Genomic DNA, 55,047 nt, shown 5'->3' on the forward strand with positions numbered 1-55,047 from the left:
TTTGCATGTGAAAAATGTGGGGGTGAAATGTATCCTGAGTATTATAAAGGGGTACATGGCATAGAGTACAAATTATCGGATATTCTCTAACCATGAAAAGGACCGGGCTATGCCCGGTTTTTCTTATATGGTACCTGTCATTACAGTCGTAGTGTCTATGCTTGTGCTGCACGAACAGCTGACAAAGCTGTCAGCATTGGGAATACTACTTACATTAGCAGGGCTGGTTGTTTCAGAGGTGAAAATTACGATTAAGAAAAAAAGAGCATTGGGAAGCAGTGCAGTGAAATAAGTTGCTTGTTTAAGGAAGTCTTGCTGATAAATAGCCAGACTTCCTTTTTATATATAAAGAAGGGTGAGATATTGATTACCGCTGGATTTCGAGATTTCGGTAAAAGATTTATGGGAAGGAAAGGGGAAGTGCTTGTTTTAGAGATAATAAGAATGAACCTTATTGGCCGAAAACACAATTTTTCCTATCTTTTACTATTGGCAATGACATAGCCAAGCCTTGAGGTGAATAATATTAAGGATAGTAAACTATTTGATAAACATGAGAAACAGGGGTTAGCGAATGGTTAGTATAGAAATTAGGGATGCTCATACTAAATCCACTTTTCAAGCATTTGTACAGGCAGTTATTCCTCCTCAAGCATATTACCTTCCCAACAGCACTTCGTTTATCAAGCCAGGTGCCTTTGAACTGCAGGTTTACGAATATCTAATGCAGATACTAAATCAGTCCATGCCCCTAAAGGTCAAAAAACAGTTGATGATTGCATCAATGGCTAAGTCTACAGCAGAACTGCTAGATAGTGGAGCAGTTTATCTGGTCCAATCTCAGAAAAATATATATCCGCTCTGCTGTAATACATTCCCTGAAGGTGGTCCTTACACGTTATTAGCACCATTAGACAGGCTTAATGCAATCTCATATATAGAAAGGCTAGAAATAAATCCGGTGAATTTAAAACCGCCTTATGACAATAATCCAGGACTTATTCAAAATATCGTTGATGTGTTGCATCAGCTGACTTTTTTCGGGTTTTATTCCGAATGGACGGGATATGGCAGTACTGCTTTTTTGCCTCCGGAAAACCGGCAAATGGAATATTTCCCTATTGGCTGGCATCGGGCAGGCTATCCAGGACCAGCTTATGCTTATCGGGATTTTCGCGGTTTTTTAGCTCTTATGCCACATAAAAAGGAGGGATAGTATGAAGTTGCAGGATGTCATCGTAATTGGGTCTGGCGGTGGAGGGGCTGTCATAGCGAAAGAGCTTGGAGAAAAAGGATTAAAAGTGCTTGTTTTGGAGGCTGGACCTTGGTATGGCAATAAACAATGGCCGGACCCCAATACGGAGTCGAACAGCGAAAGCAGTTCCTCTTTATCTGATCTCGACATTGATCTATACAAGCAGTTAGTGGATAAGCAGGAAATGAACATGAATGATTTAGTGACAGGAAGGTATCGCTTTGGACCGGCAGACCGAAGCAAGGCGCAATGGTTCCGGAATATTAAACAAAAGGCAATGATATGGCAGTGTGCCGGCGTTGGCGGCACAACGCAAGTTTATACAGCCAACTGTCCGCGAGCTTATCCGCAATCAGTGGATGGTAAATGGCCGTTTTCGTATAAGGAGCTTATCCCGTATTATGAAAAGGTAGAGGAAACCTTACCAGTGAACTTTGCGCCAGTTACGGCAAAGGAAGAATTATTTTATTTTGGGGCAAAAAAGCTCGGACTGCACTTGAATCCAGCTCTTGATATTTATACACCTGGATATAGACCGCAGCCTAATGCCATTCTTCCACCAAACGAAGCAATCATTAACCCCAATATTACTGATGTCGAGCTATCCTGGATGGAGGGCTGTACATTGTCAGGACATTGTATTAACGGTTGTGCTCATGGACCTTCCATTGAAAAAATGGCTAAACGCTCTACGAATGTAAGTTATATTCCACTCGCTTTAAGGACAGGTAATGTAAGCATAAGGCCAAATGCGTTCGCTGTGAAAATCCTAACCGAAAAGGAGGGTACTGAATTCCGTGCAATCGGTGTAAGAATAAGAGATACATGGACAGGACAAGAAGAAGAATTAACCGCATCCGTAGTTGTGTTAGCTTGCGGCAGTATAGAAACTCCGCGACTTTGGCTGAATTCATCCCTGCCAGAAAATGAGTTTGTTGGCAAAGGATTAGTCACACATTATATGGACTGGATTACAGGAATCTTTGAAAAGAAAGATTTATTGTCTGTTATAGGAGCAACGCAAATAAGACCATATGTAGGAAACACTTGTGGAGCAAGGCTAGACTATCCAGGACTTGGTGCACTACAGACAGCTGGAATGAGTCCAGGATTGACCGCTTCCTTTTATGGCTTGAGTACAGATGGGTATGCTGTTAGAAAAGCGCGAAGCAATCACAGACCATGGGATATGGAGGGACGGCCAGTTGGACAAACTTTACATTACTTGATGGATAATTATGCTCGATCTTTAAGTATATTGGTAACAACAGACGATGAAGTGGATGACAGAAACGGTGTCGCACTAGATCCGCGTATTTCCGATGAGAATGGTTTTGTGCCAGTTATCCGGTATAGAGCTACAAAAAAATCAGCCGAGCGGCGCAGAAAACTTGCTGTACTGGCTGCAGACCTATTACGCAAGGCGGGAGCGAAACAAATTTTGCGCTCCAATTGGCCGGAGGGTATGATGATTCATATGGAAAGCACGATGAGAATCGGCTCTGTTGTGGATGAAAACTGTGAGGCCTATCAAGTAAAACGGCTTTATATTGCTGACAACAGCGTGCATGCTAATGGTCTCGGTGGTGCTAATCCAACCCTTACAACTCAAGCCTTAGCTGCTAGGACAGCAGAAAAGGTGATAGAGACTTATTTTTCTTAGTATGTTTTTAAAATTTTTAGACAAACTAACTCAAAAACATACTTAAGAACGGAGGGATTTACTTATGAAATTGTTTGAAGTCATGTACGATGCGTTTGAGCCATTTTTGGACGGTGAAAAAAGACCATTAAATGTCTTAGAAGTCAGCAATCTGTGGTTTTATTTGTTGGCAACGGAAACAACCCTTCGTAATGAAGAGCTTGCTGTTAACATCGTTCAAGATCCAAAATTAAAAGCAATCATTAAGGATACTACCGATTCTGTGCATATTCCGATGCGTGATGAGTTAAAAGAATTTTTGACAAAAGAAGGAGTTCCGCTCCCACAGACTACCCCAGAAAAACCAGTCGGAGATTTTCGCGACATCCCGGAAGGAGCAAAACTGAATGATGAAGAGACTGCCAACCTCCTTTCTTATAATCTTGCAGCAGGAGTAAATTATGCAGCAAGAGGTCTTACAGAATCTATCCGTGCAGATGTCGGTTTGCTTTTTTCTAAATATATTATGAAGAAGACCATTGCCGGTCTAACTGTTAAGCAATACTTAGATGAGCATGGGTGGCTGCGGGTGCCGCCGTTTTACAACAAATAGTTATTCACTTTAAGTGAAAATATATATAAGTAGAAGGGAGAAGTTGAATGTAAGGAATTCAGCTTCTTTTTTTGGTATAATAATTTGTGCTAAAGATAGTCTGAGTCAAAAGTTGATACAAAAAAATAAAAAATATTAAAAAATGTATTGACGCTCATTTAAATACTAGATATAATAATCCTTGTCGCTGATACATGACAGCGAAGAAAATGAAACGGCCCATTGGTCAAGCGGTTAAGACACCGCCCTTTCACGGCGGTAACACGGGTTCGAATCCCGTATGGGTCACCAATATAATGGAGGATTAGCTCAGCTGGGAGAGCATCTGCCTTACAAGCAGAGGGTCGGCGGTTCGATCCCGTCATCCTCCACCATAATGCGCCGATGTAGCTCAATTGGTAGAGCAACTGACTTGTAATCAGTAGGTTGGGGGTTCAAGTCCTCTCGTCGGCACCATTAGATTTTGCGGGTGTGGCGGAATTGGCAGACGCACTAGACTTAGGATCTAGCGCCGCAAGGCGTGGGGGTTCGACTCCCTTCACCCGCACCATTTAATTTAAATACTCTAAGCGGAAGTAGTTCAGTGGTAGAACACCACCTTGCCAAGGTGGGGGTCGCGAGTTCGAACCTCGTCTTCCGCTCCAAAAATATGCGCCCGTAGCTCAATTGGATAGAGCGTCTGACTACGGATCAGAAGGTTATGGGTTCGACTCCTTTCGGGCGCGCCATATACATTTGCATTTTACGGGGCCTTAGCTCAGCTGGGAGAGCGCCTGCCTTGCACGCAGGAGGTCAGCGGTTCGATCCCGCTAGGCTCCACCAATACGGAGGAATACCCAAGTCCGGCTGAAGGGATCGGTCTTGAAAACCGACAGGCGGGTCAAACCGCGCAGGGGTTCGAATCCCCTTTCCTCCTCCATTAATTTAATAGTTTGGTCCGGTAGTTCAGTTGGTTAGAATGCCTGCCTGTCACGCAGGAGGTCGCGGGTTCGAGTCCCGTCCGGACCGCCATTATATTTCGCGGGTGTAGTTTAATGGTAAAACCTCAGCCTTCCAAGCTGATGTCGTGGGTTCGATTCCCATCACCCGCTCCAATTATGCCGGTGTGGCGGAATTGGCAGACGCGCACGACTCAAAATCGTGTTCCTTTGGAGTGCCGGTTCGACCCCGGCCACCGGTATTATGATGCTGCTTATGCAGTGAAATCAACGTTTCTTACACTCTGTAAGGGGCGTTTTTTATTTTAAAAAGAAAACCACCATTTGATCATAAAAAATTAATCCATAATGAGAGGATTTGATTGTAATGATGAAAGATAATTTCTGGCGTGAACTGCCACGACCGTTTTTTGTACTTGCACCAATGGAAGAGGTAACGGATGTAGTATTTCGCCATGTAGTGAGCAAAGCAGCAAGACCTGATGTGTTTTTTACAGAGTTTACGAACACAGAGAGCTACTGTCACCCAGATGGGAAGCAAAGTGTACGCGGGCGTTTGACTTTTACAGAAGATGAGCAGCCAATGGTTGCACATATATGGGGAGATAGACCTGAAAATTTCCGCCAAATGAGTATTGGAATGGCAGAACTCGGGTTTCGTGGCGTCGATATTAATATGGGCTGTCCTGTGCCTAATGTGGCATCTAAGGGGAAGGGGAGCGGCCTTATCCTCCGTCCAGATGTCGCTGCAGAGATAATCCAAGCAGCAAAAGCAGGCGGATTGCCTGTAAGTGTGAAAACAAGACTTGGCTACACGGAAGTAGAAGAGTGGAAGGAATGGCTAGCACATATATTGAAACAAGATATTGCTAACCTTTCAATTCATTTGCGTACACGTAAGGAAATGAGCCAAGTGGATGCTCACTGGGAGCTGATTCCAGAGATTAAGAAGCTCCGTGATGAAATAGCGCCAGATACATTGTTGACGATTAACGGAGATATTCCTGACTATCAAACTGGCTTGGAGCTTGCTGAAAAATATGGTATTGATGGGGTAATGATTGGGCGCGGTATTTTTAAAAACCCATTTGCATTTGAAAAAGAGCCAAAAGAACATAGCAGTAAAGAATTGCTTGATCTCTTGCGATTGCATCTTGATCTACATGACAAATATTCACAAGAATTAGAGACACGCTCATTCCGAGCTCTGCATCGCTTTTTCAAGATATATGTTAAAGGATTTAGAGGAGCAAGTGAACTAAGAAATCAATTGATGAGCACAAATTCATCGGATGAAGTGCGTGAAATGCTTGATCTCTTTGAGAAAAATGCTGACATAGTTGAGTAAGAATATGTGATTAATTGGCTGATGTGAGTACATTTACCTTGACTCCCATCAGCCAATTTTTGCTTTTATCAATTGTATATGGCTAGACTGTTGCGAAGTATTATTAGTTATACTAAAATTAAGTGCCTGTTGCTTTATAAAAAGGTACTATTATTTAATATAAGGAGTTACATAAATGGAAATTAAAGATATGCTTATTCGCTTGAGATATGCGCTAGAAATAAAAAATAAAGAAATGGTGGAGATTTTTAATCTTGGCGGTGTCGAGGTAACGGTACCTGAAGTGGTGCAAATCCTGAAAAAGACAGATGACGAAGAAGAGGAAAATGACGATCAAATTAAATGTACAACTAGTATGTTCGATTCCTTTTTAAATGGTCTCATTATTTATAAAAGGGGAGTACAAGAACCTAAACCAGGGATGCCTAATGCTCCAGCTCAACCCTCTCAAAAAGGGGAACATATTAATAACCTCCTTCTAAAAAGAGTGAAGATAGCACTGTCTTTAACTACGGAGGATATGCTGGATATTTTTGCAAACGCAGGGTTAACAGTGACAAAAGGTGAGTTGGGTGCTTTATTGCGAAAAGAGGGACATAAAAATTATAAAGAGTGTGGAGATAAATTCGCCAGAAACTTCTTAAAAGGACTCGCAGTCCGATACAGAGGATAAGGTGATGTAAATGATTCATACGTACGCAGGTTCGACAATTAGCTATGAAGTAAAGTACAAAAATAGAACCTCCATCGGAATATCAATAAATAGCTATGGAGAAATTGAAGTACAAGCTCCGAAAAAGATAGCAGATGAAAAGGTGCTTCAGGCTTTAGAAGACAGATGGGAACTCATACAGGAAAAATTAGCAGAAATGAAGGATAGGTGGAATGGTCCACAAGAAAAGGTCTATGATAATGATGAAAGCTTTCTGTATTTAGGGAAAGCATATCCTATTAAAATATTCCAAGACCGTAAAATTAAGCAGGACTATGTTGTATTTGAAGAAGAAACACTGCATATATATGTGAAGCAGCTTGACGATGAAAAGAGTAAACAAGCATTAAGACGTTTTTATTATCAGCAGTGTAAGGACTTAGTACAAAAAAGTATCTCTGTTTATCAAGGCAACTTTAAAACAAAACCCCGTTCTGTACGGATATCAGATAGTAAAACGAACTGGGGTACATGTGATTCCAATTTGCAATTAACCTTCAATTGGAGACTGGCAATGGCACCACGTGAGGTCATTGACTATGTAGTTGTACATGAGATGTGTCACATGGTCCATTTAAACCACGACCGCTCGTTTTGGCGTCTTGTTGGGAAAATAATGCCTGATTATAAGGAAAAAGAAAATTGGCTAAGCTTTTCAAACTGGAAAATGACTGTTTAGAATACAGGGCTGGAAACAATTCATTGAGCTCTCACGATTGTGAGAGCTCTTTTTTACGTATTTTAGAATTGTTGTAAAGCAATTGCACCAAAAATGTATATAACTTGGTTAGCATTCAAACAATAATAGTTGCCATATTTAAGTTATAGGTGGGATTGATATGTATATCTTATGGAGTACAGTAGGTTTGCTTGTTATCATGCTCTTTTTTATGCCGAAGCAATTAACATGGCGAGAAAATGTCATTGTTGTGCCGATTGTAAGCTATTGTGCTTGGCTTGCTCATTTCTTCATTGCTGTGAAGCTTGATTATGTAGATTTTGGCCCATCCAAGGAGGTAGAATTTACGGATTTCGCTCTCGTTTCATTAGTTCCTCCGTTGCTAACAGTATTATATTTAAACTTTCAAAAAAATAATCATTATCTTCTCTATGTAATCATTTGGACAGCCATCTCTTTTTTGATTGAGTATCTTTTGCATAAAGCAGGATTCATGAAGCATTTCGAGTGGAAGCTTTGGTACTCTATCCCTGTATATTTTATATCTTATCTAGGTTTGTATTGGTTTTATCGGAAGGTGATCAAATGCCCTCCAGAAAACGGCTAAACTAAAGCAATCCCAAAACTCTCCCACCATCAGGAGAGTTTTGTTAATGCCTCAAGAAAAACTATATTTATTAAGCAGCACCCACACCAATTCTCCTCTCGTTGTACTGTTCGTTTTTGTGAAAATCGATTTTAAATGGTCCTGTACTGTATGTGGCGAAATATATAATGCTGCTGCAATCTCTTTAGTGGTATTTCCGAGAAATATATAGTTTACTAGCTGTTTTTCCCGGTCTGACAGTCTGTATAGGGAAGCTGTATTATGTAAAATTTCTTGTGGTGCTGTTTTTTGGCAGGTGACGGCAAAGTGCTGGTCCTGTGATTGCATTAAAGTCGCATGGATTGTGAAAAATTCTCCTGCAGAGGGGTGAATACAAATTTTTGCTTCTGTCTGCACTAGATCATTCGCCTTTGCTTTTGTACATACTGCCCTAACCGGCCGCGGTAAAATGGTGCTGTCTATCTGTTCTAGCTTACGCAGAAAGTCAAGCAAGCTCTGCCCGCCTTTATTGGCTGCGGTTATTTGCATATCTTCATTAAGCAGTATCACACTTTTATCCCAATCTGCTGTATTGCCTGGTGGCAATGGAGCAGCAAAAAAGTCATACAGCTTTATGGAGATCGGCTGCAACAACGAAATTATCTCGTCCATATCTTTTTGGGTAAACATCTGCTGTTTATTAGAACGAAACAATGTCAAAAATCCGCAGCATTTTCCTTTATACATAACAGCTGCACGCAGCTCATCTGAAAAACCAGCAGGCTGAAGAATTTCTTTACTGCGGGTACTCAACGCAAGATTTCCATTTGTAGAGTGACTTAAAACACCAACTGGAACAGGAAGCTTTATGAGATTTTCAAACCGGTTAAAGTCCTTCTGTAAATATTCATTTTCAAATAAAAGAGGATGTATTTTTTCAATCCGAGCATCCGTGAAGGCACCTGTTGATAGAAGTGTTAATGAGTCGACTGTCGTAAAACACCCTGCCTCATAACAAATAGACTTTTTTATATGTATTAAACAGTTATTCAAAAAATCAGTTATAAACGCTGTGTCTTTCTTCAATTTTTGTTCGCCTCTTTCCAGGGTGATAACTATCCCATAAATATGGGATTTTGCTTGTTATAATTTTTAAATAGAATGATAATGATTATTAATATCATTAATTTAATGATAACAAATGGGAATTACAATTGCATTCATTAAAAAAGGAGGCATTCATATGCCGGAAAGCAAACGAGCGAAGAGCTGGGAGGATCCTAGTGTTAATTCCTATGCTACAACAATAAGGAAAAAGATTGCAGGTTACCCACTATTATATGAGCTGACAGGGAACTAGATGGAAGGTTTTTTAATTGGTGACAGTAATCATACAGTATTAATTGTCGGAGCTGGCGGCGGGCAAGAACTCGTCACATTCAGCAATAATTCGCTCTGGTCATATGTGGCTGTCGATTCCTCAGAGGAGATGCTTAAACTTGCGAAAAGCAGAACAAAGAATATAGCAGATCGAATCTGTTTTCACCACTCAGAATGGGATATGTTTTCTACCGAAAAACAATTTGATGGAGCTACATGCCTGCTTGTTCTTCATTTTATAAAAGGGTTAGAAAATAAACGGAAATTTCTGTTGAATATTGCTAAACACCTTAAACCAGGTGCACCGCTTTTACTTGCTGCCATTCAAGGAGAACAGGTCAGTGAATTTTTCGAAATGCAAATGGCGGGTTGGAGAAATTATATGATCTCAAACGGCATATCACCTGAAGAGTTCGCAGAATTTGCTGCAACAATTGGGCAGGGAACAGAGGTTAATAGTGACGAAGAATGGAAAGAATTATTGTATGACTGCGGCTTTACTAATGTCAGCTGTTATTTTGGATCATTTCTTATTAGAGGCTTCATCTGCACAAGAGATAAGGCTCAAGCTACTTAAGAACCAATAAGGGGGTATATTATTCGGCTTCCCCCCTCATTAATTTCCTAAAGATAGCAATATTGATTAGTTGAAAAATCAACAGCAGCGGATAAGCAGCGGCAGAATACCAATAGTTCCAGCCATTATGATAAAAGTAACCTGATTTAACGGAGGCAAACTCATAAATTATACAGAAAATAATCCAATAAATTACATATAAGGATTTATGAAGCACTGATTTTTTATATGGGAAAAAATTTACAAATAATATTCCGGATGCAGGAAAGAGAATGATGATTGGCAAGTACCCGGCAAATTGAATGCCTGGGGAAAAATAGCCATATAGATGGAGCTTAAGATCAAGCAGTACGTCAACAAAAAATCCAATAAACATGGAATATAGGATAACGGCATATTGCTCTGCTTGTGAAATTCTCTTCGGAATTATCCAAGCGATAACAATAAATAGGAGGCAGGAGATAATTAAAAAGGTCATAATACGCATCAGTTCCTTTAGTGTAATAATCCATAAAAAATATCGTTATCCTTTTCTTTCCTTTTCTACAACAAAACGATGAAAGAAATAGTTGCATCCTGCGACAGACAGACTTAAGCAGAAGAGCTGCAGCCTCTTAAGGTTGACCAGCTTATAGATTTTGAACTTTTCAGCGAGTGTACTTAATGGGTAGGCAAACAGAAAATCGGCAAAAATATTCGAGATAATATAAAGCCAAACTTTTTCATATGTAAGTTTAAAAATCCATAAATTTAAGGTGAAAAAAAGGCCGAATACAAAGGTGATGTCTGTAGAGAGTCCTGGAATAATCGGTTTTTTTACTTTCCACCATGTGTAGCTTTTAGAAAGCTCACTGATTAAAGTAATTAGAAGTGAACTAAAAATGCCTGTAGGTAAAAAGCGTCTAAAGGATTTCGCGCCAAATAGTAAAAAAGTGAACCATGGTCCAATCAGCAGCACATACATTTTCCAGTTTCTCATCTTTTTTCCTCCTAAAAATTATCAACATCAAATATAGTATTTCCGTCCTAACCGCATTTAATTAGTTCAAAATAATGCCATAAAATGGTACGATAATAGGGAGAAAAATGTCCGCAAACAAGAAAAGGTAGTGATAGCTTGAAAAATCTGCTGAACAATGAAAATTTTGAATGGCTGAAATCTGCCTTTATAGCGATTATTGCAGTGCTTGTCATTCGCCTATTTATTTTTGTCCCAATCATTGTGGACGGTGAATCAATGGAATCTTCGTTAGATAATGGCGACAGAATGATTGTTACAAAGGTAGGGAAGATTCAAAGATTTGATATTGTCGTGTTCCACGCTAATGAAAAGGAGGATTATATCAAGAGGGTAATCGGCTTGCCGGGCGACAAGATAGAATATAAGGATGATACACTCTACATAAATGGCGAGGCTTATGAAGAGCCTTACTTGGATAAAAACAAGCAGGAATTACGGCAATTATTCGGAAGCGGGGCATTGTTAACAGAAAACTTTACATTAAAGAGCCTGCTAGGGTTGGACCGAGTTCCGAAGGACTCCCTGTTTGTGCTCGGTGATAACAGAAGAAACAGCAAGGACAGCCGTTATATCGGAGTAATCCCGACAAGCAAAGTAGTTGGGACGACAAATATTATTTATTGGCCAATCAAGAATATTCATCTCGTAGACTAACAAAAAAGTGAAAAGGGGAATAAATGTTGGGAAACGATTTTTACTGTGAGGAAGTTCTGAGTAATAAGACAAAGGTGAAAAAAATAATCGAAACAGATAATGTTTTAGCTTATTATCACACTAAACCATTTTATCCGGTACATATCGTGGCCATACCAAAAAAGCATATTTCGTCGCTATTGACACTTGAGGAAAGTGATCAAAAACTGCTGCTTGAGCTTTTAGGTGTCATTCAAAAGCTTGCAGCGAGTGTGACGGAGGAATATGGTGCATGTCGTGTAATTACAAATTTAGGAAATTATCAGGATTCCAAACATCTTCATTGGCATATAGTATTTGGCAATCCTCTAACGAATCAGTAAAAGGAGCGCATAATGTTACGAGCAATCATTTTTGACATGGATGGTACGTTATTTCAAACAAATTCTATTTTAGAATTGGCCTTAGAAGATGCTTTTAAACGTTTAAGGGATCAACAGCTATGGAATAGTGCCACACCAATTGAAAAATACAGAGAAATTATGGGGGTGCCGCTTCCGCAAGTATGGGAAACTTTACTGCCCTTACACAGCCAAGAGGTACGTGCGGCAATAGATGCTTATTTTTTAGAAAGATTAATAGAAAATATCAACAATGGCAAAGGAGCATTATATCCTCACACACAAGCAGTGCTTGCAGAATTAAAAAACAGGAACTTTGCAATTTTTATTGCCAGCAATGGCCTGCCTGCCTATTTAAAAGCAATTGTCGAGTATTACGAGTTAGATAAATGGGTAACCGAAACCTTTAGCATTGCTCAAATACATTCACTAAATAAAGCCGATTTAGTAAGAGCTGTCATCCAGAAATATGAGATAGCGTCTGGCGCTGTTGTCGGTGACCGCTTGTCAGATATTCAAGCAGCGAGTCGAAATGGCTTCCTTTCGGTCGGATGTCATTTTGATTTTGCTAAACTAGAGGAGTTATCCGAGGCAGATATAGTAATAGATGACTTGCGTGATTTGCCTGCAATTTTTACTAAGTCGATAAAGTGACTCTTTCAAACTATTTGAAAGGGTCTTTTTTTGTTTATACATATATGGAGAGGCTTATGGGAATTATAGGTACATCGGTAATGGGAAAGAGGCTGCTGCTGTTATGTTAACGGAAAAAGTTTCGCTCACACAATTATTTACATTAATATTAGGCTTTAATCTAGGAAGCTCCCTTGTTTTTGGTATAGGCCTTGAGGCGAGGGAAGACAGCTGGCTTGTTATTTTATTTTCTACATTTATCGGCGTTATTATTGCCTATTTATATTATCATATGATTATGTTACAGCCGAACAAGAACTTATATCAAATCCTGGAGTTCTGCTTTAACAGACCAGTTGCAATCATAATAGGTTTTATTTATGCTGTCTATTTTTTTTATATTGCAGCAAGGATTGTCAGAGACTTTAGTGTGTTGACTTCTGCTGCTATCTTGCCGTTAACACCAATAGAATTCATCGCGTTAACCTTTACGCTTCTGCTCGGTTATATTTTATATCTTGGAATAGAAGTGCTCGGTCGAACAACGGAGGTGCTGACACCATACTCTATCGTTTTTTTACTATTGCTGACGATTTTTTTGTATGGTAGCAGAAGTCTCACCCTTGAAAACATTCAGCCTGTATTAGGGAGAGGGATTGGACCATTTGTAAAAAGCATGTTTCCATACGAAGTAGCAAGGCCATATGGAGAAATGATTATTTTTATGTGCATTCTGCCTTTAGTAGGGAATATACACAAAAGCAGAATCATCTACTTATTTTCCATTATTTTTTCAGGGCTGTTTTTAACATTAACTAGTTTGCTGATAACAGCATCCCTTGGAAGCAGGATTGCCTTAAGAGCAAACTTCCCCCTCTTATCTGCAACCCGTCTTGTATCAAATGGGGAATTTATTGAAAGAATGGATGTTATTACAGTGTTTATGATCATGCTTTTGATTGTTGGTAAAAAGCTCGGTGTTTATATACGGAGGACTAAAAGGGCTGGAATATATATTTCGGCTTCCCTATCGCTTTTTTGTTATGCCCGTTATTTTTATCGTTTCTATGTTTTCCATATTCATCAGCAGATATTTCGCTGACCATGTATACGAAGGTCTTCATGTTATTCATTATCTTTTAAGTATGCCGCTGCAATTTATGCTTTCACTTTTTTTATATTTAATTATTTTGGTAAAAACGGCAGTCAAACAACGAGGGATTGCGAAGTAAAAATATGGATAAGTTTTGCATGGCGGAAAAACAATTACGCAAAGTGAATTTTTTAATTTTTGTGCAAGAAGATTGCTCTAGACCCACCCGAAATATGCTTGTTATCATATGATTATTATTAAGTAGGGAGAGATTTCATGGAGGAGCAAAAATTTAAGGACTTAAAATTAGGAGAACGAGGAGCATTAATCAGTATTGCTGCCTATATTTTCCTTTCGATTATAAAGCTGTCGGTAGGTTTTATGACGGATTCACAAGCATTGCGGGCAGATGGTCTGAATAACGCAACAGATATTATTGCTTCGGTTGCAGTCCTAATAGGATTAAGACTATCACAAAAGCCTGCAGATAAGAATCATCGCTATGGTCATTGGAAAAGCGAAGGCATCTCTTCTATGGTAGCTTCATTCATTATGATGGTTGTCGGCATTGAGGTGTTAATTGATTCTGTTTCTTCCTTCATGCACAAGGATAGTCAGTCACCTGATATGATGGCAGGGTTTGTCGGTTTATTTGCTGCAGCAGTAATGTATGGTGTATATCGCTACAATAGCACTTTGGCTAAGAAAATTAACAGCAGTGCTGTTATGTCTGCGGCAAAGGATAATATTTCAGATGCGTGGGTAAGTATCGGTACGGCTGTCGGCATATTCGGGTCACAGTTGAACATGCCGTGGCTTGATTCTGTTACTGCACTGGTTGTCGGAATGCTGATCTGTAAAACAGCTATTGAGATATTCAGGCAAGCATCCCATGAGCTGTCAGACGGCTTTGATGTGGACAGGCTGCAAAAGTTAAAGAATGCTATTTTGATTATGGAAGGGGTAAAGGGCATTAAAGAAATAAAAGGGAGAAACTACGGCAATAACGAAGTGGTCGATGTTTCTATTCTCGTTGATTCTACATTGGATATTAAAAAAGCCCATGGGATAGCTGATGATGTGGAGGCAGAGCTGCAGCGTGAATACGGAGTTTACCAAGTGCATGTCCATGTAGAGCCCCAATAAAAAAGCAAGCTTTTTAAGGCTTTGCTTTTTTATTTTGTTTGTTTAAGGCTCTTTGGGCTTGAATAAATTTTTTCATTTCCTTTTTTTCCTTTTTTGACAAGCCATTCAATCGTTTTTGCAAAAGCTCTTTAGCAAACTGATACAGTTCCATATCAAGCTTATTAAAGTCTTCTATCAGCTTGATCGTTTCCTTCGGGACATCTGCCCGTCTAAGCTTTTTCTTTGTAATATTGACCTTGTTATAATGAATGTCGTTCCAATTATACACAGCTTTAAGTAAATATAAGGATTCATCGAATCTTTCCGTTATCCCCACAGCATCAAATGACTCTAATCTTTCTTTGGCTAAGTTAAGATCATATTGGACAGGATATCCGCATAAAAGCAGTGTCTGACAGTTATTAGCTTCTGGTTCTGTCCTCACAAACTCCTCTAACGTCATATCTTTTAATCTTTCATAGCCTGGATAGTTTCTCAAATAAGAATACAGGGATAAAACCCGATCGACAGGATGGCGAAGCATAGTGAAGTAGTGGTGCTGCTTTTGAAAATGCTCATGAACTCCATACAAATGATGGCCGGCAAATGCATTAATATCGTTTTTTTGCCGTTCTGTCAGCTGATCCAATGGAATAACTTCATTTTGAAAAAGCTCATGATCATAAATTTCCTCCACCGAAAATTGCCGTTTGAAAATAGTATTAAGAGTGGACCCGCCTGTTTTAGGTATGTGGAGAAAAATAATCAAGTCTTGTTCTGTCATTACAAACATCTCCTTTTTATTAGTAAATGAAATTTATAAAAAAAAGGGAATGGCGCAAGCATCATCAGCTAAAAAAGGGCGAAGCTTTTAACATGTATCTATTAGCAAACATTCATAATTCCTTGGAGTTCAGGTGACAATATGGAAAAAGCAGTTGGAGGTTATGATGGCATTTGCAATTTATTTTTTTATAGGGTGGCTGACCATTATTTGTTTTTTTGTTCAAAAGAAGAAGTACAGCATTGTAGAAAATACGGTTTTAATTTTAAGTGTTTTAATTATAAATCTTAATTGGACTTGGCTTGTTTATGAGGAGTTTGAGTTGATTACCTATTCTCGTGAACCGTGGGATTTTGTTGCTTATTTGATTAAGAGAAGCATTGTTATTCCGGTGATTGTGTTAATTTGTTTGAATTTTGGTCGCAAACAATCTTCCCTAGTGAAAAAGCTAATGCATATCCTCGTGTCATCATTAGTGATATTAGGTATAACAATTATCAGTCATTTATTAAAGGTCACTACAGTCAAACACTGGTCGATATTTTATGATTTGGTTTACTATCTTCTTCTCCATCTTGTAGTGTTAGGGATTCATAAATGGTATCAAACATATATGGTGGATAAAGAGAAAGAGGTGCTGACAAAATGATTTGGATTGGAAAATTTGATATTAATGAGATATCCTTATTGCTCTTGACGGTTGCCGCCTATTTGTTCGTTATGTTCACACCGAAAAAGCTGAGCAGGGAAATAACCTGTATGAGTATATTATGGGGTATAACTACGGGAATATTATATGACTTTACAATAGGGGGAGGATTACTCGATTTATATCGGGAAAATGATACGAACCACTACGAGCTTTTTGACCTGTTTTATTATGCTTTATATGGACCTTTTGGCTATGCCTTTATATATTTTTACGAAGTATTAAAAATACGTAAAAAAACGTTTGCGTTTTATGTAGGAGGATGGGCTCTATTTGGGGTTATTGCACAATGGCTTTTCACCTTGTTGCATATCATCACCTATCAGAATAATTACAGCTTGCCTTATTCCTTCCCGATATTTTTGTTAACCCAGACGATTACTGGGTTGTTTTATCACTATGTTACAACAGTCTACCCTAGCGGAGATTCCGTCCAATAAGAGCGAATGTAGGAGGATTAATAGGACTAAACTATTATTCCAAGTAAATCAATCAGAATACCCTAAAAAATGATTGACAACGACTTTTAGATGCTGTTAACATAGGTTTAACAGATATTTGTAAATATTTTAAAGGAATCGACTAGATCACTAGAGATTCAGCGAAATACATGTCAAGCAGACTTGTATTTTGTTGGTCTCTTTTTTTATCAACTTAAATTACATAATACTTATACAGGAGGATGGCCATGAGATTTAGCTACATACACCATCTGGAATGCCCAAAATGCAGTAAATATTATTCTGCCGAAGAAATACAGCAATTATGTAGCTGTGGTTCCCCACTACTCGCTCGATATGAATTGGATAAATTAAAACATGACTTATCGAAAGAGGATTTGCAAGGCAGGGAAAACACTTTATGGAGATATCATGAGGTGCTTCCAGTATTGAACCAAGAGAATGTAAAAACTTTAGGCGAAGGGATGACACCGCTGCTTCCATTAGAAAGGGCAGGAGCAGAGTTAGGCTTTCAGCATCTTTATTTAAAGGATGAAGGACTTGTTCCAACAGGTTCATTCAAAGCAAGAGGCGCTGCAGTCGGTGTTTCAAAAGCTTCAGAGCTTGGGGTGAGGGAGCTTGCGATGCCTACAAATGGGAATGCAGGTGCTGCATGGTCCCTTTATTCTGCAAAAGCGGGAATTCGCGCACATATCGTCATGCCTCTTGATGCTCCAGAAATTACGCGCAAAGAAGTGAGCGTTTCTGGAGGAGAGCTATATTTAGTTGATGGTGTTATAAGTGATGCAGGCAAAATCACGGCACAGCTGGTAAAGGATAATGGCTATTTTGATGCATCAACCTTGAAGGAACCATATCGGATTGAAGGGAAAAAGACGATGGGCTATGAAATTGCTGAGCAATTTGGCTGGGAACTACCAGATGTCATTCTCTATCCAACTGGAGGCGGTGTCGGTTTAATTGGTATTTACAAGGCATTTCTGGAAATGCAAGAGCTTGGCTGGATCAGCGGTCGACTTCCCCGTTTAGTCGCTGTACAAGCAGAAGGCTGTGCGCCTATTGTCAAAGCGTATTTAGAGGGGGAAGAAGAGTCTGATTTTTGGGAGAATTCAGAAACGAAAGCATTTGGAATTAATGTACCGAAAGCTTTAGGAGATTTTTTGGTTTTAAAGGCGATATATGAGACAAATGGCTGTGCAGTGGCAGTATCCGAAGAAGAATTAACGAAAGCTCAGCAGCTTGTCGCAAAGTCAGAAGGTCAGTTTATATGTCCAGAGGGTGCCGCAACAATTGCAGCAGCTGATAAACTTCGGGAAGCAGGCTGGCTTGGCAAGGAAGAAAAAGTCGTTTGTTTAAATACAGGAGTTGGTATTAAGTATCCAGATACAGTGGAATATACCGCAAAATATATAGAAAAAATTCGTCCATAATTTTTTTGTGATTTAATACCCAGTAAAGAGATTAAAATAATTAGTATTTAAAGAGATTACTAAGGAGCGATGAAAAATGTCTGGAAAATTAAGAGAGTTGGTAGACAGAAGAAAAAGTTATTTAATCCATTCCTTGATAGCTGCAGGCATTTATAAAAAAGAGGGACAGCATCTGTTTGAATGGACACTAACAGATCTGGAAAAGGAATATTCACGCATAAAGAATACAAAAGAATAAGCAAGGTGCTGATCAGACAACTGAAGGCCGCTTCCCAATATTGGAGTAAGCGGCTTTTTTAAATTTATATAGGGGGTTATTTAAATGGCCGAAGTAACTTACGAAAATGAAAAATATATCATCTCCATATTAAAGGAAATTGAGTATGGTTCTGTCACCATTACCCTTCATGCCGGGAGAATAGCACAAATTGAGAGAGAAGAAAAAATCCGTATACAAACAGACACAAAAAAATAAAAGATGCTCTTGCTACCGGACCACCGGAGAAGACACGGTTGCTGATTTTTTTGCTTCGTGTCTTTTTTTTATCCATATTCCAATCGTAAATAGGAAGATTGAAAGGAGAGGAGAAGTTTATGACATTATTAGCAATCAATCAATTAAATAAAAAATTCAGCTCGAAAAATGGTGATACACATGCATTAAAGGATATTGACTTAGCAGTAGAAAAAGGTGAACTGATTACCATTATCGGCCCGAGCGGCTGCGGGAAAAGCACCTTGCTGAAAATCATAGCAGGCCTTGATACGGAAGTGTCCGGCTCTGTATCGATTGAGGGGGTGGAAGTAACCGGGCCCAGCGCCGATAAGGGCTTTATCTTCCAAGAACCACGCCTCTTTCCTTGGCACACGGTAGAAAAAAATATCGCCGCAAACTTCTCCCTAAAAAACAAAAAAGTTCAAGAAAAGGTCGCAGAGCTGATTAAGCTCGTTAAGCTTGACGGCTTTGCAAAATCATACCCAAGGGAGCTATCAGGAGGAATGGCACAAAGAGCAGCAATTGCAAGAGCTCTGCTCCGCAATCCGAAAGTCTTGCTATTAGATGAACCATTCGGTGCGTTAGACGCATTCACAAGGACACATATGCAGGATGCTTTGTTGAATATCTGGCAAGTAAACAAAACGACCATGCTGCTAGTAACACATGATTTAGATGAAGCCATCTATTTAGGAGGCAAAGTTGTCATTATGAATGCAAGACCAGGATCGATACAAAAGGTTGTAGATATTCAACTTCCGTACCCGCGGAAGAAAGCGGATAATGCATTTCAAGCATACCGTCAAGCGATTTTGCAGGAGTTTGAGAAATCAGAGCATGCAGTGATGGGAGGGAGGTCACATTGAGTAATAATAGTGAACTGTTATACGGAGACTCAGTTGTAAAAGCTAAGCGTAAAAAAAAGATAAAAGGAAAACAGCTGCCTTCTAAAACGGTTATTTTTTTGCGGGGAATGATTTTCCCTGTTCTATTAATAGCAGTATGGGAAGCAGCGGGAATATATGGGTTTGTATCAGAGACACTGCTTCCAAGACCGAGTGAGATTTTCATGGCTTTCATTGATTTATGGACAACAGGGAATTTGCTCTACCATTTCCAAGTCAGTTTTCTTAGGGCAATCGGAGGGTTTATAATTGGAGGTTCTCTTGGTCTATTAGCTGGATTAGCTGTTGGATTTTCTAGCAAAATAGAGCATACCCTTGACCCGACTATGCAGATGCTACGCACAATTCCGACATTAGCTGTCATACCGCTATTTATCCTATGGTTTGGTTTTGGAGAGGTTTCAAAGGTTCTTTTGATTGCCAAAGGTGCTTTCTTTCCGCTATATGTGAATGCTTTTTTAGGCATACGCAGTGTTGATGGGAAAATGTATGAGGTTGCGAAAGTTTTACAGTACAGCAAATGGAAACAAATAACTAACTTAATTATCCCATCAGCACTTCCTAATATTCTGCTCGGCCTGCGTCTTGCCTTAGGAGCAGCCTGGCTTGCGTTAGTGGCAGCAGAGCTGATGGGATCATCTGAAGGTATCGGCTATTTAATTACAGATGCGCGGCAATTTTCACAAACAACAGTCGTTTTTGTAGGAATTATTATCTTTGCAGTGTTTGGGAAGGCTTCAGATTCGTTTATAAGGATATTTGAAAGAAGATTGTTGAAATGGCAGGACAGCTTTAAAGGCTAATGAACAAAGGGAGTGAAATCAAATGACATACCGTACAAAAGGGGAAAAAATGCGCTTAAACTTGTTTTTAACAAGCATGGGTCATCATGAAGGAGCTTGGAGGCATCCAGCCTCTGCAGTAGAAAGTGTGCAGGATTTCAGGCTTTATCAAGAAATTGCTGCTAAAGCAGAAAGGGCAAAATTTGATTCTATCTTTATGGCAAACAGGTACTCTGTTTCGACTAAAGCAGTTACATACGGAGAACTCGGTGGAGGGGGGATGGAACCGCTCATCCTCTTGTCCGCGCTGGCAGCTGTTACGAAGGAAATCGGCTTAATTGGAACAGTATCAACCTCCTTTACAGAGCCTTTCAATGTTGCCAGAAGTTTTTCCTCCCTTGATCATTTGAGTAAAGGAAGAGCAGGCTGGAATGTTATCACGTCTGGAACAGATGAAGAAGCGAAAAACTTTAATTTAGAAGAAATACCAGATCATGAACAGAGGTATGTGCGGGCACAGGAATTTTTAGAAGTGACCAATAAGCTTTGGGACAGCTGGGAAGCAGATGCACTTGTCAAGGATAAGGCAACAGGGGTTTATGCGTTAAGCGAAAAAGTCCATGAAATTAACCATAAAGGTAGCTATTTTTCTGTTAAAGGCCCATTAAACAGCCCAAGATCACCGCAAGGCAAGCCAGTAATTGTTCAAGCTGGCTCCTCTAAAGACGGCATTGACTTTGCGGCACAATATGCAGAAATCGTTTTTACAGCACAGCAAACACTGGAAGACGCACAAATCTTCTATAAAAAACTAAAGTCCAGAGTTCAAGATTTTGGACGTGATCCAAGCAAGGTCATTGTTCTTCCGGGAATTTGCCCTGTTATCGCAAATACGGATGAAGAAGCAAAAGCAAAAGAGACAGAGCTGCATAAGCTTACAAATCCAGCGTACAGTTTGCTTCAGCTGTCCAACAGAGTCGGGTTTGATTTGACTTCTTACCCGTTAGACGGTCCTTTCCCAGAACTGCCTGATATAAAAGAAATAAAGGGGCATCAGAGCAGAACAAAACTAATCAGCGACCTAGCTAAAAAAGAAAATCTCACATTAAGACAGCTGCTGCTCCGCTTAGCCGGCGGTCGCGGGCATTTCACTATTGCCGGAACACCAGAAAGAATTGCAGACGAACTGCAGGTCTGGTTTGAAAATGGTGCTGCTGACGGTTTTAACATCATGCCCCAGCAGATGAGTGAAGGCTTGACGGAGTTTATCGAGTCCGTTATCCCGGAACTACAAAACAGAGGCTTGTTTAAAACAGAATACACTGACGGCACGCTTCGAGATAAACTGGGCATATAAGAAGACACCTCTCATAAAAAGAGAGGTGTCTTTCATTAGCTTGATAGAATGTAAGAGACAAGCATTCAGAAGGAAATCTATTAGCTTATTCGTATTCTTTTAAAACTTTTTCAATGTAACGGTTATTAACAACCTCTGCCACATCCAATTTTTTTGTCAATCCACCTTGCTCCAAAAGCAAATCAGCAGTTATTTGTTGTTCCTTGATAATGTCAGCGCTAATAGGTGTGTTTTCAGGAACAGAATTTTCAAGGACTCTGCTGATTATTTCTTCGTCCGTATTCTTTAAGTCTGCATAAATTTTAATTGCTTCTTCTTTATGTTCATTTTGCCATCTAGTTGCTTTTTCCGTAACTTTTAAGTACAGCTCAACAAGCTCAGGGTGTTCTTTTGCAAATTCAGATCGAACAATTTGGAAGCCTGGGCTGTAGCTGCCGATATCTTTTCCTGTTGCGATTACTTTCGCCTTCTTGTTAATCACCTGAATGGACTGATAAGGTTCCCAGATGGCCCATGCATCAACAGAACCAGTTTCAAATGCAGGCTGAGCTTCATCTGGCTGAAGCTGGATAATTTCCAGTTCAGATGGTTTAATGCCTTCTTTTTCAAGCAGTCTGTATAAAAGACCATATGCACTGCTGCCTTTAGCAACAGCAATTTTTTTGCCTTTCAAATCATCTGCTGTTTTAATCGGGCTGTCTTTGGGAACGATAATGGCATCACCAAGCTCCCCGGTGCTTGCTGTTGCGATTTCCTCGAATTTTATTCCCCCGCCTTGGCCAGCTAAAACGGGGATATTGCCGACACGGCCAAAGTCAAGGCGGTTAGAAGCAATTGCTTCAAAGTAAGAAGGCCCGCTCTGAAATTCTACCCAGTTAACTTTAGCACCAGCCTTTTCAAACTCACTTTCAAACCAGCCTTTCTCTTTCGCAAGCAGAATTGGCCAAATGCTTTGCTGTACCCCGATATTTACAGTTAGTTCGCCAGCCTTTTCGTCAGACGAACTGTTTGATGCAGAGGGCGCACCGCAGGCGGCACTCACAAAGATTAACAGTAAAACAGATAGTAAGAAACTTGCTTTCTTAAAATAAACCATTATGTATCCTCCCATACGATTTTTATAAACAAACAAATCAGAGCCTATACAGTTCTCACCACCTTTCAAGCTGAAAATAAAAAGGCCCTAAGTATAGCAAACACTATACATTAGGGCCTTCAGGCTGACTGATCGGCATATTCATTTAGATTAGCAGATTATATTTATATCCAATTATTCTTACTTGTTAGGTTGGTTTTCGAGTAAAAAATTATCTTTGCTTTTTCCACTTAATAGAGCCTGTTCCATCATGAGGATGCACTGCTGCCATACACTCATGGTATCTTTTATTCAGTTCAGGAAGAGAAAAGCTATTTAAGGCATCAAACGAGTAATTGCCATACACTGCTAATTTTTGAATCATTAATCTTCTTTTTGCATCATTAAGATTTACCATGGTATTCCCTCCTATGGATATTCTATATCAATATGTGTCTATTACTGTATAACTCTGATTTTGTTTGTTCGTATTATCATATATTCATTATACAACAAAAAAATACACTAATCCAAGTGGTTTAGATGGATTTTAATAAAAATAATAAAAAAATCTAAGTTCCTATATTAAAAACAAGCAGGGGAAGCGGGGGATTAAGCGAACTTAATAAGTTAATAGCAGTATTTAGGAGGGAAACATGAGAAACGAACTTGCAGCAGCATTAAAGTGGAGAGAGGACGGGGAGTATTATAAATCAAGCGGTGTGCTGATGGAATTAGTCCAAAGCTATCCGGAGGATTCGTTTATCCTTTATCAATACGCCTGGAGTCTAGATTTATTAGGAGAAGAAAGGAAGGCAGTGTTATTTTATGAAAAAGCTATTCAGTTAGGACTTCCCGAAGCGGAATTGGAAGGAGCCTTATTGGGGCTTGGCAGCACATACCGAACATTAGGAGATTATGAGAAGGCAAGCGACATTTTTTCACAGGCAATTCAGAAGTATCCGGCCAACAGAGCACTCCAAGTGTTTTACGCGATGACTTTATACAATCTGGAGAATCACGCAAAGGCGATGGAGCTCCTGCTTACTGCCTTAGTGGAGACAACAATGGATGAAAGTATATTACAGTACAAGAAAGCAATTACCTTTTATTCAGATAAATTGAACGAATCGTGGAAGTAGGGATTTATTAGCTAACTTTTAAGAGGTGTTACTAATATATGAAACTATATGGAGACTTTACGGAAGAAGATTGGCTTCATGCTGTTGGCATCCAAAAACACCATGTTCCTGATGCTTTAATTGTTCATGGGGAATGGAATCATGCAGATAATATCAATAAGTGGAAGGGAATCTTGAGCCAGGAAATGCTTTTGCCAAAGTGGAATACAGTCATTGGGAGAAATAAGGCTGTCTTAACAGGATTTGCTAATGTATACGGAGGAGCAATGGCTGCAGCAGTTTCCCACCAGTTCGCAGCAATGGGCACTGACATATTTATCCAAACAGGCTATTTTGGCGGTTTGTCAGCTAAAGTCAACTATGGTGATATTTTGATAGTGACTGAGGCAAAAATGGACGATGGAGTTTCAGCTGCTTATTTGCCAGGCTGTGAAACGGTAACATCCGATGAGGAACTGGCAATGAGGGCCATTGAATTTTGCCAGAAAAAAAACTACAAGTATGTTACAGGCAGTGTTTTGTCTGTGAGCACTCCGTATTTAGAGACAGAAAAGATGGTTCAAGCCTGGTCAACAGCTGGGCATTTAGGTGTTGATATGGAGTCAGCCGTTACACTTGCTGTTGCGAACAAATTTAACAAAAAAGCAGTCAGTTTATTAAATTTATCGGACCATTTGCTTAAAGGTGATACTTTTTATTCCTATAGTAAGGAAAGGGAAGCAATAGAAGCGGAAATAGATGAAAGGATACGAGACATTGCCTTATATTTAGGGAGATCTTTTTAAGAAAAACGAAGAAGCTCATTAGTTAGCAGGCTTCTTCGCTGTTTCTGTCTTTTCTGACCCGTTCAGAAGAAAAACACCGCCAATAATAAGCACAATTCCGCACAGCATGACTGTGTTCATTAGCTCATCCCATAAAATGACGCCTATTATCGCAGTCGCAGCGGTCCCAACACCTGACCATATTGCATAGGCTAAGCTTAGCGGCAGTGTTTGGAGCGCTTTTGAAATGAAATAAAAGGCAAGTACATAGCCGATAATTACACCGACAGACGGGAGCATAACGGTAAAGCCTTCTGACAATTTAAGCATTGTAGTGGCAAATACTTCAGCTATAATCGAGATTTTTAAATAAATATATCCTTTCACAATGGAAGTCTCCTTTCAATTAATGAGCTCCGCCAAAATTCAATAAGATTACCCCGCCGATGACAAGTAAGAGGCCGATTACTTTTTTGCTGTTGAAGCTTTCTTTATAAAGTACGGCTCCAGCCACCGCCGTCAGTGCTGTGCCAACACCTGCCCAAATTGCATAGGCTGTTCCAATCGGCATGGTCTTTAATGTCAACGATAAAGCATAAAAGGCAATTCCATATCCTAAAGCGACACCAACAGACGGTAGCAGCCTTTTGAAGCCCTCTGTTGCTTTCAGCATCGAGCTTGCAAACACTTCACTTATAATGGAAACTACAAGTAGTAAATATGGATTCATTACACATCCTCCTTCCTTGTCATGAGTGTGAGCTGATCAAGCACTGCTGTTTGCATTTTTTTATCCAATGGAGCAACATGGAGCATTTGCGAGTAGTACAGTCCATCAAGGGCGAGACGGATAACTGAAGCTGTCACAGGAGAAATGCCGTCGTTTTCCAATTTTGTTAAAGCTCTTTGATAGCTGTTTGAAATACCTTCAGCTACATCCTTATCCAATAACGAGGAAGCCATCACTGCAACATTTAGCTCGGCACGGTTGTATAAATCATCCTTTGTCACTTCAATCATTGCCCTTGTCCACTTGCCTGTCTCAACGGGGTCTTTTTTTGCGTATTCCGTTAAAGCTGTATCCAAGTCTTCAAATATAGACAAAGCAATCCCCTTTATTAAAGCCTCTTTGCTCGAATAATGATACAAAAGACCGCCTTTGCTGATATTAGCTTGTTTGGCAACAGCATCCAGGGTTAAGGAGGTAATGCCGCTCTCATGAATAATTTGTTTCGCTGTATCAATAATAAGCCGGCGTTTAACATCAGCTTTTGAATCCATTGTAATGTCTCCTTCCTGTTTTTTTATTATTGTACCGTCTGGACGGTTTTTTGGTCAATAAAAGAATTTGTTGACACTGCTAAGAAAACCTTTTATGTTTTTCCATATATATCTATTCTTATAGGAGGGAAGGATATGAAAATACGGACATATAATGGCTGGATATTGGAAATAGATGTGGAAAAAACAAATAAATTTTACAAAACAGATATAGAGGTGTGTGATTGTCTCTATTGCTGTAATTATGCAGAGGCGGTCAAAAGTGCCGATGCTTCTGTCACCTCATTTTTTGCTGAGCTTGGCATCATACCAGAAAAACCGGCAGAAGTTTCAGAGTTTGCAATGGAAAACGCAGAGCTGCATCATTATATAGGCTTTTATCATATTGTCGGCAAGGTTTTGAAGGGCAACACATGTACAATGTCTGATTGGCAGGATCATCATACATACCAGCTCGGCCCTTTTGAGTTTTGTCTAGCACAGGAAGCAGAACAGGTACAAGCAAATTTTCCTGAGCCGATTCTTCAGCTGAATTTTGAAGTTTTTCTTCCATGGGTGTTAGAGGAATATCCAGATTGACTGGAAAAATACAAAAAAGTTTACAAATAATGTATAGTTTGAGATAGTGGATTAGCAGTTTAATGAATGTTTTTGGTGGTGTACGATGGTAAAAAATTATGTTTGGTTTAACTGGCTCATGCTTGCAGTGTTCGGATTATCTACCGTTTTAGCTATTTTTATTGTTTATTTTCATAATGGTCTTGCCTTTGCAGAAAATTTTATTTATGGATATATAGTATTTATTTTGCTGTATGCTTTGTACCTCGGTGGTAGTGCTTTAAAATATTGGAGAAAGGCAAATCGGACAGAAATTAAAAAGAGAATGCTAAAATTCCTCTCTTGGTTTGTTGTGCTTGCCATTATTTCTTTTTTTATTAATAATGTTCTCAAGCAAGATAATAACGGTGCATACTCTTATTTATTTATCCCGTTGGGCTGCTCATTCGGTATAGTATTTTTGGATGTTCTATTTATGAAGAATAAAGCAAAATAGGTAATTAGAAGTAGCATATCCTTGCAGACATTAGAAAACGGCATTATTATATAATTATAATTTAATGGAAATGGATGATTATAATGTCTAATGAAGAGTTGGAAGAAACAGCAGCCATTTTAAAGTTATTAGGTGATAAGACTAGGTTGTCCATAATCGGGATGCTGAATATCCATGATTGCTGTGTATGTGAATTTGTTGACATTTTTCAAATGTCTCAACCGGCAGTCAGTCAGCATTTAAGAAAGTTAAAGGATGCAGGACTTGTGAAGGAACAAAGACGAGGGCAATGGATGATATACTCTCTTGAACGCAATACGAAGTATTTTCCGATGATTGAAGATGTGCTCCGGTATATCCCTGACCAAACGGAAAGATTTACTTGGCTAGAGGAAAATGGTCTGAGAATTTCATGTGATGCATAACTTCATTAAAAAATATAGGTAGCGGGGCTCACAGCATATAGCAGAATTTGCAATTGTTATATGCGGTGAGTCTTTTTTATGAAAGAAGGGATGATATGAATAGCTTAGAGAGAATTCATGAAATAGATATAGTAAGAGGTTTTGCTGTTTTAGGGCTTGCTTTTGCGAATATTGTGCCGTTAAGCAGTCCCGTATTATATGACAGCTTTCCAAGCAGTCTTTGGACAGGACAAGTTGATTTATTAATACAACAATTATTATTTATTTTCGTACAAGGAAATTTTTATCCTTTATTTGCTCTTCTGTTCGGATTCAGTTTTATGCTGTTTATGGACAAGGCAGCGGCAAGGGGAAAAAATCCGTACATACTATTTTCCAGAAGGCAATTCGTTCTACTTTGCATTGGGGCAGTGCATGCTATTTTCATTTGGTACGGAGACATCCTAACCACCTATGCTCTGTTTGGCTTTTTGTTGCTGCCACTCTATAAGGCGTCTAGTAAGACAATTAGCATTCTGCTAATACTGTTATATTTGCCAAATATGTTGCTGCTTTTTTTATTTATTCATTTTCCGTATAATCCGGCTGAGTACTTTGATTACGATTACTTACTAACCGTTATTGAAAATTATCAGACAAGTGGAATCACAGCTTTTTTACAAAATTTTTATGATTGGCTGTCAACCTTTGAGTTTTTTTCTATTGTATATTTATTTCTAAGCATTTTTCCGATGTTTTTAATCGGGGTTTTACTAGCGAAAAATAAATCAACTATTATACATATAACGAAGAAGCATGTGTTTGTATGGATTTTGTTTGGAGGACTAGGGTTAGGCTTGAAAATATTGGCTGTGCTGCACCCTGATTACTTGCTGTTTATTCAAGCATCTGATGCATTTGGTAATCCGCTTATGTCATTGTTTTATGGGTTAAGTATTTTACTGTTTTTGCAGCTAAGCAAAATGAGTCTAATCTATTTCCGTTATGTTGGCAGATTGGCGATTACTAATTATTTAATGCAAAACATTATTGGGTTACTCATTTTTAGAATTTTTTCTTTGTATGCAACAATACCGCCGTCAAAGTTAATACTCATCTCTTTTGTACTTGCTGTCTGCCAAATTGGCTTAAGCTATCTTTGGTTACAACGTTTTAAACAAGGCCCAGTTGAATTTTTGTGGAGAAAGTTAACCTACTTTAAAATTTATTAAAATCTATAGGAAATTCGAATTTGTAGCATTGAATTACACAATAGTCGAAAAGTTTGATTTTTTGGATTTTTATTTAATATTTTACTAGTTTAGTTGCAAAACCATAGGAAATAAGTACAATGAAGTAGTTGATAAAAATTAGATTATAAAAGGAGTTGAATTTTTATGAGTAGTCATTATTGCAGTGAACCAGAGCCCGAGTCGACCAAGGGGGAAGTCAATAAGGAGTCATTCCTTCAAATATTGAATGCAAGTAAAATTCAACTTGTTTATGGCTAAGTTTTGGCTTCCTCATAATTTTTAGAGGAGGTTTTATCATGTTAAACATTTATCTTTCTAACGAAGAAGGAGTACTTAAAGAAACGAATACGATTACGAGCGGGTGCTGGATCAACATGGTTGCCCCAACGGAACAAGAGATACAGTTTATTGCCCAGAAGCTTGAACTACCGAATGGATTTTTGAAAGACTCTTTGGATGAGGGGGAGCGTTCAAGAATTGAAAAAGACGGTGAAGATATTTTGATCATTGTCAACGTTCCAAATGTTACGATGAATGAAAAAAAGAAACCGGAGTATGATACGATTCCATTAGGAATTATCATTGCGAAAAACTGTTTCGTCACCATTTGTTTACAGGATAATCCGATTTTTCAAGCTTTTTCTCAAGGGAAAGTCAAGGATTTCTTTACATATAAAAGAACGAGATTCGCTTTTCAAATCCTGTATTCTATGTCTAATGCGTATTTAAAGTATTTAAAACAAATCAGCAAAAAGATAGATACGATTGAAGGTCAACTTCTGCAGTCGATGCGAAACAAGGAGTTATTTTCTCTGCTGCATCTTCAGAAGAGCCTTGTTTATTTTACAACATCACTCAAAACAAATGATATTGTTATGCATAAAATGATGAAAAGCAGATTTTTAAAAATGTATGAAGACGATCAGGATCTCCTTGAGGATGTTATTATAGAGAACCAGCAAGCGATTGAGATGGCTGAAACACATGCATCTATTTTAAGCAGCATGATGGATGCATTTGCTTCCATTATTTCTAACAATGTAAGCATGGTAATGAAGTTCTTAACTTCCTTTACGATTGTTCTTTCCTTTCCGACAATGGTTGCGAGCTTTTATGGAATGAATGTAGACATTCCTTATCAAGAATATAAATATGCCTTTTTTGTCGCTATTTTAATTTCAACAATCTTATCTAGTATTACAGCGGTTGTTTTTTGGCGAAAGAGGTTCTTTTAAAGTAGACAGAGTGCATAATAAGATGCACTCTTTTTTATTTTATCCAATAAATTCAAGTAGAGTTACGGATATTTTTAAGGAGAGATTTTCTTACAAAACACATTGACTGAAAAATCTGAATATAATATACTCCAATTATCGGAAAATTTTTTTGCTTAAATATTTAAGTGTCACTTCAATTTTTTAAACGGATATGAAGTGGTAACAAAATATTTGATATTAGGTTAAAAGGGGAGTGGGGAGGAGAAAACATATGATTACCTCATCTAGGGCAGGCAGAGCAGATAAAAAAATGTGAAGATGGAGTGATATGGATAATGGAGACACAGCCAATACAAGTTCAGCCGGCAGTGACAAAAAAGATTGCCAGTAAAGCATTAATTGCTAGTTTAATAGGCAGTTCCATTGAATGGTTTGATTATTTTCTATATGGCACAGTTGCTTCCTTAGTATTTACAACCTTGTTTTTTCCAAATCATGATCCTGTTGTCGGATTGCTGTTATCTTATGTGTCCTTTGCATTGCCTTTTTTCATTCGACCTCTTGGAGGAATTATCTTTAGCCATATTGGTGATAGAGTCGGGCGAAAAACAACGCTAGTAATGACATTGTCGCTGATGGGCGGCGCAACAGTCTTAATCGGCTGTTTGCCAGATTATGATGCAATTGGTGTGTGGGCACCAATCCTGCTTATTACATTAAGATGTATTCAAGGCCTTGGCATTGGCGGGGAATGGGGCGGTGCTTTGCTGCTAGCAGTCGAGTATTCAAACAAAAACAGCCGCGGTTTTTTTGGAAGTATCCCGCAAATCGGCGTAACAATTGGGATGCTGTTAGGAACATTATCCATTACTATTTTGACTACTGTGTTAAGTGATGCTCAATTTATGTCATGGGGCTGGAGAATACCGTTTATTTTAAGCGCTTTATTAGTATTTCTAGGCCTTTGGATTAGAAAGGGGCTTGATGAAACACCTGCATTTAAAGAAGCTAAAGAAAGTGGAAACGTTGCAAAGGTGCCGATTATTGAGACAGTGCGCTATCACTGGAGAGCAGTGTTAATAGCTGTCGGCGCAAAAGTGGTGGAAACAGGACCATTTTATATTTTTGGAACCTTCATCATTGCCTATGCCACTGAATACCAAGGTTATGAGCGGACTGTTGCTTTGAATGCAGTTACAATCTCGGTCTTAGTTGCAACTGTCATGATTCCCTTGATGGGAAAATTATCAGACAAGGTAGGGAGAAAACCGCTCTACATTGGCGGAACGGTTGCGATTCTTCTTTATGCCTTTCCGTACTTCTATCTTGTATCCTTACAATCAGATTTCTTGCTGATTATAGCAACTGTTATTGGCCTTGGCATTCTGTGGGCACCAGTTACAGCTGTACTTGGCACGATGTTTACTGAAATATTCACTACAAATGTCCGTTATACAGGTGTCACACTAGGCTATCAGCTTGGAGCTGCACTTGCCGGCGGGACAGCACCGCTCATTGCAACAGCATTGTTAAGCGCATACAGTAATTCGTGGATTCCTGTTGCATTATATATTGTTGCTACAAGTGTCATATCTTTAATTGCCATTTACTTTGCGAAAGATAAAAGCAACGAAGAACTGGATTGATGGGGATGGGGGCTATAGATCTGCTCCCAGAAAAATTTTTTAAGGGGAGGTAAAAAGATGCTGATATTATCACAGAAGCAGATTCGCACCATTTATCCTATGGAAGATTGTTTAGAAGATGTGCGCAAAGCCTTTTTATATGATGCACAAGGAGAGACAATTACTCCTGTCAGGACAGCAGTGGAGCATGAAAAGGCAGGTGGAACTTCCCTTATAATGCCTTCATATTTAAAGCCGCTCGACTATGCAGCGGTTAAGGTTATCACAATTTTTCCGAATAACGAACAAGGCAATCCTGCCTTAAAAAGCGTCATTTTGTTAACTGAAACACAAACCGGCAAGCAAACAGCCCTTATGGATGCCAGTTTCTTAACTGTATTACGAACAGGTGCGGCAAGTGGTGTCGCAACAGACCATCTCGCAAGGAAGAATGCTAGGAGTGCTGCCATACTGGGTTGCGGAGCTCAAGCTCTCGGACAAGTACAAGCTGTGATGGCAGTTCGTAATCTAGAACAGCTGGTTTTGTATAACCGGACGACGGAAAAAGCAGTCGAGTTTGCTGAAGTAATCTCCTCCCTCTATCCAGACTGGAATGGTGAGATAAAGATTGCAAAAACAGGCAATGATGCGGTGAAAGAAGCAGACATTATTGTCTGTAGCACTAAATCGACTGAGCCGCTTTTTGATGGCAGCCATATACGGCCTGGCACACATATTAATGCAATCGGCGCCTTTAAGCCGCAGATGAGGGAAGTTGATTTAGTGACATTAAAACGCTGCAGCAAGATTGTTGTCGATACAATCGAAGGTGCTCGTGATGAAGCAGGAGACTTACTCATACCAGAAAAAGCAGGGCAGTGGAGCTTTGACATGCTTTACGGGGAATTAGGAGAGCTTGTAGCTGGCAGAAAGGCCGGCCGTACTTCGGAGGATGAAATCACTCTATATAAATCTGTCGGTGTTGCTTATTTAGATACTGCCGTTGCAGCTGCAGTCTTTATGAAGGCAGTTGAAAATGGGGTGGGTTACGAAGTTGCATTATAAAAAAATCCCCATCTTATGATGGAGATACTTTAAGTTACGCTTGAGCGCACATATAGTATTTTAACTAATTTATCCGTTCTGTTATACCAGTTATGAGGATTGGTAGATTCTACATGAAAGCTGTCTCCAGGATGAAGCTCGTATTCATCCTCCTCATAGAGGACGGTAAGTATTCCTTCTAGTACATACAGAAACTCCTGTCCTGAATGAGTGAATGTTGTTACTTTTTGATTGCGCGGCAACAATGTGACAATCATCGGTTCAAACACAGGGTTGTTTACATCACCTGTGATGCTTTCATAAATGAATTGGGACGCTTGAATGGTTACCGCATCTTTAACACTGCGATGAACAAATTTTTTCTCTTTGTTTTTATCTGTGAAAAAATAGCTTGGGCTGACATTAAGAGCTTCAGCAATTTTTGTGAGCGACTCAATCGTAATGGAAGACTTAGATCGTTCCACCTGAGATATAAAACTGATAGATAAGCCAGTTTTTTCTGCAATCTGTTTCAATGTTTGTTTTTTGCCGCGCCGAAGCTCATAAATTAATCTGCCGATGTTTTGCTCCATAACTGCTCCTTTATAGACAAAAAGAATAATAATTTTTAAAGCTGTATGTACTGGTCATTTTATTATATACAAGTATTAGAATATTGCAAAAGGTTTGCGTTTTTAAGGAACATACATGAAATCCTCCGGTAATGGGCAAACTCATAAAAAAATACGTGGAGGACTTACTGTGTCAAAAAAAGACTCACATCTATTATCTTCAGCAGAAGTGTCCCAGCTATGGGGATCTTATATGGGAGAAAGCTCTCAAGTATGCATGTTCAGTTATTTTTTGAAAATTGCCGAAGATAAGCAAACAAAGGATATTGTGGAGTTTGCTTATCACACATCGGTTCGCCAGCTGGATGAAATAAAAAAGATCTTTAAGTCTGAGGGTAGGGCAATACCTCATGGTTTTCATGTAGAAGAGGATATATCTCCAACAGCAAAAAAGGTGTATACAGACGATTTTATACTGGAGTATATTCACCAGTTTGCCAGAATGGGTTTACGGGCGCATGGGATAAATTTATCTGTTGTTCAAAGACAAGATTGTATGGACTATTATAAGAAGTGTCTAACAGATGCTATGAAGCTTTATGAAATGCTGGTGGAACTTCTTACACTTAAAGGAAAATACCAGAGCTTACCGGAGGTTCCGCCAGCAAAGGAAGTCGATTATATCCAGCGCCAGAGCTTTCTGTCTGGATTCCTAGGAGATAAGAGACCGCTCACTGCTCCAGAGATTACAAATTTATATGCCAATTTCCACCGAAATGCTTTAGGTGCTGGATTAATGATTGGCTTCCTTCCATCAACACGTTCAGAGGAAGTAAAAAAATATTTAATTCGCGGAAAAGAAATTGCTGAGAAGCATTGCGAGATTTTCCAAGCATATTTGAAAGATAATGATTTGTACGCTAGCCTTCATTGGGATAAAGAGGTCATACCACAGGATTTGAAAGTATTCTCTGAAAAGCTGATGATGTTCATTGCAAGCGCACTTACATCAGCAGGCATAGGCTTTTACGGATTAGGGTTAGGCACAAGCTATCGTCGGGATTTAGGCGTCTCTTATAACCGTCTGTTAGGAGAAATTGAACTGTATGCAGAGGACGGAACTAAAATTATGATTGATAAAGGCTGGCTGGAGTCACCACCGAAAATGAGAGTTTAGCTGTACAAGAAGGTGGATACTGATAGAACAGTATCCACCTTCTTTGTTAAAGATAAGCTAATTATGTAAACTATCGCATTGCTCCGTTTAGGTACCGTATCCTCCTATGATAGAATAGAATAATATAAAAAAGGGGGCATTATAGTTGGTAACAGAAGTAACTGTTAAACTGCAAATAAACAAGCCTGTTGAAAATGTATTCGCAGCGATTGTAGAGCGAGAAAAAATCGGCAATTTTTGGTTTTCATCCAGTTCAGAAAATTGGGCGCAAGGTCATACTGTCATCCTTAAATATAACGAGTATAAGGCAGAAGCAGCAATTCGTCTGCTGGAAATTCTGAATAACGAAAAAATTGTGTTTGCTTGGGGCGCTGAACGGGAGGAAACAATCGTTACCATTAAATTAAGGGAGCACGAACAAACAAATACAATAATGGAAGTGCGGGAATCGGGCTTCAAGCCCGAAGATCCCCTGCTTGTTGAAAAACTGCTCGGCCAAAAGGAAGGCTGGGTTTACACCCTTACCTGCTTAAAAGGTTACTTAGAACATAACATCTGTGATTTGAGGGCGGCGCTAGTGTTTGATTAAGAAGGTGCAATATTGTTTTTATTCAGGAAGACTGCTGCTTAACTAGCAGTTTTTTTCTTTTTTAGGACAATGTGGGTATTCATTGAATTTGAATATGGTAAAATGAGGTAGTTTACAAGCAGAAAGGGATGTTGGAATGAAAACATATAAAGTCATACTATTTGATTTGGATGGAACACTTTCAGATCTTAAGGAAGGAATCACGAAATCTGTTCAACATGCTTTCGCAAAGCTTAATAAACAAGTACCAACATTGGATGAATTAGAATGCTATATCGGACCGCCATTGCATGTTTCTTTTGCAGAATATGCTGGATTTGATGAGGAAACAATTCCAAAGGCAATTGGATTTTATCGGGAGAGATTTAAAAAATACGGAATGTATGAAAATGAACTCTTTGAAGAGATACCAAAATTGTTAAGCCGGTTAAAAGCGAACGGCTGTATTTTGGCAATCGCAACCTCAAAACTGACGGTTTTTGCTGAAAAAATTGCCGAGCATTTTGCAATTGATTCTTATTTTGATATGATTGTCGGCAGCAATCTCGATGGAACTAGATCAGCGAAAACAGACATCATTCAATATTTGCTTGATTATTACAAAGAATATGAACCTAGTGATTTTATCATGATTGGGGATAGAAAATATGACTTAATTGGAGCAAATAATACTGGCATAGACTCTGTCGGTGTTACATATGGATATGGGTCCCGGGAAGAGCTGGCTTTATCCAAGCCTACCTATCTAGCAGACACTATTCAAGAGGTTGAGAATATTTTCTTTGGCGGACAAAGCTCGATTATTCCAAGCATGTATGCAGAAGATAACATCATCATTAGACCGTTGATAGAGGCTGATCTTTATCCGCTTTGGGAACAGGCATATAAAGAAGAGGCACCTGAATGGAAAAACTGGGATGCGCCTTATTATGAACATAAGGCTGTTCCGTGGGCCGAATTTATGAAGCGCAAGAATGAAATAATCGGTCAAGGCGATTATTGGGGGATTGAGGTAGACGGAAAGCTTATTGGTACGGTTAGCTACTACTGGGAGCATAAACCTTCCAATTGGTTGGAAATGGGTATCGTTATTTTCAATCCTCAGTATTGGAGCGGAGGATACGGAACAAAAGTACTAAAGCTGTGGACAAGTCATTTGTTTCAAACACTCCCGCTAGTAAGAGTTGGCTTTACAACATGGTCTGGCAATCATCGCATGATGAAGGTAGGAGAAAAGCTTGGGATGCAGCTAGAAGCACGGCTCAGGAAATGCCGTTATTATAATGGTGTTTATTATGATTCCATCCGCATGGGAATATTGCGGGAGGAATGGGAAACGAGCGCGATTTAGCATATAAGCCGATTCCTTTTTTTGTCATTTGTAGTTTGTAAACCATTGCATTGAAAAAAGAGTTTTGTTACACTGTTAGTAACAAAGCAGAAAGGGATGATGGGTGGACGATGATTATCTAATCTTATTTTATTTAGCCTGAAATGCATATTTGCAAATCAAACTAAAATAGGATTAGTCTGCCCATTTTCTATCTATACGTATCAATAAGTCTTACAAGGCTTATTTGGTCATGCTTAAAATGTTCGGCTAATCCTTCCAAAATTACTTTTGGGAGGATTTTTTTGTCCTCCCTATTTAAGAGAGGGATTAATTAATGAAAGAATTATTGAAATTGCATCATATTAGTTATGAAATCAAGGACCATCTTGTATTCGAAGAAGTGACAGCATCGGTGCAGCAAGGGGATATAATCGGCATTATCGGTAATAATGGTGCTGGCAAATCGACACTTTTGCATCTGTTGAATGAAGACATAACTCCTTCTAACGGTGAGCTCCAATGGCTTGTTCCCTTAACTTCTTGGCTTGTTGTTCAGGAATCAGCGACGCATCTGTCTGCAGATAAATCAGTCGCTGAAGTAAAGCTATTAGAAAAATGGCAAGTGCCTGACTCTTCATATGAATACTTAAGCGGTGGCGAAAAACTAAAGGCCAGACTTGCTGAAGGATTCGCACAAGATGCTGATATGTTATTGCTGGATGAGCCGACAAATCATCTTGATGACAAGGGTCTGCAGATGCTTCAAAAGCAGGTAAAGGAATATAAAGGCACCATTGTGTTAGTGTCACATGACCGCTATTTTCTTGATGAAGTGGCCACAAAAATTTGGGCTATTGAAGGCAAGAAGCTTGTGGAGCATAAGGGGAACTATACTGCTTATATGGAGGCTCGCAAACAAAAAAGACTTGTGCAGCAGAGGGAATATGAAAAACAGCAAAAGCTGACAGAACGAATAGAAGGTCAGATTAAGGAATTGAATTCCTGGTCAAAAAAAGCTCACGCCGAATCCACGAAAAAGGAAGGGGTAAAGGAGTACTACCGAGTTAAAGCAAAGCGCATGGATGCCCAAGTAAAATCAAAACAAAAGCGGCTTGAAAAGGAGCTGGAGAAGAATAAGGTGGAACCTGTTGAAGGCGAGCACTCCGTTTATTTTTCCCTTCAATCCAACAGTAAGGTCGGCAAACGGTTTCTCGAAGTGAAGGGTTTGGCGAAAGCATATGGAAAGCGGACATTGTTTAAGGATGTGCATTTTACCATTAAACACGGCGAAAGAGTAGCTCTAACAGGTCCAAATGGATCCGGCAAAACGACTCTTTTGAAAATGATTGTTGGTAGTGAGCAAGGAATTGGCGAGATATGGGTATCTCCTACAGCTAAGATTGGCTATTTATCGCAGGAGGTTTTTGATCTTCCCCTTGAACAGACACCCTCACAGCTTTTTCATCGCGAGACGTTTGCAGAACGAGGCAAGGTACAAACTTTAATGAAGCAGTTAGGTTTTATTGCGTCTCAATGGAGGGAACCAATCGGCTCGATGAGTATGGGCGAGCGCGTTAAATGCAAGCTGATGGCATATATATTAGAGGATAAAGATGTGCTTCTACTAGATGAACCAACCAACCATCTGGACCTTGCATCCCGTGAGCAGCTGGAGGAAACACTGGCACAATATAATGGAACATTAATTGTTGTTTCACATGACCGCTATTTCCTGGAGAAAACGACAACAAGCTCGCTTTTAATCACGAATAATGGAGTTCGCAAACAATGGCAATCACCTGCTGCAGCTAGAGATGATGTGGAAGAACTGCGGCTGAAGCTTGAAACAGAAAGGCAGGAAATACTAGGAAGGTTAAGTTTCATGATGCCGCATGATAAGGAATATTCTAAGCTTGATGCGAAATTCAACGAGCTAACAAAAAAGCTGAAAGAGCTGTCATAAGGATTACAAGAATAAGCACTTTTCTGTGAAGGAAAAGTGCTGTTTGCTGTAGAAAGAATATTAATGGCAATGATATCTACAAATACAAAGGGGACATGATTAATGCAATTTGTTGTTACGGCATATGATGGTACGGATGAGCAGGCATTGGAACGGAGAATGCTTGCAAGAAAAGAGCATTTAAGTTCCGTAGAAATGCGGTTTAAGGAAGGAAAGCATTTATATGGTGCAGCCTTATTGGATGATCACGGAAAAATGATTGGTTCGATGATGGTCGTTGAATATCCGACAAGAGAAGCTGTTGACGAATGGTTAAAGGTAGAACCCTATGTAACAGGCAATGTGTGGCAAAAAATTGATGTTAAGCCATGTATGGTGGCAGGGACGTTTATGGAATTGTATAAATAAATGGAGGTAAATACATGTGCCTCAAGCATAAAGATTTCCCACTGCTTGCAACAGATCGCTTACATTTAAGAAAAATAACGAAGGAAGATGCAGCAGATATTTATCGTTATCTTTCTGACAAAGCTGTAATGAAATATTATGGAATGGAGCCTTTTCAGTCAGTGGAGGAAACAGTCGAGGAGATCGATTGGTATAGCAAAATCCACATGCAGCAGACTGGAATAAGATGGGGCATTACATTAAAAGGCGAAGACAAAGTAATTGGCAGCTGCGGTTTTTTAAATTGGGAGAAGCGCCATTTTCGCTCAGAAGTTGGCTTTGAGCTTCATCAACAGTATTGGGGACAAGGACTTGTCAGTGAGGCTCTTCACGCTGTCGTTGATTATGGCTTTGACCAAATGAAACTAGTGCGGATTCAAGCACTTGTAGAGCCTCCAAACCGCCAATCACAAAGAGTGCTGGAAAAGAATAACTTTTTACAGGAGGGACTGTTAAGAAGCTATGAATACAGCTGCGGAAAAATGGATGATCTTTATATGTATTCCCTATTAAAGACTGATTTTAAGAGCTAATACTATTTACTCCTATAAAAAATTTATTAAAATGGTAAAAAGCACGAGACATTCTCTATAAAGAACGTTACAATAGAAATGTAATGCTATCACCAATGCCTAGAGTAGTAGCACTTACATTTTTAAAAGCCATGAAAAATGGGGACTAACATTTTTCATGGCTATTTTTAACCTCTATTTTCTTCTTCATTACTGTCTTTTTTATCATCCCATCCATATATTTCATTAATTTCCTCGACGAGATGATCTAAAAATTCATCTGAGATAACTTCTTGCTCTTTTTTCATCTATCAAGGCTCCTTTAAGCAAAATATATTATTTTTGTTTTTTTGCAAGTAAATTACGGTCGATGTTATGCGGTGGCTTGTCCATCCAATTGTGCTCGATTAATAGATTTCCGCCGTCCTCTGGATAGTTTGAAGTTTCCACCATTAGCCGAAGATAGATAGAACCAAGGTCATGGCGCGGACTAACTGCAATAGAATCACCAAAATTTCGTAATTTTGCAGAAGACAGATTGCTGATATGAAAAAGCATCAGTTTTTCAGAGTAGGGTGCTGTTTGGGATGTGGTGATATTAAATTGACTTGGCATTGTCAATGGCAAGTCTTCTGACTTTAGTACATTGGAAAATACGGAATTTTGTTTAATATTTATATGCTTGCCTCTTATAAAATAGTTGCTGATATCCTCTGATTTTGCGACTTGGCTGAAACCGAGCAGCAGCACGGTTTTCATCGTGTTGAACTGGATATTAGCAAATAATTGTGAAATTTCAATACCTGTTAATGGCCTTTTATCACCAAAAAAGCCATTAAAAAAGCTTTGCCGTTGAACCATTTCAGCAGCATCCATCGCAGGTATATTCGGAGGCCGCACATGAATCCCCATTTCGTGCATTAACTCTGTCACCTGATTGGAAAGAGTAGCAGCGTCCCTCATGATTTCGACAATAAATTGACGTATATCTAATCTTGATGTATTAGGCAAGGTAATGCTGTAAAAGATAATTCCCAACTTATACATCATGTCTATGTACTCAAGATAAAACTCATCAGAAAACAGCCGTGGTGCGGAAAGATTTACATCTTTTTCTGCTGAAAAACCGACAGGAAGAGGGATATTATCTGCTTGGAATAAAATGGTAACACGATCAATGATTCTTTGGCTTAAAACATCACTGTCTTTAATAATTGCCTTGATTCTTTTATCCTCCACATTTGTTAAAAAAGGCTGGAACATACAGTGAGACATCGTGTTTGCTATATAAAAGTTCCATAAATTTCCCTGTTCAGCACTTGTTAGCGGTGGTTTGTTAAGTTTCGTCATATATGATTTGCTCCCATCAGAACGATAACGGTCTATATTGTCTAAAAAAAGTTTTCCCATATGTCTGATTTTCATTCATTGCTGGCTGTAATTGTTTTCTATTATTTTACAAAATAAGCAGGATTATATACACTATTAAGCGAACTGGACTAAAAACGGCAGCACATTCCCAGTTGTGAAACTGCTGTTATAAGTGTAATGAGGAGGGATTTTATGATTGAAGTGCAAGGGAGATTTAACAGCGCCAAAGTTTTTACAGATAAAGTCGAAGAAACAGCATTGTCGCAAATTCAAGAGCTTTGCGATCAGGACTTTACAGAAGGAACCAAAATCCGGATTATGCCTGATACTCATGCAGGCGCAGGCTGTACAATCGGAACAACGATGACTATAACAGATAAAATTGTTCCAAACTTAGTCGGGGTTGCTTGATGTTGGCCCAGACGTTAAACCACTCGCTCAATTGCTGGAACCCCTATTAGGGCAATCAGCAGCCAGAGGCTGTGGCAACATAGTCAAATGGTTCAGAGACTTGCACGCTAGTGGCAGATTTACGTGCAGAATTATTACCAAACCTTATAAATGATGGGATAATTAATACGGCGAGCCTGCGATAGGAGCTGCCTAACTCCGATAACCGCAGAGAAGGTATAGTCCAAACTCTTAAGTAATTAGGAGAAAAATGTGATATCGGCTGCGGCATGGAAGTTGCCGTTATAAATAAAAATAAAACAGAAGTTAATTTCGATAAGCTCGATGAAATAATCCGCAAACATATTCCAAGCGGCTTTGCCACAAGGGAAAGCAGTCAATTCCATCCGTATTCCAAAAAAATTGATTTTCGTAATGTGGTCGCGCCTTTTAACTTGAAAAGAGCTAAATCATCAGTTGGAACTTTAGGTGGAGGTAACCATTTTGTTGAGTTGAACGAATTAGACGATAAAATTGTGATTGTCATCCATTCTGGTTCTAGAAATTTAGGCAAGGTAATTGCAGAGCATTATCAAAACTTAGCATATAATGAGCTGTTAAGTTTGCAGGAAGAACGCCAAACGCTGATTAATGAATTGAAAGCAGAAGGCAGGGAAAGGGAAATTGAAGAAGCGTTAAAAAGCCTTAAAAGTCCTTTCATCAAAAAGGATCTTGCTTATCTTCAAGGAAAAAGCTTTGATCATTATATGAATGATATGAAAATCGCGCAGCATTATGCACTTTTGAATCGTAAAGCAATGGCAGAAGAAATTGTCTCCCGTATGGGCTGGGAAATAGCGGACAGCTTTACAACGATTCACAATTATATTGATATGGAACAAATGATTCTCAGAAAAGGGGCAATCTCTGCCAAAAAAGGGGAAAAAGTAATCATTCCAATCAATATGCGTGATGGCAGCTTAATTGCAATCGGTAAAGGTAATGCAGAATGGAATGAATCGGCTCCTCATGGTGCAGGCAGATTAATGTCAAGAACGAAAGCAAAAGAGATGGTGTCATTGACAGAATTCCAGGATTCAATGAAGGAAGTATGGACGACTTCTGTTAATGAAAGCACATTAGATGAGAGCCCGATGGCATACAAGCCAATGGAGGATATTATTAGACATAGTGTTGATACCATTGAAATTATGAAGGTTATTAAGCCTTTGTATAATTTTAAGGCCAATTAAAACCAAAGAAAAAGAAGGATTGCGCTTGTAATCCTTCCTTTTCTTTGGAGAAGATGACCTTCAAAAAAACACATCTACAAGCAATATGCCTAACCCGATCAAAAAGATAATCATTTAATCAGCTCCCCTCTTTAAAAGGAATACTACATCATATGACAAAAGGGAAAAAACTAATGTAACGAGAGTGGAAATTTTACTAAAAATACATAATTCTTTTGATAAAAAAGCAAAGTGTCCCTTATGTTTATCGCCATGATTTAAGCTCTTCATACATAAGGGGAAGGAAAAAGGGGAGTCTAGCTGGATTCATAGGAGGTTACGCTTAAGCATGCACCCCAAAAAAGGTGCTTGCTTAAGCATGTTTTTTATTTGTTTGTTCTTTGTGCTACTTGCTGACATACTTCATCAGCAGAAAGGCCGTTTGCCTCAATAACAGAGCCTTGTATTTGTGTGTCCTGCATGCCCATTACGTTAGAATCAATTCCTGAGACAACACAGCAATCACAGTTTTGTGCATCAGACTCTTGCTTTAAATCAATCACCTCATGCCCTTGTTCACGGAGAGCCTCTGAAATATTTGTTAGTGATTGTTCTACACCAATTCTTGCCATATGTATCACCTCCTCCAAAAAGTAAGTTGTCCTAAAACAACAGAATTATTCTAAGTGAAACTAAACTGAAAAATCTGATATTTAAAAGGAGGAATTTAACAGGATAAACAGAATAAAGAGATATTGGCATGAAAAATAATTTTTGGTGGTGGCAATAGTTGAACAAACCAATTGTGGAACTATTTCGGCAAAAGCATCAAGCTGAAGTGGTTGACTTGATATTAACGATTCAGCAAACAGAATATAATATCCCTATTACAAAAGAAGACCAGCCTGATTTATTGATGATAGAAACATTTTATCAAAGAGGAAAAGGCAACTTTTGGGTTGCTCGTAGTGAGGAGAAGGTAGTTGGTACCATTGCTTTACTTGATATCGGCAACAGCCAAGCTGCCTTAAGAAAAATGTTCGTGCATAAAGATTATCGCGGCGCAGGCTATAATACAGCGAGACTTTTGTTGGAAAATGCCCTTGCTTGGGCAAAGGAAGTCGATATTTTAGAAGTTTACCTTGGCACTACGCCTCAGTTTTTAGCAGCTCATCGCTTTTATGAGAAAAACCAGTTTACAAGTATTGAGCTGGCCGAACTGCCTAAGGCCTTTCCGCTTATGGAGGTTGATAAGAAGTTTTATAAGTATAAGGTAGAAGAGCACGCAATATAAGAAGCTGCCGATTTTTTGACGGCAGCTTCTCTTTTTTTATAGTTGGACAGATTGAGCGTTCTGCCGTTTAAAAGCAGATAGAAGCAGAATGACACCGATAATGCAGGCTGCGCCAAGCCATTGAAATAAGCCAAATGGCATGTTGAGCCAAAAGACCGTCGTCAACACAGCCGCAAGCGGCTCAATGCTGCCTAACAAGCTGGATTCTTTCGGCAATAGTGACTCTAAACTTTTTATATAAAACCAAAAGGCTATCATTGTGCCAAACACAATCACAAACAATAAATAACCAATGGCTGCACTAGGCAGTTCAGCAGGTGCTGTCTTCCACACAGGTTCTAACGTATTTAAGCAAAGTCCCCCGATTATCATCGCCCAGCCGACAATTACCATAGAATCAAACTTTTCCAGCAAGCGTCCGGCACTTAAAGTATAAAAAGCAGCCGCTATTCCAGAAAGCACACCCCATACAACAGCTTGAACAGGAACAGAAAGCTCGGAAAAAGAACCATTTGTCAGCAGAAGAAAGCAGCCGCCTAATGCAAGTGCGGCAGAATATCCGTCTAGTTTAGACAACCGCGCTTTTTTGGTTAAAAGATAATATATCATAATCATGATTGGTGCTAAATACTGCAGCAACGTAGCAACAGCTGCATTGCCATGATTGATGGCTGCCATATAAGTATACTGAACGGCCAGCATCCCAAAAAGGGAAAAGGCAATCAATCGGAAAGCGGATTGAGGACTCTTCCAAACAGCAATAATTTGACTGCGCTTTTTGCTAAAGGCTGTCAGCAAAAGCAGCATTAAGCCAGAAAGCAGCAGCCTTACGACAACTAGCCAATTTACATCGATTTGATAGGTTTGAAAGAGCTTCTGGGCAACTGTGCCGCCGACTCCCCAAAAAGCAGCACCTGTAATTACAAAAAACAAACCTCTATTTCTAGTCATTATGTCTCCGCCTTTTATAAAGATATTGTTATAATAAAGGAATAATCAGCGGAAAAATACGATAATAGACGGAAAAAATATAAATATATGGAGGTTGTTATGCAAAACCGTCCTTTTCCTATCGGTGATGATCTAAAAGAGCTGACAGAGCATTATACTGTATTATTGCCTGTAGCCTGCTACGAAACAACCATTAATAAAAACATGTATGGGCACATCCCGCTGCATTGGCATGATGAACTGCAGTTTGTGTACATGCATAAAGGAGAAGCGAATTTCTCGGTAAATGGAGACGATATTTTACTGAAAGAAGACAGCGGCCTATTTATAAACAGCGGTTTACTGCATATGGCAGCGGAGGTCACTAAGGACGCATCCTATATTTGCCTTAACGTCGCACCTTCCTTTATGCTCACACAAGAACTTTTTTCTCAGTATGTTTATCCATATATGCAAGCAAGCAATCTTCCATATGTTCCTCTTGATGGTCATAAAGAATGGGGCAGAATTATATTGGACGCTATCCTAGCCATTAACGAACTCCTTCAAAAAAAGGAGCCGTATTTTGAAATTGATATTAGTATACAGCTTTCCTTATTATGGAAAAGTTTTATGAAAAATGGACTTCCACCTGCCTTTAACAAAGCAGAGTCAGTTAAAAATGAAAGAATGAAACAGATGCTCGACTGGATTCATCATCATTATGAGGAGAAAATAAAGCTTGTCGATATTGCTGCAGCAGGCCATTTGAGTCGATCGGAATGCTGCCGCTATTTTCAAAGGATCTTAAACCGTTCGCCCTTTAATTATTTGGAGCATTATCGCATTCAGAAAAGCTTAATTTTGCTTCAAGAAGAGGATGCCAATATTACGGAGGTCGCTTATCGGGTTGGCTTCAGCAGCACAAGCTACTTTATTCAAAAGTTTCGTAAGGAAATGAAGATAACGCCTTTAGCCTACAAAAAACAGAAGCAGTTGTAACAGCTTTTCCTAGAGACCTTAAATAAATGTATGCGATAATAAGATGGCGAACAAGGAGGTATTTAAATGAAGGAAATAATGTCATTTAATAAGCTTACAGGCAAGGCCATCAGCAATTATAATTCCGTAGCTGCTTATTACACGAATTTAATGCGAACAAATGAACCTGTTAGTATCGGTATAATTCATGTCGAGCCTGGGGGAATGGTAGGTTATCATGATGCTCCGGTTAAACAGGCCTTCATCATAATGGAAGGGCAAGGCTGGATTAAAGGAGCGGACGGACAAATACAGACACTGCAAACAGGTGAGGGAGTGCTGTGGGACAAGGGAGAAGGCCATGAATCAGGCAGTGAGCAAGGCATGACAGTCCTTGTCCTTCAAGGAGAGAATCTTTTTATATAGTTAGGAGGATGACAAATGCATGAATTAAATGAACGCTTTCGGCAGCGAATTGGCTTCCCTCTTGCAGAAGCAATAACGTTGCAAAATCTAGAAATTGTATTGGAAAAGGTGGCAAAAACAGTCCCTTTTGAAAATATGGCTATAATCGGAGGGAAAACGGGCGAGATATCTCCCGCTTATTTACAAGATAAGATCATTGAGCGAAAAGAAGGCGGGCTTTGCTATGATATAAATTCCCTTCTTTACTTGTTTTTACGTGAAAACGGGTTAAATGTCGCCCTAATTAAGGGGATTACCTATGATCCTGCCAATCAAGCTTGGAGCAAGACAGGAGCTACCCACGCTTGTATATTGCTTGAGGATAATGGACGCCAATATGTGGTGGATTCAGGATATGGCGCCAATCTGCCATTAAAGCCTGTGCCCCTTGATGGAGAGCTAATAGTTTCAGATAATGGAGAATTTAAGATAGAGCAGAAGCCGAGTGAGTATGGAGATTATATGTTATATGTCAAGCTGAAGGATAAAGATGAGGACTGGAGGATTGGTTATGCCTTTTGCTCAACTAAAGTTTTCGATGATGTCAAAGAGTTAAATGAAATGCAAGGAATTATCGTTAATCATCCTGCGTCGCGTTTTAATAAAGATCCTCTGCTTAGCTTGTTAACAGATAAGGGAAGTATAGTTTTGACTAATCATTCATTTACAGAATGGTCGGACGGAACTAAACAAAAGGAAGACATAGATTCGCAAGAATTTATATTAAAGGCGAAAGAAAGATTTGGTATTAGGAGCTAAACAGGATGCTTTTGCATCCTGTTTTTTTTATTTAGGAAAGGCATTATCTATCGTATCGCTGAATTGCTGCATATCAGCATCTGCTTTCAGTGATTGAACATGGAAGGCATTTGCCTTTTTATGTCCAGCTTCTGTTCTAATCCCCATCTGATTACTGTTTCCACTTGGGATGACTCCTTCTCTTGGACCATCCTTATGAGATTCTGTTTCCACATGAATATTGTCTGCATCTCTAGGCATTTTGTGATTCCCTCCCATTGCTTGATGTATCTCTTCCTTATTGTTAGATGAAAAAGCGGTTTTTATGTTGCTATTCGTATTCGGAACGTAATAGATATTTTTTTGTTTTGTCATTTTTTTGTAATGGTATTGTCGACAAACACTTCTATAATGTTAATATTCCCTTATAATAATGAAGGTAGAAGGAAAGAAATACATAAAATGGACTACTGAGCAAGAGAAGAAAGGTGACAACATGAAAAAAATAATTACGACTGGAGCTATTGCTTTTATTTTGAGCGGCTGCAGTACGACACAACAAGAGAGTCAGCCAAAAGAGGAAAACACGAACCAAACTTCCCAGCAGCAGGCAGAAAATCAAGAAACAAAGGAATGGACCATACCAAGTGAAAATCTAAATAAAGTAAAGGAAGAAGACGGACATAATGTCATTTTGAATCCTGAAAATATATTAGCGTTAGTTAATAAAGAATATTATTTGCCAAGTGATTATGAACCAAAGGATCTTATCAGACCAGAAGTTTCCTTTTCCTTTGGGAATGAGGATATTGAGAAAAGCTATATGAGGAAGGAAGCAGGAGAAGCGCTTGCTGAAATGTTTAATGGAGCTAAATCAGAAGGTATGATTCTTTATGCCTCTTCAGGATACAGGTCATATGAACGACAATCTGCAGTTTTTGACCAAGAGGTTGCAAATGTAGGGGAAGAACAAGCAGAGCAGGCAGTAGCTATTCCCGGCTCTAGTGAACATCAAAGCGGGTTAGCAATGGATATCACTTCAGAGGGTCAGAATTTCTTATTAACGGAAGAGTTCGGAGAAGATAAAGAAGGCAAATGGTTAATGGACAATGCTTATAAATATGGATTTATTCTGCGCTATCCGAAAGATAAGGTTGACATAACCCAATATGAATATGAACCATGGCATTATCGCTATGTTGGCAAGGAAGCAGCTAAATTAATAAAAGAGAAGAATTGGACATTGGAAGAGTTTTTTGCCAACGTAGAGGATAATTAAGCGGGTTCCAACGCTGTTTTCATTCCTTCCTTTTGGGTATAAACGAAAAAGGGTACAACGATGATATAACAGATTTGCTAGAAATGTAAAATGGCACTAAAACTAAACTGTTTCGTGTCGATATTAAGGATAATCAAGACGAACAAAAGGTGATAAAATGCCACATACATTTACGAGAGAACAAGATGCTTTACTGGCAGAAACGGTATTGAATCATATTCGTGAGGGCAGTACAGCAATTGCTGCCTTTGAAGAGGTTGCCGTTGTATTAAATAAAACGGCGGCAACCTGCGGGTATCGCTGGAACAATACAGTCAGGCACAATTATCGCGGCGCTTTCAGGCTTGCAAAAAAAGAGAGATATGAACTGAAATACGCAAATAATGAGGATTGAGGAAAGCTTGAATTACTTTTTAGAAAGGCATCGAAAACTCGATGCCTTTATTCTTCGTCATTAATTTCATTATCGCCGATTTCATCTTCTCCTGGCTGGTCTGTGCCTGGATTAATTTCATCACAGCCAGTCATCGTTGAGCCAAGAAATGCAGCGAGGAGCAGTGCAAGCATTGTTTTACGCATAGCTAGAAAACCTCCTATAAAAGAAATGAAGTCTAGTATAGCATGTTACTTTGGCAGCTCCTATATGTACATTGAATAATGGTATATGCAGGAAAAAGGGATTCTATTTTCTGATTGGTTTTTCCAATGTTAAAATTTCATCTTCAATAGCAGAGAATTGCTCTTCCACTAAATTTTTGACATCCATAACGCCAGCATTATAAAAATGAGGAGCAATCGTGTCCTTAAAGAACTCAAGCACGCTTTCCGCTGCGAATTCTGATATTTCCTCGTCCCGTTCAGCTGCAAAAAACGTTTGTATTTCCGAAACCATTAGCTGCTGCTGTTCTTTTGTTAATTTATAAAACAAGTAAAACATTCCTTTCATAAGAAGATAGTTGTACTATACATGGAACTAGAACGATTTACCAGTCTTGCTTTTTTTATAAATTTTTGTCAAATAGCATGAAAAAAGGAGACTGACAATTGCGTCAGTCTCCTTTTTTCTTTAGTTTGATCTATTTATTTAAAGTAGCAACACTCTCTTTGTTAAGCTGCACTACATAGCCGATTATAGCGCCGACTATAGCAGGAAAAATCCATCCTAAACCAATGCCGTACATTGGCAGGAAACTTGCAAAGAACGAATCAAGTGCTGAAATTTTTAATACAGTTCCTTGCAAACTGTCCACTAGGCTGACGATAAATGTAAACAATAGGCTTATTTGATATACTGCTGGTCTTCCTTTAAAAAGTGGATGAAGGAAAGTCAGGAATATAAGCACAATCGCCAGTGGATAAATAATAGTCAACACAGGCACAGAAATCGTAATTAACTCAGTCAAACCGACATTGGCAATTACTGCACTAAATACGGATAAACTGATTGCAATTGCTTTATACGAAATAGACGGGAACAGCTTATGGAAGTAGGAAGAACAAGATGTGATTAGTCCGACGCTAGTTGTTAAACAAGCGACTGTAATCATCAAGCCAAGCAATACTCCGCCGTATGTTCCAAAATAGTAGTCAGAAACACGAGCTAAAACTTCTCCGCCATTGTCTAAATAACCGAGCTTTTCCACACTAGATGCACCCATAAAGGAAAGTGCTGAATAAATAGCAGCAAGGATGACAGCCGCAATTGCTGTTGCCATTAAACAAACCTTCATGATTTGGCCTCTAGTAGTAGCACCTTTTTCACGAATAGCATTGATAATAATTATTCCAAACACAAAGGACGCAAGTGTGTCCATTGTTAAATATCCTTCTTGGAACCCGTTGAAAAACGAGTTTGTCATATAATGCTCTGTTGGAGCTTGAAACTTACCAATAGGGAAAATGACGGAAACAACAACCAAAATCCCGATAAATGTTAACTTGATTGGCGTCAAGAATCTGCCGACTATGTCTACTATTTTAGCTGGGTTAAGAGACAAGAAACAAGTAATAGCAAAAAAGATAATAGTGAAAATAAGAAGGGCAATACCGGCAGAACTTTCTGTCACAAATGGCTTAACACCAATCTCAAAAGATACATTGCCTGTACGCGGTATAGCGAATAATGGGCCAATTGCTAAATAAAGAACCGTTGTAAAGATAATCCCGAAAAGTGGGTGTACACGGCTCGCTAATGACTGCAAGTCTTCTTTCCCGGAAAAGCCGAAAGCTAGTACACCGAGAAGTGGCAAGCCAACACCAGTAACAAGGAACCCAGCATTAGCTGACCAGATTTCACTGCCTGCTGATTGGCCAAGCATGGCCGGGAAAATAAGGTTTCCTGCACCAAAAAACAGTGCAAATAACATCAGGCCAATAATAATAATAAAGGAAAATGGTACTTTAGTTGACACGATAAAACCTCCAGAACTTAGATCAAATATAAAAGTTAACTACTTTTCGAAAATACTCTTCACGATTATTGAATGGCGAAATCGTAAAGATAGCAATTTTCAAAAAATAATAGCCAAATGAAAAAATCACCAGATGCTGCCACTTCGTAAGTCTCAATGCTGTTCATTAACAAATGTCTAACTTTTAAAGAATGATTTGTCTTTAGGGGCCTTGCCGGTCCTTATTAGTATTTCTAAAAATTTCTGAAAATAATCGGAGACATCAAATCTATAAATCATACATTAAGCAGTGGAACATCATGCTGACTAAGTAAGGCTAAAAAAGCCAAAGATTTTGTTTTTTCTGTTAACTATCTATTGTATTTTTTATAAACAACGTTCACTATGTTATAATATTAAAATTAAAATTTCAAGCATTTCTATAGAACTTTCGGTTCTCGGAAGAATCCAGTTAGAGGGGCTGAAAGCAGTTCTGCCCATATTGCAAGGCGTTTGGACAGTTATAAAATAAGTAGTTGGAAATTGATAGTTTTATTGGATATTTTTTTTTATTCTATGATAAGATTTGAGAGAGTGAAAGGAGGGGGAAAAGTTTGGGACATATACATATAACGGCATGGTCGGTTGCCTTGATTCTTTTTGTGGTATCTTTGCTTCTGCATAAGAGCGGCAAAGACAAAGGAAGTAAAATTGTGCATATGGTTTTAAGACTGATGTACTTAGCCATCATTGGCACAGGTGTGACGATGCTTACCTACACTGGCCTTGATGTTATGCATACATTAAAAACATTAGTAGGATTATGGGTAATTGCAATGCTTGAGATGATTGTAATTCGCACTAAAAAGGGAAGAAAAACATCTATTTTATGGATTCAGTTTGTTGTCGCCCTTATTATCGTACTATATTTAGGTTTTACGCTATAAGACAGAACAAAGCCTGCAGCAAAGATTTGCTGCAGGCTTTGTTCTGTCTTATTAATTTTGTGCCCCTTTCCTATAATATCCTTTATCACGGTGATACAAAATAATAGCAATCATTAATATGCCTGCAGCAATCCAAATCGAAGTTTTTCCAAAATAAGTTGTAGAAAACGTTCCAAGCAAAGCACCAGCAAAAAAAGATAGAATGATTACACCGAAATCAATAAACTGCCGCTTAGCTTCCTCATCGTGTCCGACAATAGCCGCATAGGCAGCCTGTGTTGCTGTTCGCAGGTTTCCTGTCGTAATAGTCGAGTTATAGGCCCATTTGTCCACTTTATTGAATGTGGAAATCTGTAAGGAAGAGACAAAAGCGATGCTGACAGTCACAAGCATGTTTGGCACACTTAATGGCAAAAAGCCGACAAACACAAGAACAAAAAACTCCAATATTAGAATAGAGCGTCGGTAGCTGTATAAAACATGCCGTACATGCGGTATTTTCACTATTTCAGAAACAAGTACACCTAATATAAAGGCAATGATTGGCGGGATATACAAAAGAGCCCCTTTCCATTCGCCGTTTGCTGCCTTAACAGCTAAAAGCACCATATTTCCTGTTTGGGCATTAGCAAACACTCCGTCTCTGCTGACAAAAGTATAAGCATCAAGAAAGCCCCCCACAATGGCGAGTATAAGACCCATATAAATAGAATTCGAGGAAAGGGAGGGAATGGTTTTTAGTTTTTCATGCATGTAAATTTCTCCTTCTCCATTAAAAATAATTTCTTGCCATAATAATAAAAAGCATGAATTGCAAAATATAGTTTATCATAATCAGTTTGTTACAACCGAAAAACATCCGAAAATTTTGTGTCTGTTTATTCTTTTTCTTTACAAAGCTTAGGCAGGAAAAGAGCAAACCATCAAGAATTTAATATTCTAGATGTGTTTAACTGATTCTAGGGAGAGCTGGTCATATTTTTAGGTGCTGACTAATATAAAAACATTATCTAAATTCAGCAAACAGGAGGGAAAAGGACAATAATCGAATTGGAATTAATCGATAAAACTTTGCTTTTTAGCATAGACCTCTAGTAGTTGACACAAGAGTTCTTTGCAAAATACATATTGAACAGAACCGACTAAAGAAAGGAAAGTCTATGGCTAATTTAAATTACAAACAAGACGATACAGCAAGCGCTGTGCTGCAAAAAAATCCGTTGGATCGTAAATGGAATCACTATTTGCTCATAAGTATAGTTTTCGGCGGTTTTTTGATTTTTGGTTTTTCGGAAAATATAAAAGGTCCGGCTATTCCGCTTATTCAACAAGACTTTCGTGCTAGTCAGACGCAGATTGGTTTGCTTTTAGCCTTAAACTCATTCGGCTATCTTCTTGCATGCTCCTATACATCCTGGATGTCTGACAGAATCGGAGTGAAATGGACAGGAATCTCTGCATTCCTACTTATGACCTTTTCAGGAGTATTCATTTATCTGTCAGCAAGTTTTCCTTCGCTGTCTGCTGCCTTTTTTGTTTTATATTTAGGGAATGGCATGCTAGAGATTGCCCTTGGCATTATGGCAGCCAGAATTTTTACAAAAAATACAGGTACCATGCTGAATATCTCTCATTTCTTTTATGGATTAAGCTCCACTGTCGCACCAATTTTCGCTGCCTCTGTGATGGATTGGCATTGGGGAGAAGGAGATGTCGGATGGCGCGGCATGTATTTTTTGTTTTTAGCTTTATCCTTACTGCCGATTCTACCGTCTCTTTTTAGTAAATTTCCGGCTGAAAGTAAAAGTGACGGCGACGGTGCTTCCTTTAAGTCTTTGATTAAGGACAGGGTTGCATGGCTGATTGTCGCTGTTCTTTCGTTAGGAGTCGTCTCAGAAATGGCAGTAGGCGGCTGGCTGATCAATTTCTTAGTGCAGGCATATAGCTGGGATATAAAGGAAGCATCGAATATGCTGTCATTATTCTTTCTGTTTTTTATGCTTGCACGGCTTTTGCTAGGTCCTGTAACAGACAAGATTGGCTTTGCTCGGTCCATCATGTACTTTTCGGCTTTTTCTGGTATTTGCACCATTGCAGGAATTCTTATCGGAGAAAAAGGCGCCATCTTCTTTTGCATTTCTGGCATAGGCATAGCCCTGGTATATCCAACGATTATGGCATTGCTCGCCAAGAGATACCCGATTGGAACGGGAGCTGCGATCACTTTTACCGTTACTTTAATGGGAATAGCGAGTGTGATCGGAAATTTCTTAATTGGCTTTATCATTGATACCGCTCGTATAGCTGCAAATAGCCTTGGTGCAGCGAACAGTGAAATCATTGGTTTGAAATTTGGTTATGGATTTATAGGACTGCTTGCTCTCTTATGCTCGGTATGCTGTTATTTTCTGTATAGGTCAACAGAAAAAAACAAAGAAATAATATGATTTAATGCGTTTACACAATTAATAATTGACCTGAAATGCGTTTCATACCGTAAACTAAATGAAAATTAAGCTGTTACTTCAAGTAATAGACATAACAGCGGAGTATTTTTACAGCAGGATTACTAATAGAAAGCAGGGAATGAAATGAACGAGAAAAGCATTATATTTTTTGATATAGATGGGACTTTGCTTACACATGAAAAGCAATTGCCTCAGTCTGCCAAAGAAGCAATTTTCCAATTAAAAGAAAAAGGCCATGAGGTAGCGATTGCTACAGGAAGAGCGCCGTTTATGTTCGAAGATTTACGCAAGGAGCTTGAAATCGATTCGTATGTCAGCTACAACGGACAGTATGTCGTGTTAAATGGCGAGGTTATATATAAGAACCCATTAAATATTCAATCATTGGAAAAGCTTGCCGAAGCCGCATTGCTAAATGACCATCCGGTAGTGTATATGGACCATGAGGATATGAGAGCAAATGTTCCGGAGCATATCTTTATACAAGAAAGCATCCAAACACTGAAAATAGCCCATTTTCCAACACATGATCCTCTTTATTATAAAGACAGAGACCTGTTCCAGTCGCTATTATTCTGCCAGGAGGGGGAAGAAAAGCAGTATGAACAAGTCTTTGAAGACTTCGACTTTGTCAGATGGCATCCTGTATCTGTCGATATTTTGCCTAAAGGCGGCTCAAAAGCTCGAGGTATTGCCAAAATGACCGAAAAGCTCGGCATTGTTAAAGAGAACCAATATGCCTTTGGCGATGGTGAAAACGATTTGGAAATGCTGACAGCTATTGTTAACAGTGTGGCAATGGGCAATGCAGAGGAGCATATAAAGGCTTGTGCCAAATATGTAACGAAATCGGTGGAAGAAGACGGAATTGTTCATGGTCTTCAGTTGGTAGGTCTGCTGTAAGAGTAACTAATCCTTTGTATAATCTGATTCCTTCACGGAAAAAATAAGCAAAACCGACGTGGAGGAATATGCCTTGAATACAATCAAACCGATTAAAATAGGCTCACATAAATCAAGTCCGAATGAACCACTTACTTCGGCAGAAGTGGCAAAGCTGTGGGCAACCTATATGGGAAACAGCATGTCGAGATGCATACTGAGCTATTATTTACAGCATGTGGAGGATGAGGATATTAAAGCATTATTAAAGAATGCTTTACACTTATCGGATGTTTTCCTGGAAACGACGAAGGAAATATTTAAAAAAGATAAGATTCCATTTCCTGTCGGCTTCACAGAAAAGGATGTTAATTTAAATGCTCCTAAGCTATTTGAAGATGAATTCTATGTTCATTATTTAAAATACGCAGCCAAAGCAGGTTTGAGCATCTATCAAATAGCCATTCCCCTCGTCTATCGTGAGGATGTTCGTGATTTTTTCGTTTATTGTATGGATGCAACGATGCAATTGATGGAGCAAATAAAAATGATTCTATTAAGAAAGGGCTTTATTAAGAAGCCGCCGCTTATTCCAGTGCAAGACAGGCCTGAATTTGCCAACGAAAATTTTCTGAATGGATATATTGGGAAAGTTCGCCCTCTTCATG

67 protein-coding genes, 11 tRNA genes and 2 pseudogenes (1 of these 80 only partly in view) are annotated in these 55,047 nt (G+C 39.0%); 61 read left to right on the forward strand and 19 right to left on the reverse strand.

Going from position 1 to position 55,047, the window contains the following annotated elements:
• Positions 1–109 precede the first annotated feature (109 nt).
• The 19 genes from M3600_RS22975 to M3600_RS23065 all read left to right on the forward strand — a co-directional run bounded on the left by M3600_RS22975 (position 110) and on the right by M3600_RS23065 (position 7,794).
• Positions 110–292 carry an EamA family transporter gene (locus M3600_RS22975; protein WP_251647737.1) on the forward strand — a complete coding sequence of 61 codons (183 nt, stop codon included), beginning with the start codon at positions 110–112 and terminating at the stop codon, positions 290–292.
• Positions 293–574: 282 nt separating this feature from the next.
• Positions 575–1,216, forward strand: coding sequence for a hypothetical protein (locus tag M3600_RS22980; RefSeq protein WP_251647739.1), 642 nt, complete (start codon positions 575–577; stop codon positions 1,214–1,216).
• Between the two features lies 1 nt (position 1,217).
• Positions 1,218–2,918 carry a GMC family oxidoreductase N-terminal domain-containing protein gene (locus M3600_RS22985; RefSeq protein ID WP_251647741.1) on the forward strand — a complete coding sequence of 567 codons (1,701 nt, stop codon included), beginning with the start codon at positions 1,218–1,220 and terminating at the stop codon, positions 2,916–2,918.
• A gap of 64 nt (positions 2,919–2,982) precedes the next feature.
• Positions 2,983–3,510 carry a DUF3231 family protein gene (locus tag M3600_RS22990; RefSeq protein WP_233314299.1) on the forward strand — a complete coding sequence of 176 codons (528 nt, stop codon included), beginning with the start codon at positions 2,983–2,985 and terminating at the stop codon, positions 3,508–3,510.
• Positions 3,511–3,726: 216 nt separating this feature from the next.
• Positions 3,727–3,801 (forward strand) — tRNA-Glu (locus tag M3600_RS22995).
• Positions 3,802–3,808: 7 nt separating this feature from the next.
• Positions 3,809–3,884: transfer RNA gene (locus tag M3600_RS23000), tRNA-Val, on the forward strand.
• Positions 3,885–3,890: 6 nt separating this feature from the next.
• Positions 3,891–3,966 (forward strand) — tRNA-Thr (locus M3600_RS23005).
• Between the two features lie 9 nt (positions 3,967–3,975).
• A tRNA-Leu gene (locus M3600_RS23010) sits at positions 3,976–4,060 on the forward strand.
• A gap of 19 nt (positions 4,061–4,079) precedes the next feature.
• Positions 4,080–4,154, forward strand: a tRNA-Gly gene (locus tag M3600_RS23015).
• A gap of 7 nt (positions 4,155–4,161) precedes the next feature.
• A tRNA-Arg gene (locus tag M3600_RS23020) sits at positions 4,162–4,238 on the forward strand.
• An 18-nt stretch (positions 4,239–4,256) separates the two neighbouring features.
• A tRNA-Ala gene (locus M3600_RS23025) sits at positions 4,257–4,332 on the forward strand.
• 4 nt (positions 4,333–4,336) lie between these two features.
• Positions 4,337–4,429: transfer RNA gene (locus M3600_RS23030), tRNA-Ser, on the forward strand.
• Between the two features lie 15 nt (positions 4,430–4,444).
• Positions 4,445–4,521 (forward strand) — tRNA-Asp (locus M3600_RS23035).
• A 9-nt stretch (positions 4,522–4,530) separates the two neighbouring features.
• Positions 4,531–4,604, forward strand: a tRNA-Gly gene (locus M3600_RS23040).
• Between the two features lie 5 nt (positions 4,605–4,609).
• Positions 4,610–4,690 (forward strand) — tRNA-Leu (locus M3600_RS23045).
• A 128-nt stretch (positions 4,691–4,818) separates the two neighbouring features.
• Complete coding sequence (locus M3600_RS23050; protein WP_233314776.1) at positions 4,819–5,796, forward strand: tRNA dihydrouridine synthase; 978 nt, start codon at positions 4,819–4,821, stop codon at positions 5,794–5,796.
• Positions 5,797–5,971: 175 nt separating this feature from the next.
• Positions 5,972–6,469: a YehS family protein gene (locus tag M3600_RS23055; RefSeq protein ID WP_233314298.1), complete on the forward strand. Its 498-nt coding sequence runs from the start codon at positions 5,972–5,974 to the stop codon at positions 6,467–6,469.
• 10 nt (positions 6,470–6,479) lie between these two features.
• On the forward strand, positions 6,480–7,187 hold the full coding sequence (locus tag M3600_RS23060; RefSeq protein WP_251647743.1) for a M48 family metallopeptidase: 708 nt from the start codon (positions 6,480–6,482) through the stop codon (positions 7,185–7,187).
• A 160-nt stretch (positions 7,188–7,347) separates the two neighbouring features.
• Positions 7,348–7,794: a CBO0543 family protein gene (locus M3600_RS23065; protein ID WP_237941221.1), complete on the forward strand. Its 447-nt coding sequence runs from the start codon at positions 7,348–7,350 to the stop codon at positions 7,792–7,794.
• Between the two features lie 51 nt (positions 7,795–7,845).
• Here the strand turns inward: M3600_RS23065 and M3600_RS23070 are convergent, their stop codons facing one another.
• Complete coding sequence (locus tag M3600_RS23070) at positions 7,846–8,859, reverse strand: helix-turn-helix transcriptional regulator (RefSeq protein ID WP_237941222.1); 1,014 nt, start codon at positions 8,857–8,859, stop codon at positions 7,846–7,848.
• A 274-nt stretch (positions 8,860–9,133) separates the two neighbouring features.
• On the opposite strand from M3600_RS23070, the gene M3600_RS23075 reads away from it, so the two are divergent.
• Positions 9,134–9,730: a class I SAM-dependent methyltransferase gene (locus tag M3600_RS23075; RefSeq protein WP_251647745.1), complete on the forward strand. Its 597-nt coding sequence runs from the start codon at positions 9,134–9,136 to the stop codon at positions 9,728–9,730.
• Between the two features lie 19 nt (positions 9,731–9,749).
• Here M3600_RS23075 and M3600_RS23080 read toward each other — a convergent pair whose 3' ends face one another.
• Together M3600_RS23080 and M3600_RS23085 are read right to left on the reverse strand one after the other, a co-directional pair.
• Positions 9,750–10,208: a CBO0543 family protein gene (locus tag M3600_RS23080; RefSeq protein ID WP_251647747.1), complete on the reverse strand. Its 459-nt coding sequence runs from the start codon at positions 10,206–10,208 to the stop codon at positions 9,750–9,752.
• Between the two features lie 45 nt (positions 10,209–10,253).
• A complete protein-coding gene (locus tag M3600_RS23085; protein ID WP_233314292.1) occupies positions 10,254–10,709 on the reverse strand; it encodes a hypothetical protein in 456 nt (151 codons plus the stop codon).
• A 138-nt stretch (positions 10,710–10,847) separates the two neighbouring features.
• Here M3600_RS23085 and lepB point away from each other — a divergent pair, with 138 nt between their 5' ends.
• From lepB to M3600_RS23110, 5 genes are all read left to right on the forward strand, one after another.
• Complete coding sequence (lepB, locus tag M3600_RS23090) at positions 10,848–11,405, forward strand: signal peptidase I (RefSeq protein WP_237941226.1); 558 nt, start codon at positions 10,848–10,850, stop codon at positions 11,403–11,405.
• Positions 11,406–11,428: 23 nt separating this feature from the next.
• Positions 11,429–11,767, forward strand: a complete 339-nt coding sequence (locus M3600_RS23095) for an HIT domain-containing protein (RefSeq protein WP_251647749.1) — start codon at positions 11,429–11,431, stop codon at positions 11,765–11,767.
• A 12-nt stretch (positions 11,768–11,779) separates the two neighbouring features.
• A complete protein-coding gene (locus M3600_RS23100; protein ID WP_251647751.1) occupies positions 11,780–12,439 on the forward strand; it encodes an HAD family hydrolase in 660 nt (219 codons plus the stop codon).
• 103 nt (positions 12,440–12,542) lie between these two features.
• Positions 12,543–13,520, forward strand: coding sequence for a GerAB/ArcD/ProY family transporter (locus M3600_RS23105; RefSeq protein ID WP_251647753.1), 978 nt, complete (start codon positions 12,543–12,545; stop codon positions 13,518–13,520).
• A gap of 267 nt (positions 13,521–13,787) precedes the next feature.
• On the forward strand, positions 13,788–14,657 hold the full coding sequence (locus tag M3600_RS23110) for a cation diffusion facilitator family transporter (RefSeq protein ID WP_233314286.1): 870 nt from the start codon (positions 13,788–13,790) through the stop codon (positions 14,655–14,657).
• 13 nt (positions 14,658–14,670) lie between these two features.
• On the opposite strand, the gene M3600_RS23115 is transcribed toward M3600_RS23110, so the two are convergent.
• Positions 14,671–15,420, reverse strand: coding sequence for a sulfotransferase family 2 domain-containing protein (locus M3600_RS23115; RefSeq protein WP_251647754.1), 750 nt, complete (start codon positions 15,418–15,420; stop codon positions 14,671–14,673).
• Positions 15,421–15,553: 133 nt separating this feature from the next.
• Here M3600_RS23115 and M3600_RS23120 point away from each other — a divergent pair, with 133 nt between their 5' ends.
• From M3600_RS23120 to M3600_RS23155, 8 genes are all read left to right on the forward strand, one after another.
• Positions 15,554–16,069 (forward strand): hypothetical protein, encoded by a 516-nt coding sequence (locus M3600_RS23120; protein WP_233314284.1) that lies wholly within the window; start codon positions 15,554–15,556, stop codon positions 16,067–16,069.
• Positions 16,066–16,569: a hypothetical protein gene (locus M3600_RS23125; protein WP_251647756.1), complete on the forward strand. Its 504-nt coding sequence runs from the start codon at positions 16,066–16,068 to the stop codon at positions 16,567–16,569. Before M3600_RS23120 ends, M3600_RS23125 begins: the two co-directional genes overlap by 4 nt.
• Positions 16,570–16,817: 248 nt before the next feature.
• On the forward strand, positions 16,818–18,020 hold the full coding sequence (locus M3600_RS23130; protein WP_251647758.1) for a threonine synthase: 1,203 nt from the start codon (positions 16,818–16,820) through the stop codon (positions 18,018–18,020).
• A 76-nt stretch (positions 18,021–18,096) separates the two neighbouring features.
• Positions 18,097–18,258 (forward strand): Fur-regulated basic protein FbpA, encoded by a 162-nt coding sequence (locus tag M3600_RS23135; RefSeq protein WP_233314281.1) that lies wholly within the window; start codon positions 18,097–18,099, stop codon positions 18,256–18,258.
• Between the two features lie 84 nt (positions 18,259–18,342).
• Positions 18,343–18,495 carry a YezD family protein gene (locus M3600_RS23140; protein ID WP_233314280.1) on the forward strand — a complete coding sequence of 51 codons (153 nt, stop codon included), beginning with the start codon at positions 18,343–18,345 and terminating at the stop codon, positions 18,493–18,495.
• Positions 18,496–18,614: 119 nt separating this feature from the next.
• Positions 18,615–19,382, forward strand: coding sequence for an ABC transporter ATP-binding protein (locus tag M3600_RS23145; protein ID WP_237941231.1), 768 nt, complete (start codon positions 18,615–18,617; stop codon positions 19,380–19,382).
• Positions 19,379–20,224, forward strand: a complete 846-nt coding sequence (locus M3600_RS23150) for an ABC transporter permease (protein ID WP_245399858.1) — start codon at positions 19,379–19,381, stop codon at positions 20,222–20,224. Before M3600_RS23145 ends, M3600_RS23150 begins: the two co-directional genes overlap by 4 nt.
• Positions 20,225–20,246: 22 nt before the next feature.
• Positions 20,247–21,560 (forward strand): LLM class flavin-dependent oxidoreductase, encoded by a 1,314-nt coding sequence (locus M3600_RS23155; protein ID WP_237941232.1) that lies wholly within the window; start codon positions 20,247–20,249, stop codon positions 21,558–21,560.
• A gap of 85 nt (positions 21,561–21,645) precedes the next feature.
• Here the strand turns inward: M3600_RS23155 and M3600_RS23160 are convergent, their stop codons facing one another.
• Both M3600_RS23160 and M3600_RS23165 read right to left on the reverse strand, forming a co-directional pair.
• Positions 21,646–22,656, reverse strand: a complete 1,011-nt coding sequence (locus M3600_RS23160) for an aliphatic sulfonate ABC transporter substrate-binding protein (protein WP_251647760.1) — start codon at positions 22,654–22,656, stop codon at positions 21,646–21,648.
• A gap of 211 nt (positions 22,657–22,867) precedes the next feature.
• Positions 22,868–23,053 carry a hypothetical protein gene (locus M3600_RS23165; protein WP_233314276.1) on the reverse strand — a complete coding sequence of 62 codons (186 nt, stop codon included), beginning with the start codon at positions 23,051–23,053 and terminating at the stop codon, positions 22,868–22,870.
• 238 nt (positions 23,054–23,291) lie between these two features.
• Here M3600_RS23165 and M3600_RS23170 point away from each other — a divergent pair, with 238 nt between their 5' ends.
• On the forward strand, positions 23,292–23,777 hold the full coding sequence (locus M3600_RS23170) for a tetratricopeptide repeat protein (RefSeq protein ID WP_251647762.1): 486 nt from the start codon (positions 23,292–23,294) through the stop codon (positions 23,775–23,777).
• A gap of 38 nt (positions 23,778–23,815) precedes the next feature.
• Positions 23,816–24,562, forward strand: coding sequence for a phosphorylase family protein (locus M3600_RS23175; protein WP_233314274.1), 747 nt, complete (start codon positions 23,816–23,818; stop codon positions 24,560–24,562).
• Positions 24,563–24,580: 18 nt separating this feature from the next.
• On the opposite strand, the gene M3600_RS23180 is transcribed toward M3600_RS23175, so the two are convergent.
• The 3 genes from M3600_RS23180 to M3600_RS23190 are packed head-to-tail and all read right to left on the reverse strand — an operon-like array spanning position 24,581 to position 25,822.
• Complete coding sequence (locus M3600_RS23180; protein WP_311315962.1) at positions 24,581–24,928, reverse strand: DMT family transporter; 348 nt, start codon at positions 24,926–24,928, stop codon at positions 24,581–24,583.
• Between the two features lie 19 nt (positions 24,929–24,947).
• Positions 24,948–25,271 carry a DMT family transporter gene (locus M3600_RS23185; RefSeq protein WP_233314273.1) on the reverse strand — a complete coding sequence of 108 codons (324 nt, stop codon included), beginning with the start codon at positions 25,269–25,271 and terminating at the stop codon, positions 24,948–24,950.
• Positions 25,271–25,822 carry a TetR/AcrR family transcriptional regulator gene (locus M3600_RS23190; RefSeq protein ID WP_233314272.1) on the reverse strand — a complete coding sequence of 184 codons (552 nt, stop codon included), beginning with the start codon at positions 25,820–25,822 and terminating at the stop codon, positions 25,271–25,273. Before M3600_RS23190 ends, M3600_RS23185 begins: the two co-directional genes overlap by 1 nt.
• A gap of 135 nt (positions 25,823–25,957) precedes the next feature.
• Here M3600_RS23190 and M3600_RS23195 point away from each other — a divergent pair, with 135 nt between their 5' ends.
• The 7 genes from M3600_RS23195 to M3600_RS23225 all read left to right on the forward strand — a co-directional run bounded on the left by M3600_RS23195 (position 25,958) and on the right by M3600_RS23225 (position 32,440).
• Positions 25,958–26,401 carry a hypothetical protein gene (locus tag M3600_RS23195; RefSeq protein WP_233314271.1) on the forward strand — a complete coding sequence of 148 codons (444 nt, stop codon included), beginning with the start codon at positions 25,958–25,960 and terminating at the stop codon, positions 26,399–26,401.
• A gap of 85 nt (positions 26,402–26,486) precedes the next feature.
• Positions 26,487–26,876 carry a hypothetical protein gene (locus M3600_RS23200; protein ID WP_233314270.1) on the forward strand — a complete coding sequence of 130 codons (390 nt, stop codon included), beginning with the start codon at positions 26,487–26,489 and terminating at the stop codon, positions 26,874–26,876.
• An 83-nt stretch (positions 26,877–26,959) separates the two neighbouring features.
• Complete coding sequence (locus M3600_RS23205) at positions 26,960–27,301, forward strand: ArsR/SmtB family transcription factor (RefSeq protein WP_233314269.1); 342 nt, start codon at positions 26,960–26,962, stop codon at positions 27,299–27,301.
• 95 nt (positions 27,302–27,396) lie between these two features.
• Positions 27,397–28,512, forward strand: a complete 1,116-nt coding sequence (locus M3600_RS23210) for a DUF418 domain-containing protein (RefSeq protein WP_251647764.1) — start codon at positions 27,397–27,399, stop codon at positions 28,510–28,512.
• 317 nt (positions 28,513–28,829) lie between these two features.
• On the forward strand, positions 28,830–29,768 hold the full coding sequence (locus M3600_RS23215; RefSeq protein WP_233314267.1) for a magnesium transporter CorA family protein: 939 nt from the start codon (positions 28,830–28,832) through the stop codon (positions 29,766–29,768).
• A 317-nt stretch (positions 29,769–30,085) separates the two neighbouring features.
• A complete protein-coding gene (locus M3600_RS23220; RefSeq protein WP_233314266.1) occupies positions 30,086–31,396 on the forward strand; it encodes an MFS transporter in 1,311 nt (436 codons plus the stop codon).
• 57 nt (positions 31,397–31,453) lie between these two features.
• The gene (locus M3600_RS23225) at positions 31,454–32,440 is read left to right on the forward strand and encodes an ornithine cyclodeaminase family protein (protein ID WP_251647766.1); all 987 of its coding nucleotides are present in this window, start codon (positions 31,454–31,456) and stop codon (positions 32,438–32,440) included.
• A 29-nt stretch (positions 32,441–32,469) separates the two neighbouring features.
• Here M3600_RS23225 and M3600_RS23230 read toward each other — a convergent pair whose 3' ends face one another.
• Complete coding sequence (locus M3600_RS23230; RefSeq protein ID WP_233314264.1) at positions 32,470–33,012, reverse strand: helix-turn-helix domain-containing protein; 543 nt, start codon at positions 33,010–33,012, stop codon at positions 32,470–32,472.
• 169 nt (positions 33,013–33,181) lie between these two features.
• On the opposite strand from M3600_RS23230, the gene M3600_RS23235 reads away from it, so the two are divergent.
• From M3600_RS23235 to M3600_RS23265, 7 genes and pseudogenes are all read left to right on the forward strand, one after another.
• On the forward strand, positions 33,182–34,168 hold the full coding sequence (locus M3600_RS23235) for a DUF3231 family protein (RefSeq protein WP_251647768.1): 987 nt from the start codon (positions 33,182–33,184) through the stop codon (positions 34,166–34,168).
• A gap of 145 nt (positions 34,169–34,313) precedes the next feature.
• Complete coding sequence (locus tag M3600_RS23240; protein WP_237941237.1) at positions 34,314–34,757, forward strand: SRPBCC domain-containing protein; 444 nt, start codon at positions 34,314–34,316, stop codon at positions 34,755–34,757.
• 136 nt (positions 34,758–34,893) lie between these two features.
• Positions 34,894–35,511 (forward strand): annotated as a pseudogene (locus tag M3600_RS23245) (HAD hydrolase-like protein); the annotation flags it as partial.
• Between the two features lie 57 nt (positions 35,512–35,568).
• Positions 35,569–36,108, forward strand: coding sequence for a GNAT family N-acetyltransferase (locus M3600_RS23250; RefSeq protein WP_237942273.1), 540 nt, complete (start codon positions 35,569–35,571; stop codon positions 36,106–36,108).
• 316 nt (positions 36,109–36,424) lie between these two features.
• Complete coding sequence (abc-f, locus tag M3600_RS23255; RefSeq protein WP_251647770.1) at positions 36,425–38,053, forward strand: ribosomal protection-like ABC-F family protein; 1,629 nt, start codon at positions 36,425–36,427, stop codon at positions 38,051–38,053.
• A gap of 102 nt (positions 38,054–38,155) precedes the next feature.
• Positions 38,156–38,461 (forward strand): YciI family protein, encoded by a 306-nt coding sequence (locus M3600_RS23260; protein ID WP_233314260.1) that lies wholly within the window; start codon positions 38,156–38,158, stop codon positions 38,459–38,461.
• A 14-nt stretch (positions 38,462–38,475) separates the two neighbouring features.
• Positions 38,476–39,033, forward strand: coding sequence for a GNAT family N-acetyltransferase (locus M3600_RS23265; RefSeq protein WP_233314259.1), 558 nt, complete (start codon positions 38,476–38,478; stop codon positions 39,031–39,033).
• 167 nt (positions 39,034–39,200) lie between these two features.
• On the opposite strand, the gene M3600_RS23270 is transcribed toward M3600_RS23265, so the two are convergent.
• A complete protein-coding gene (locus tag M3600_RS23270; RefSeq protein WP_233314258.1) occupies positions 39,201–39,320 on the reverse strand; it encodes a hypothetical protein in 120 nt (39 codons plus the stop codon).
• A gap of 28 nt (positions 39,321–39,348) precedes the next feature.
• Complete coding sequence (locus tag M3600_RS23275; RefSeq protein ID WP_251647772.1) at positions 39,349–40,362, reverse strand: DUF3231 family protein; 1,014 nt, start codon at positions 40,360–40,362, stop codon at positions 39,349–39,351.
• 213 nt (positions 40,363–40,575) lie between these two features.
• Between M3600_RS23275 and M3600_RS23280 the strand changes: the two genes are divergently transcribed.
• Together M3600_RS23280 and M3600_RS23285 are read left to right on the forward strand one after the other, a co-directional pair.
• Positions 40,576–40,794, forward strand: a complete 219-nt coding sequence (locus tag M3600_RS23280) for an RtcB family protein (RefSeq protein ID WP_233314256.1) — start codon at positions 40,576–40,578, stop codon at positions 40,792–40,794.
• A gap of 269 nt (positions 40,795–41,063) precedes the next feature.
• Entirely contained in the window at positions 41,064–42,026 is a 963-nt protein-coding gene (locus M3600_RS23285) for an RtcB family protein (protein ID WP_233314255.1), read from the forward strand.
• Positions 42,027–42,391: 365 nt separating this feature from the next.
• Here M3600_RS23285 and M3600_RS23290 read toward each other — a convergent pair whose 3' ends face one another.
• Entirely contained in the window at positions 42,392–42,637 is a 246-nt protein-coding gene (locus tag M3600_RS23290; RefSeq protein ID WP_233314254.1) for a YkuS family protein, read from the reverse strand.
• Between the two features lie 158 nt (positions 42,638–42,795).
• On the opposite strand from M3600_RS23290, the gene M3600_RS23295 reads away from it, so the two are divergent.
• The gene (locus M3600_RS23295) at positions 42,796–43,299 is read left to right on the forward strand and encodes a GNAT family N-acetyltransferase (RefSeq protein WP_233314253.1); all 504 of its coding nucleotides are present in this window, start codon (positions 42,796–42,798) and stop codon (positions 43,297–43,299) included.
• 36 nt (positions 43,300–43,335) lie between these two features.
• Here the strand turns inward: M3600_RS23295 and M3600_RS23300 are convergent, their stop codons facing one another.
• Complete coding sequence (locus tag M3600_RS23300) at positions 43,336–44,253, reverse strand: DMT family transporter (RefSeq protein ID WP_233314772.1); 918 nt, start codon at positions 44,251–44,253, stop codon at positions 43,336–43,338.
• A gap of 96 nt (positions 44,254–44,349) precedes the next feature.
• Here M3600_RS23300 and M3600_RS23305 point away from each other — a divergent pair, with 96 nt between their 5' ends.
• From M3600_RS23305 to M3600_RS23315, 3 genes are all read left to right on the forward strand, one after another.
• Positions 44,350–45,231 (forward strand): AraC family transcriptional regulator, encoded by an 882-nt coding sequence (locus M3600_RS23305; protein WP_233314252.1) that lies wholly within the window; start codon positions 44,350–44,352, stop codon positions 45,229–45,231.
• 66 nt (positions 45,232–45,297) lie between these two features.
• Positions 45,298–45,636 carry a cupin domain-containing protein gene (locus M3600_RS23310; RefSeq protein WP_233314251.1) on the forward strand — a complete coding sequence of 113 codons (339 nt, stop codon included), beginning with the start codon at positions 45,298–45,300 and terminating at the stop codon, positions 45,634–45,636.
• Positions 45,637–45,651: 15 nt separating this feature from the next.
• Positions 45,652–46,434, forward strand: a complete 783-nt coding sequence (locus M3600_RS23315; RefSeq protein WP_233314250.1) for an arylamine N-acetyltransferase family protein — start codon at positions 45,652–45,654, stop codon at positions 46,432–46,434.
• 27 nt (positions 46,435–46,461) lie between these two features.
• Here the strand turns inward: M3600_RS23315 and M3600_RS23320 are convergent, their stop codons facing one another.
• Positions 46,462–46,674: a hypothetical protein gene (locus tag M3600_RS23320; RefSeq protein WP_233314249.1), complete on the reverse strand. Its 213-nt coding sequence runs from the start codon at positions 46,672–46,674 to the stop codon at positions 46,462–46,464.
• Positions 46,675–46,909: 235 nt separating this feature from the next.
• On the opposite strand from M3600_RS23320, the gene M3600_RS23325 reads away from it, so the two are divergent.
• Entirely contained in the window at positions 46,910–47,692 is a 783-nt protein-coding gene (locus tag M3600_RS23325) for a M15 family metallopeptidase (RefSeq protein WP_251647774.1), read from the forward strand.
• Between the two features lie 157 nt (positions 47,693–47,849).
• Positions 47,850–48,059 (forward strand): annotated as a pseudogene (locus tag M3600_RS23330) (RsfA family transcriptional regulator); the annotation flags it as partial.
• 74 nt (positions 48,060–48,133) lie between these two features.
• Here M3600_RS23330 and M3600_RS23335 read toward each other — a convergent pair.
• The 3 genes from M3600_RS23335 to brnQ form a co-directional block, all read right to left on the reverse strand.
• Positions 48,134–48,271: a hypothetical protein gene (locus M3600_RS23335; RefSeq protein WP_233314247.1), complete on the reverse strand. Its 138-nt coding sequence runs from the start codon at positions 48,269–48,271 to the stop codon at positions 48,134–48,136.
• A gap of 103 nt (positions 48,272–48,374) precedes the next feature.
• Positions 48,375–48,629, reverse strand: coding sequence for a DUF2164 domain-containing protein (locus tag M3600_RS23340; RefSeq protein ID WP_396953842.1), 255 nt, complete (start codon positions 48,627–48,629; stop codon positions 48,375–48,377).
• Positions 48,630–48,768: 139 nt separating this feature from the next.
• The gene (gene brnQ / locus M3600_RS23345; RefSeq protein WP_233314245.1) at positions 48,769–50,103 is read right to left on the reverse strand and encodes a branched-chain amino acid transport system II carrier protein; all 1,335 of its coding nucleotides are present in this window, start codon (positions 50,101–50,103) and stop codon (positions 48,769–48,771) included.
• Positions 50,104–50,696: 593 nt separating this feature from the next.
• Here brnQ and M3600_RS23350 point away from each other — a divergent pair.
• Positions 50,697–51,029, forward strand: coding sequence for a YisL family protein (locus M3600_RS23350; RefSeq protein ID WP_233314244.1), 333 nt, complete (start codon positions 50,697–50,699; stop codon positions 51,027–51,029).
• Positions 51,030–51,080: 51 nt separating this feature from the next.
• Here M3600_RS23350 and M3600_RS23355 read toward each other — a convergent pair whose 3' ends face one another.
• Complete coding sequence (locus tag M3600_RS23355) at positions 51,081–51,782, reverse strand: YoaK family protein (RefSeq protein ID WP_233314243.1); 702 nt, start codon at positions 51,780–51,782, stop codon at positions 51,081–51,083.
• 407 nt (positions 51,783–52,189) lie between these two features.
• Here M3600_RS23355 and M3600_RS23360 point away from each other — a divergent pair, with 407 nt between their 5' ends.
• The 3 genes from M3600_RS23360 to M3600_RS23370 form a co-directional block, all read left to right on the forward strand.
• A complete protein-coding gene (locus M3600_RS23360) occupies positions 52,190–53,476 on the forward strand; it encodes an MFS transporter (RefSeq protein WP_233314242.1) in 1,287 nt (428 codons plus the stop codon).
• A gap of 144 nt (positions 53,477–53,620) precedes the next feature.
• A complete protein-coding gene (locus M3600_RS23365; RefSeq protein WP_251647776.1) occupies positions 53,621–54,400 on the forward strand; it encodes a Cof-type HAD-IIB family hydrolase in 780 nt (259 codons plus the stop codon).
• A 73-nt stretch (positions 54,401–54,473) separates the two neighbouring features.
• Positions 54,474–55,047: the 5' portion of a DUF3231 family protein gene (locus M3600_RS23370; protein ID WP_251647778.1), read on the forward strand. Its footprint extends 461 nt past the window's final position; the window shows 574 of its 1,035 coding nt (coding positions 1–574); the start codon lies at positions 54,474–54,476; its stop codon lies beyond the right edge, outside the window.

Source organism: Niallia sp. MER 6 (genome assembly GCF_023714395.1).
Classification (GTDB): Bacteria; Bacillota; Bacilli; order Bacillales; family Cytobacillaceae; genus Niallia.

Coding starts and splice junctions, on each gene's coding strand:
- M3600_RS23210 (WP_251647764.1), top strand. CDS start 27,397: ATGAATAGCTTAGAGAGAATTCATGAAATAGATATAGTAAGAGGTTTT.
- M3600_RS22990 (WP_233314299.1), top strand. CDS start 2,983: ATGAAATTGTTTGAAGTCATGTACGATGCGTTTGAGCCATTTTTGGAC.
- M3600_RS23100 (WP_251647751.1), top strand. CDS start 11,780: ATGTTACGAGCAATCATTTTTGACATGGATGGTACGTTATTTCAAACA.
- M3600_RS23110 (WP_233314286.1), top strand. CDS start 13,788: ATGGAGGAGCAAAAATTTAAGGACTTAAAATTAGGAGAACGAGGAGCA.
- M3600_RS23275 (WP_251647772.1), bottom strand. CDS start 40,362: ATGACGAAACTTAACAAACCACCGCTAACAAGTGCTGAACAGGGAAAT.
- M3600_RS23225 (WP_251647766.1), top strand. CDS start 31,454: ATGCTGATATTATCACAGAAGCAGATTCGCACCATTTATCCTATGGAA.
- M3600_RS23335 (WP_233314247.1), bottom strand. CDS start 48,271: ATGCGTAAAACAATGCTTGCACTGCTCCTCGCTGCATTTCTTGGCTCA.
- M3600_RS23080 (WP_251647747.1), bottom strand. CDS start 10,208: ATGACCTTTTTAATTATCTCCTGCCTCCTATTTATTGTTATCGCTTGG.
- M3600_RS23105 (WP_251647753.1), top strand. CDS start 12,543: ATGTTAACGGAAAAAGTTTCGCTCACACAATTATTTACATTAATATTA.
- M3600_RS23270 (WP_233314258.1), bottom strand. CDS start 39,320: ATGAAAAAAGAGCAAGAAGTTATCTCAGATGAATTTTTAGATCATCTC.
- M3600_RS23095 (WP_251647749.1), top strand. CDS start 11,429: ATGTTGGGAAACGATTTTTACTGTGAGGAAGTTCTGAGTAATAAGACA.
- M3600_RS23165 (WP_233314276.1), bottom strand. CDS start 23,053: ATGGTAAATCTTAATGATGCAAAAAGAAGATTAATGATTCAAAAATTA.
- M3600_RS23365 (WP_251647776.1), top strand. CDS start 53,621: ATGAACGAGAAAAGCATTATATTTTTTGATATAGATGGGACTTTGCTT.
- M3600_RS23060 (WP_251647743.1), top strand. CDS start 6,480: ATGATTCATACGTACGCAGGTTCGACAATTAGCTATGAAGTAAAGTAC.
- M3600_RS23340 (WP_396953842.1), bottom strand. CDS start 48,629: ATGTTTTACTTGTTTTATAAATTAACAAAAGAACAGCAGCAGCTAATG.
- M3600_RS23315 (WP_233314250.1), top strand. CDS start 45,652: ATGCATGAATTAAATGAACGCTTTCGGCAGCGAATTGGCTTCCCTCTT.
- M3600_RS23130 (WP_251647758.1), top strand. CDS start 16,818: ATGAGATTTAGCTACATACACCATCTGGAATGCCCAAAATGCAGTAAA.
- M3600_RS23115 (WP_251647754.1), bottom strand. CDS start 15,420: ATGACAGAACAAGACTTGATTATTTTTCTCCACATACCTAAAACAGGC.
- M3600_RS23265 (WP_233314259.1), top strand. CDS start 38,476: ATGTGCCTCAAGCATAAAGATTTCCCACTGCTTGCAACAGATCGCTTA.
- M3600_RS23280 (WP_233314256.1), top strand. CDS start 40,576: ATGATTGAAGTGCAAGGGAGATTTAACAGCGCCAAAGTTTTTACAGAT.
- M3600_RS22985 (WP_251647741.1), top strand. CDS start 1,218: ATGAAGTTGCAGGATGTCATCGTAATTGGGTCTGGCGGTGGAGGGGCT.
- M3600_RS23155 (WP_237941232.1), top strand. CDS start 20,247: ATGACATACCGTACAAAAGGGGAAAAAATGCGCTTAAACTTGTTTTTA.
- M3600_RS22975 (WP_251647737.1), top strand. CDS start 110: ATGCCCGGTTTTTCTTATATGGTACCTGTCATTACAGTCGTAGTGTCT.
- M3600_RS23310 (WP_233314251.1), top strand. CDS start 45,298: ATGAAGGAAATAATGTCATTTAATAAGCTTACAGGCAAGGCCATCAGC.
- M3600_RS23325 (WP_251647774.1), top strand. CDS start 46,910: ATGAAAAAAATAATTACGACTGGAGCTATTGCTTTTATTTTGAGCGGC.
- M3600_RS23055 (WP_233314298.1), top strand. CDS start 5,972: ATGGAAATTAAAGATATGCTTATTCGCTTGAGATATGCGCTAGAAATA.
- M3600_RS23230 (WP_233314264.1), bottom strand. CDS start 33,012: ATGGAGCAAAACATCGGCAGATTAATTTATGAGCTTCGGCGCGGCAAA.
- M3600_RS23140 (WP_233314280.1), top strand. CDS start 18,343: ATGGCCGAAGTAACTTACGAAAATGAAAAATATATCATCTCCATATTA.
- M3600_RS23170 (WP_251647762.1), top strand. CDS start 23,292: ATGAGAAACGAACTTGCAGCAGCATTAAAGTGGAGAGAGGACGGGGAG.
- M3600_RS23065 (WP_237941221.1), top strand. CDS start 7,348: ATGTATATCTTATGGAGTACAGTAGGTTTGCTTGTTATCATGCTCTTT.
- M3600_RS23205 (WP_233314269.1), top strand. CDS start 26,960: ATGTCTAATGAAGAGTTGGAAGAAACAGCAGCCATTTTAAAGTTATTA.
- M3600_RS23305 (WP_233314252.1), top strand. CDS start 44,350: ATGCAAAACCGTCCTTTTCCTATCGGTGATGATCTAAAAGAGCTGACA.
- M3600_RS23215 (WP_233314267.1), top strand. CDS start 28,830: ATGTTAAACATTTATCTTTCTAACGAAGAAGGAGTACTTAAAGAAACG.
- M3600_RS23185 (WP_233314273.1), bottom strand. CDS start 25,271: ATGAATCCATATTTACTACTTGTAGTTTCCATTATAAGTGAAGTGTTT.
- M3600_RS23200 (WP_233314270.1), top strand. CDS start 26,487: ATGGTAAAAAATTATGTTTGGTTTAACTGGCTCATGCTTGCAGTGTTC.
- M3600_RS23190 (WP_233314272.1), bottom strand. CDS start 25,822: ATGGATTCAAAAGCTGATGTTAAACGCCGGCTTATTATTGATACAGCG.
- abc-f (WP_251647770.1), top strand. CDS start 36,425: ATGAAAGAATTATTGAAATTGCATCATATTAGTTATGAAATCAAGGAC.
- M3600_RS23285 (WP_233314255.1), top strand. CDS start 41,064: ATGGAAGTTGCCGTTATAAATAAAAATAAAACAGAAGTTAATTTCGAT.
- M3600_RS23145 (WP_237941231.1), top strand. CDS start 18,615: ATGACATTATTAGCAATCAATCAATTAAATAAAAAATTCAGCTCGAAA.
- M3600_RS23250 (WP_237942273.1), top strand. CDS start 35,569: ATGTATGCAGAAGATAACATCATCATTAGACCGTTGATAGAGGCTGAT.
- M3600_RS23160 (WP_251647760.1), bottom strand. CDS start 22,656: ATGGTTTATTTTAAGAAAGCAAGTTTCTTACTATCTGTTTTACTGTTA.
- M3600_RS23195 (WP_233314271.1), top strand. CDS start 25,958: ATGAAAATACGGACATATAATGGCTGGATATTGGAAATAGATGTGGAA.
- M3600_RS23355 (WP_233314243.1), bottom strand. CDS start 51,782: ATGCATGAAAAACTAAAAACCATTCCCTCCCTTTCCTCGAATTCTATT.
- M3600_RS23050 (WP_233314776.1), top strand. CDS start 4,819: ATGAAAGATAATTTCTGGCGTGAACTGCCACGACCGTTTTTTGTACTT.
- M3600_RS23290 (WP_233314254.1), bottom strand. CDS start 42,637: ATGGCAAGAATTGGTGTAGAACAATCACTAACAAATATTTCAGAGGCT.
- M3600_RS23260 (WP_233314260.1), top strand. CDS start 38,156: ATGCAATTTGTTGTTACGGCATATGATGGTACGGATGAGCAGGCATTG.
- M3600_RS23220 (WP_233314266.1), top strand. CDS start 30,086: ATGGAGACACAGCCAATACAAGTTCAGCCGGCAGTGACAAAAAAGATT.
- M3600_RS22980 (WP_251647739.1), top strand. CDS start 575: ATGGTTAGTATAGAAATTAGGGATGCTCATACTAAATCCACTTTTCAA.
- M3600_RS23085 (WP_233314292.1), bottom strand. CDS start 10,709: ATGAGAAACTGGAAAATGTATGTGCTGCTGATTGGACCATGGTTCACT.
- M3600_RS23135 (WP_233314281.1), top strand. CDS start 18,097: ATGTCTGGAAAATTAAGAGAGTTGGTAGACAGAAGAAAAAGTTATTTA.
- M3600_RS23320 (WP_233314249.1), bottom strand. CDS start 46,674: ATGCCTAGAGATGCAGACAATATTCATGTGGAAACAGAATCTCATAAG.
- M3600_RS23360 (WP_233314242.1), top strand. CDS start 52,190: ATGGCTAATTTAAATTACAAACAAGACGATACAGCAAGCGCTGTGCTG.
- M3600_RS23125 (WP_251647756.1), top strand. CDS start 16,066: ATGATTTGGATTGGAAAATTTGATATTAATGAGATATCCTTATTGCTC.
- M3600_RS23175 (WP_233314274.1), top strand. CDS start 23,816: ATGAAACTATATGGAGACTTTACGGAAGAAGATTGGCTTCATGCTGTT.
- M3600_RS23075 (WP_251647745.1), top strand. CDS start 9,134: ATGGAAGGTTTTTTAATTGGTGACAGTAATCATACAGTATTAATTGTC.